General features: G+C 68.1%; 48 protein-coding genes, 13 pseudogenes and 1 riboswitch (1 of these 62 running past the window's edge). Of the genes and pseudogenes, 21 read left to right on the top strand and 40 right to left on the bottom strand.

Annotation, left to right across the window (positions count from 1 at the left end; genetic code table 11):
- The 4 genes and pseudogenes from OH809_RS03290 to OH809_RS03275 form a co-directional block, all read left to right on the top strand.
- A pseudogene (locus OH809_RS03290) lies at positions 1 to 133 on the top strand (IS5/IS1182 family transposase); its annotated part reaches 50 nt to the left of the window's first position; the annotation flags it as partial.
- A gap of 334 nt (positions 134 to 467) precedes the next feature.
- A complete protein-coding gene (locus tag OH809_RS03285; protein ID WP_406425404.1) occupies positions 468 to 2666 on the top strand; it encodes a M4 family metallopeptidase in 2199 nt (732 codons plus the stop codon).
- Positions 2667 to 2904: 238 nt separating this feature from the next.
- A complete protein-coding gene (locus OH809_RS03280; RefSeq protein ID WP_406424188.1) occupies positions 2905 to 3480 on the top strand; it encodes a transposase in 576 nt (191 codons plus the stop codon).
- 391 nt (positions 3481 to 3871) lie between these two features.
- On the top strand, positions 3872 to 4276 hold the full coding sequence (locus OH809_RS03275; protein WP_406424190.1) for a hypothetical protein: 405 nt from the start codon (positions 3872 to 3874) through the stop codon (positions 4274 to 4276).
- A 33-nt stretch (positions 4277 to 4309) separates the two neighbouring features.
- Here OH809_RS03275 and OH809_RS03270 read toward each other — a convergent pair whose 3' ends face one another.
- The 8 genes from OH809_RS03270 to OH809_RS03235 all read right to left on the bottom strand — a co-directional run bounded on the left by OH809_RS03270 (position 4310) and on the right by OH809_RS03235 (position 11625).
- Entirely contained in the window at positions 4310 to 5242 is a 933-nt protein-coding gene (locus OH809_RS03270) for an urease accessory protein UreD (protein WP_406424193.1), read from the bottom strand.
- Positions 5239 to 5934 (bottom strand): urease accessory protein UreG, encoded by a 696-nt coding sequence (ureG, locus tag OH809_RS03265; RefSeq protein ID WP_406424195.1) that lies wholly within the window; start codon positions 5932 to 5934, stop codon positions 5239 to 5241. The genes OH809_RS03270 and ureG overlap by 4 nt, the downstream gene beginning before the upstream one ends.
- Positions 5935 to 5959: 25 nt before the next feature.
- Positions 5960 to 6634, bottom strand: coding sequence for an urease accessory protein UreF (locus OH809_RS03260; RefSeq protein ID WP_406424197.1), 675 nt, complete (start codon positions 6632 to 6634; stop codon positions 5960 to 5962).
- 71 nt (positions 6635 to 6705) lie between these two features.
- Positions 6706 to 8538 carry an urease subunit alpha gene (locus OH809_RS03255; protein WP_406424199.1) on the bottom strand — a complete coding sequence of 611 codons (1833 nt, stop codon included), beginning with the start codon at positions 8536 to 8538 and terminating at the stop codon, positions 6706 to 6708.
- Positions 8522 to 9184, bottom strand: coding sequence for an urease subunit gamma (locus OH809_RS03250; protein ID WP_406424201.1), 663 nt, complete (start codon positions 9182 to 9184; stop codon positions 8522 to 8524). Before OH809_RS03250 ends, OH809_RS03255 begins: the two co-directional genes overlap by 17 nt.
- 199 nt (positions 9185 to 9383) lie before the next feature.
- Positions 9384 to 10037: a hypothetical protein gene (locus OH809_RS03245; RefSeq protein ID WP_406424203.1), complete on the bottom strand. Its 654-nt coding sequence runs from the start codon at positions 10035 to 10037 to the stop codon at positions 9384 to 9386.
- 650 nt (positions 10038 to 10687) lie between these two features.
- Positions 10688 to 11209 (bottom strand): hypothetical protein, encoded by a 522-nt coding sequence (locus tag OH809_RS03240; protein ID WP_406424209.1) that lies wholly within the window; start codon positions 11207 to 11209, stop codon positions 10688 to 10690.
- A gap of 17 nt (positions 11210 to 11226) precedes the next feature.
- Positions 11227 to 11625, bottom strand: a complete 399-nt coding sequence (locus tag OH809_RS03235; protein WP_406424211.1) for a hypothetical protein — start codon at positions 11623 to 11625, stop codon at positions 11227 to 11229.
- 887 nt (positions 11626 to 12512) lie between these two features.
- On the opposite strand from OH809_RS03235, the gene OH809_RS03230 reads away from it, so the two are divergent.
- Both OH809_RS03230 and OH809_RS03225 read left to right on the top strand, forming a co-directional pair.
- Positions 12513 to 18392, top strand: coding sequence for an RHS repeat domain-containing protein (locus tag OH809_RS03230; RefSeq protein ID WP_406424213.1), 5880 nt, complete (start codon positions 12513 to 12515; stop codon positions 18390 to 18392).
- A complete protein-coding gene (locus tag OH809_RS03225; RefSeq protein WP_406424215.1) occupies positions 18386 to 18799 on the top strand; it encodes a hypothetical protein in 414 nt (137 codons plus the stop codon). The genes OH809_RS03230 and OH809_RS03225 overlap by 7 nt, the downstream gene beginning before the upstream one ends.
- A 310-nt stretch (positions 18800 to 19109) precedes the next feature.
- On the opposite strand, the gene OH809_RS03220 is transcribed toward OH809_RS03225, so the two are convergent.
- The 8 genes and pseudogenes from OH809_RS03220 to OH809_RS03185 form a co-directional block, all read right to left on the bottom strand.
- The gene (locus OH809_RS03220; protein ID WP_406516229.1) at positions 19110 to 19592 is read right to left on the bottom strand and encodes an IS3 family transposase; all 483 of its coding nucleotides are present in this window, start codon (positions 19590 to 19592) and stop codon (positions 19110 to 19112) included.
- Positions 19593 to 19621: 29 nt separating this feature from the next.
- Positions 19622 to 19828, bottom strand: coding sequence for a hypothetical protein (locus OH809_RS03215; RefSeq protein WP_406424219.1), 207 nt, complete (start codon positions 19826 to 19828; stop codon positions 19622 to 19624).
- A 9-nt stretch (positions 19829 to 19837) separates the two neighbouring features.
- Positions 19838 to 19906 (bottom strand): annotated as a pseudogene (locus OH809_RS03210) (hypothetical protein); the annotation flags it as partial.
- A gap of 400 nt (positions 19907 to 20306) precedes the next feature.
- Positions 20307 to 20615, bottom strand: coding sequence for a transposase (locus tag OH809_RS03205; protein ID WP_406424221.1), 309 nt, complete (start codon positions 20613 to 20615; stop codon positions 20307 to 20309).
- A gap of 171 nt (positions 20616 to 20786) precedes the next feature.
- A complete protein-coding gene (locus tag OH809_RS03200; protein ID WP_406424223.1) occupies positions 20787 to 22328 on the bottom strand; it encodes a M28 family metallopeptidase in 1542 nt (513 codons plus the stop codon).
- A gap of 381 nt (positions 22329 to 22709) precedes the next feature.
- Positions 22710 to 22997, bottom strand: coding sequence for a hypothetical protein (locus tag OH809_RS03195; RefSeq protein WP_406425508.1), 288 nt, complete (start codon positions 22995 to 22997; stop codon positions 22710 to 22712).
- Positions 22922 to 23113 (bottom strand): winged helix-turn-helix domain-containing protein, encoded by a 192-nt coding sequence (locus OH809_RS03190; protein ID WP_406516228.1) that lies wholly within the window; start codon positions 23111 to 23113, stop codon positions 22922 to 22924. The genes OH809_RS03195 and OH809_RS03190 overlap by 76 nt, the downstream gene beginning before the upstream one ends.
- Positions 23114 to 23136: 23 nt before the next feature.
- Positions 23137 to 23355 carry a hypothetical protein gene (locus OH809_RS03185; RefSeq protein ID WP_406514831.1) on the bottom strand — a complete coding sequence of 73 codons (219 nt, stop codon included), beginning with the start codon at positions 23353 to 23355 and terminating at the stop codon, positions 23137 to 23139.
- A 668-nt stretch (positions 23356 to 24023) separates the two neighbouring features.
- Between OH809_RS03185 and OH809_RS03180 the strand changes: the two genes are divergently transcribed.
- Complete coding sequence (locus tag OH809_RS03180) at positions 24024 to 25886, top strand: CocE/NonD family hydrolase (RefSeq protein WP_406424228.1); 1863 nt, start codon at positions 24024 to 24026, stop codon at positions 25884 to 25886.
- A 131-nt stretch (positions 25887 to 26017) separates the two neighbouring features.
- Here the strand turns inward: OH809_RS03180 and OH809_RS03175 are convergent.
- Positions 26018 to 26383: pseudogene (locus OH809_RS03175) on the bottom strand (helix-turn-helix domain-containing protein); the annotation flags it as partial.
- Positions 26384 to 26967: 584 nt separating this feature from the next.
- A complete protein-coding gene (locus OH809_RS03170) occupies positions 26968 to 27450 on the bottom strand; it encodes an inorganic diphosphatase (protein ID WP_406424230.1) in 483 nt (160 codons plus the stop codon).
- Between the two features lie 31 nt (positions 27451 to 27481).
- Positions 27482 to 27545: riboswitch (Fluoride riboswitch) on the bottom strand.
- A gap of 318 nt (positions 27546 to 27863) precedes the next feature.
- On the opposite strand from OH809_RS03170, the gene OH809_RS03165 reads away from it, so the two are divergent.
- Positions 27864 to 29054, top strand: coding sequence for a PP2C family protein-serine/threonine phosphatase (locus tag OH809_RS03165; RefSeq protein WP_406514830.1), 1191 nt, complete (start codon positions 27864 to 27866; stop codon positions 29052 to 29054).
- A gap of 34 nt (positions 29055 to 29088) precedes the next feature.
- On the opposite strand, the gene OH809_RS03160 is transcribed toward OH809_RS03165, so the two are convergent.
- Entirely contained in the window at positions 29089 to 29196 is a 108-nt protein-coding gene (locus OH809_RS03160; RefSeq protein ID WP_406424235.1) for a helicase associated domain-containing protein, read from the bottom strand.
- 69 nt (positions 29197 to 29265) lie between these two features.
- On the opposite strand from OH809_RS03160, the pseudogene OH809_RS03155 reads away from it, so the two are divergent.
- Positions 29266 to 29379: pseudogene (locus OH809_RS03155) on the top strand (hypothetical protein); the annotation flags it as partial.
- 173 nt (positions 29380 to 29552) lie between these two features.
- Here the strand turns inward: OH809_RS03155 and OH809_RS03150 are convergent.
- The 6 genes and pseudogenes from OH809_RS03150 to OH809_RS03125 all read right to left on the bottom strand — a co-directional run.
- Positions 29553 to 30191: pseudogene (locus OH809_RS03150) on the bottom strand (beta-N-acetylglucosaminidase domain-containing protein); the annotation flags it as partial.
- 312 nt (positions 30192 to 30503) lie between these two features.
- Positions 30504 to 30731: a hypothetical protein gene (locus tag OH809_RS03145; RefSeq protein WP_406424237.1), complete on the bottom strand. Its 228-nt coding sequence runs from the start codon at positions 30729 to 30731 to the stop codon at positions 30504 to 30506.
- Positions 30732 to 30768: 37 nt separating this feature from the next.
- A pseudogene (locus tag OH809_RS03140) lies at positions 30769 to 31368 on the bottom strand (BadF/BadG/BcrA/BcrD ATPase family protein); the annotation flags it as partial.
- Between the two features lie 312 nt (positions 31369 to 31680).
- Complete coding sequence (locus OH809_RS03135) at positions 31681 to 32418, bottom strand: N-acetylmuramic acid 6-phosphate etherase (protein ID WP_406424239.1); 738 nt, start codon at positions 32416 to 32418, stop codon at positions 31681 to 31683.
- A gap of 106 nt (positions 32419 to 32524) precedes the next feature.
- Entirely contained in the window at positions 32525 to 32794 is a 270-nt protein-coding gene (locus OH809_RS03130) for a MurR/RpiR family transcriptional regulator (RefSeq protein ID WP_406424241.1), read from the bottom strand.
- Between the two features lie 10 nt (positions 32795 to 32804).
- Positions 32805 to 33420: pseudogene (locus tag OH809_RS03125) on the bottom strand (transposase family protein); the annotation flags it as partial.
- Between the two features lie 121 nt (positions 33421 to 33541).
- Between OH809_RS03125 and OH809_RS03120 the strand changes: the two are divergent.
- Positions 33542 to 34069 (top strand): hypothetical protein, encoded by a 528-nt coding sequence (locus tag OH809_RS03120; RefSeq protein ID WP_406424243.1) that lies wholly within the window; start codon positions 33542 to 33544, stop codon positions 34067 to 34069.
- Positions 34070 to 34135: 66 nt separating this feature from the next.
- On the opposite strand, the gene OH809_RS03115 is transcribed toward OH809_RS03120, so the two are convergent.
- Positions 34136 to 35170, bottom strand: coding sequence for a nitronate monooxygenase (locus OH809_RS03115; RefSeq protein WP_406424245.1), 1035 nt, complete (start codon positions 35168 to 35170; stop codon positions 34136 to 34138).
- A gap of 120 nt (positions 35171 to 35290) precedes the next feature.
- Positions 35291 to 35908: a TetR/AcrR family transcriptional regulator gene (locus OH809_RS03110; RefSeq protein WP_406424247.1), complete on the bottom strand. Its 618-nt coding sequence runs from the start codon at positions 35906 to 35908 to the stop codon at positions 35291 to 35293.
- 295 nt (positions 35909 to 36203) lie between these two features.
- Here OH809_RS03110 and OH809_RS03105 point away from each other — a divergent pair, with 295 nt between their 5' ends.
- From OH809_RS03105 to OH809_RS03090, 4 genes are all read left to right on the top strand, one after another.
- A complete protein-coding gene (locus tag OH809_RS03105; protein ID WP_406424249.1) occupies positions 36204 to 36584 on the top strand; it encodes a nuclear transport factor 2 family protein in 381 nt (126 codons plus the stop codon).
- A gap of 153 nt (positions 36585 to 36737) precedes the next feature.
- Positions 36738 to 37040 (top strand): muconolactone Delta-isomerase family protein, encoded by a 303-nt coding sequence (locus OH809_RS03100; RefSeq protein ID WP_406424251.1) that lies wholly within the window; start codon positions 36738 to 36740, stop codon positions 37038 to 37040.
- Positions 37041 to 37263: 223 nt separating this feature from the next.
- Positions 37264 to 37977, top strand: a complete 714-nt coding sequence (locus OH809_RS03095) for an SDR family NAD(P)-dependent oxidoreductase (protein WP_406424253.1) — start codon at positions 37264 to 37266, stop codon at positions 37975 to 37977.
- 159 nt (positions 37978 to 38136) lie between these two features.
- Positions 38137 to 38781 carry a DsbA family protein gene (locus OH809_RS03090; RefSeq protein ID WP_406424256.1) on the top strand — a complete coding sequence of 215 codons (645 nt, stop codon included), beginning with the start codon at positions 38137 to 38139 and terminating at the stop codon, positions 38779 to 38781.
- A 567-nt stretch (positions 38782 to 39348) separates the two neighbouring features.
- On the opposite strand, the gene OH809_RS03085 is transcribed toward OH809_RS03090, so the two are convergent.
- The 4 genes and pseudogenes from OH809_RS03085 to OH809_RS03070 form a co-directional block, all read right to left on the bottom strand.
- Positions 39349 to 39984 (bottom strand): SDR family NAD(P)-dependent oxidoreductase, encoded by a 636-nt coding sequence (locus tag OH809_RS03085; protein ID WP_406424258.1) that lies wholly within the window; start codon positions 39982 to 39984, stop codon positions 39349 to 39351.
- Positions 39985 to 40150: 166 nt separating this feature from the next.
- Complete coding sequence (locus OH809_RS03080; protein ID WP_406424260.1) at positions 40151 to 40822, bottom strand: DsbA family oxidoreductase; 672 nt, start codon at positions 40820 to 40822, stop codon at positions 40151 to 40153.
- A gap of 623 nt (positions 40823 to 41445) precedes the next feature.
- The gene (gene wrbA / locus OH809_RS03075) at positions 41446 to 42054 is read right to left on the bottom strand and encodes an NAD(P)H:quinone oxidoreductase (protein WP_406424262.1); all 609 of its coding nucleotides are present in this window, start codon (positions 42052 to 42054) and stop codon (positions 41446 to 41448) included.
- 526 nt (positions 42055 to 42580) lie between these two features.
- Positions 42581 to 43575: pseudogene (locus OH809_RS03070) on the bottom strand (IS5 family transposase).
- A 95-nt stretch (positions 43576 to 43670) separates the two neighbouring features.
- On the opposite strand from OH809_RS03070, the gene OH809_RS03065 reads away from it, so the two are divergent.
- The 3 genes and pseudogenes from OH809_RS03065 to OH809_RS03055 form a co-directional block, all read left to right on the top strand.
- Positions 43671 to 44687, top strand: coding sequence for an LLM class oxidoreductase (locus tag OH809_RS03065; RefSeq protein ID WP_406424264.1), 1017 nt, complete (start codon positions 43671 to 43673; stop codon positions 44685 to 44687).
- Positions 44688 to 44729: 42 nt separating this feature from the next.
- Positions 44730 to 45076 (top strand): annotated as a pseudogene (locus tag OH809_RS03060) (substrate-binding domain-containing protein); the annotation flags it as partial.
- Positions 45073 to 45327: pseudogene (locus OH809_RS03055) on the top strand (ATP-binding cassette domain-containing protein); the annotation flags it as partial. The pseudogenes OH809_RS03060 and OH809_RS03055, both read left to right, overlap by 4 nt.
- 248 nt (positions 45328 to 45575) lie before the next feature.
- Here the strand turns inward: OH809_RS03055 and OH809_RS03050 are convergent.
- The 8 genes and pseudogenes from OH809_RS03050 to OH809_RS03015 form a co-directional block, all read right to left on the bottom strand.
- Positions 45576 to 45749: pseudogene (locus OH809_RS03050) on the bottom strand (hypothetical protein); the annotation flags it as partial.
- A 552-nt stretch (positions 45750 to 46301) separates the two neighbouring features.
- Complete coding sequence (locus tag OH809_RS03045; protein ID WP_406424266.1) at positions 46302 to 48293, bottom strand: acetoacetate--CoA ligase; 1992 nt, start codon at positions 48291 to 48293, stop codon at positions 46302 to 46304.
- 172 nt (positions 48294 to 48465) lie between these two features.
- Entirely contained in the window at positions 48466 to 49026 is a 561-nt protein-coding gene (locus OH809_RS03040) for an RBBP9/YdeN family alpha/beta hydrolase (RefSeq protein WP_406514829.1), read from the bottom strand.
- Positions 49023 to 50354 (bottom strand): MFS transporter, encoded by a 1332-nt coding sequence (locus OH809_RS03035; protein ID WP_406424270.1) that lies wholly within the window; start codon positions 50352 to 50354, stop codon positions 49023 to 49025. Before OH809_RS03035 ends, OH809_RS03040 begins: the two co-directional genes overlap by 4 nt.
- Positions 50355 to 50386: 32 nt before the next feature.
- On the bottom strand, positions 50387 to 51304 hold the full coding sequence (locus OH809_RS03030) for a TauD/TfdA dioxygenase family protein (RefSeq protein WP_406424272.1): 918 nt from the start codon (positions 51302 to 51304) through the stop codon (positions 50387 to 50389).
- Between the two features lie 36 nt (positions 51305 to 51340).
- Positions 51341 to 51484, bottom strand: a complete 144-nt coding sequence (locus OH809_RS03025; protein ID WP_406425406.1) for a zinc-binding dehydrogenase — start codon at positions 51482 to 51484, stop codon at positions 51341 to 51343.
- A 10-nt stretch (positions 51485 to 51494) separates the two neighbouring features.
- Positions 51495 to 52553, bottom strand: coding sequence for a 3-keto-5-aminohexanoate cleavage protein (locus OH809_RS03020; protein ID WP_406424274.1), 1059 nt, complete (start codon positions 52551 to 52553; stop codon positions 51495 to 51497).
- Positions 52554 to 53423: 870 nt separating this feature from the next.
- On the bottom strand, positions 53424 to 54446 hold the full coding sequence (locus tag OH809_RS03015) for an AraC family transcriptional regulator (protein ID WP_406424276.1): 1023 nt from the start codon (positions 54444 to 54446) through the stop codon (positions 53424 to 53426).
- A 441-nt stretch (positions 54447 to 54887) separates the two neighbouring features.
- Here OH809_RS03015 and OH809_RS03010 point away from each other — a divergent pair.
- The 4 genes and pseudogenes from OH809_RS03010 to OH809_RS02995 all read left to right on the top strand — a co-directional run.
- Positions 54888 to 55100, top strand: a pseudogene (locus OH809_RS03010) (TauD/TfdA family dioxygenase); the annotation flags it as partial.
- A 90-nt stretch (positions 55101 to 55190) separates the two neighbouring features.
- Positions 55191 to 55472: pseudogene (locus tag OH809_RS03005) on the top strand (AMP-binding enzyme); the annotation flags it as partial.
- A 111-nt stretch (positions 55473 to 55583) separates the two neighbouring features.
- On the top strand, positions 55584 to 55739 hold the full coding sequence (locus tag OH809_RS03000; protein ID WP_406424278.1) for a LysR family transcriptional regulator: 156 nt from the start codon (positions 55584 to 55586) through the stop codon (positions 55737 to 55739).
- Complete coding sequence (locus OH809_RS02995) at positions 55736 to 56332, top strand: LysR substrate-binding domain-containing protein (RefSeq protein WP_406424280.1); 597 nt, start codon at positions 55736 to 55738, stop codon at positions 56330 to 56332. The genes OH809_RS03000 and OH809_RS02995 overlap by 4 nt, the downstream gene beginning before the upstream one ends.
- 221 nt (positions 56333 to 56553) lie before the next feature.
- Here the strand turns inward: OH809_RS02995 and OH809_RS02990 are convergent, their stop codons facing one another.
- A complete protein-coding gene (locus tag OH809_RS02990) occupies positions 56554 to 56904 on the bottom strand; it encodes a carboxymuconolactone decarboxylase family protein (protein ID WP_406424282.1) in 351 nt (116 codons plus the stop codon).
- Positions 56905 to 57135 lie beyond the last annotated feature (231 nt).

The raw sequence follows: 57135 nt of genomic DNA, 5'->3' as shown, positions 1-57135 counted from the left end.
CGAGAAGCGCAGCCAGGTCGTCTGCCTCTCCCTCTACCTGTCCGCCACGATCGTCACGCTCCGTATGGTCATCCGCCGTGCCACCCAGCTCTACCGCTGGGACGGCTGCCCGACCACCAAGAGGCTCAAGTGACGCCTGTTGCCGGGTAGTCCAACGAACGCCACAGATCGATCATCGACGGATTTCGGCCAAGTTGGCGACGCGTACATGACGGGTCCCCATCAAAGCTGGCACGCTTCCAACCAGTCGTCGCAGAGCACCCTGCAAACGCACGCGCACCACGCGATGCGGCGATCACGTCGGACACCGTCCGACCCACTCGCACCTCCAGCTCTACCGGGCGGCAACACCCCCGCCTGCCCGGCTGACTCCGGCCGTACACACCTGGCCGCCGCAGAAGGAGTTCCGTGTGACTCGATCCCCCCGAAAGACCGTCGCCGCGAGCGCGTTGATAGCCGGCGCCGCGATGATCGCGGCCGCGCTGCCGTCCGGTGTCGCCACCGCCAGCACCACGAGCCAGGCCCCGGCCAAGGCCCGCGCCGGCGCACTGCCGGTGCAGTTGTCGCCGTCGCAGCGTGGCGAGTTGCTGGCCGCGGCGAACGAGTCCCGGGCGGCGACCGCCAGGTCGCTGCACCTGAGATCGAAGGAGGCGCTGATCGTCAAGTCCGTCCTGAAGGACGCGGACGGCAGCCTCCACACCCGCTACGAGCGGACCTTCGCCGGGCTGCCGGTCCTGGGCGGCGACCTGGTCGTCCACACCGCCGCGAACGGCTCCGCCAAGGGCGTCACCAAGGCCACCAACGCGACCATCACCGTCGCCTCCACCACCGCGGCCAAGAGCGCCGGCTCCGCGAAGACCTTCGCGCTGGGCCGCGCCAAGGCCAAGCACGTCGCGAAGGCGACGGCCGGCACCGCCCGCAAGGTCGTCTGGGCCGCGTCCGGCACCCCGACCCTGGCCTGGGAGACGGTGGTCGGCGGCACCCAGGCCGACGGCACCCCCTCCGAACTGCACGTCATCACCGACGCCACCACCGGCAAGAAGCTCTTCGAGTACCAGGGCATCGAGACCGGCGTCGGCGACAGCATGTACTCCGGCCAGGTCACCATCGGCACCACGTCGGCCGACGGCAGTTACTCGATGACCGACGCCACCCGCGGCGGCCACAAGACCTACGACCTCAACGGCGGCAGCTCAGGCACCGGCACGCTGTTCACCGACCCGGACGACACCTGGGGCGACGGCACCACCAGCAACCGGCAGACCGCCGGCGTGGACGCCGCCTACGGCGCCCAGCTCACCTGGGACTACTACAAGGACGTCCACGGCCGCAACGGCATCAAGAACGACGGCGTCGGCGCCTACTCACGCGTCCACTACGGCAACGCCTACGTCAACGCGTTCTGGTCCGACGCCTGCTTCTGCATGACCTACGGCGACGGCATGGGCAACAACAAGCCGCTCACCTCCATCGACGTCGGCGCCCACGAGATGACCCACGGCATCACCTCCAACACCGCGGGCCTGATCTACCGCGGCGAGTCCGGCGGCCTGAACGAGGCCACCTCCGACATCTTTGCCGCCGCCGTCGAGTTCTACGCCGACAACGCCGACGACCCCGGCGACTACCTCGTCGGCGAGAAGATCGACATCCGCGGCAACGGCACCCCGCTGCGCTACATGGACAAGCCCTCCCAGGACGGCAAGTCCGCCGACGCCTGGTACTCCGGCCTCGGCTCCATCGACGTCCACTACTCCTCCGGCCCGGCCAACCACTGGTTCTACCTGGCCTCCGAGGGCAGCGGCGCCAAGACCGTCAACGGCGTGAACTACGACTCCCCGACCTCCGACGGCCTGCCGGTGACCGGGATCGGCCGGGACGCCGCCGCCAAGATCTGGTACAAGGCCCTCACCACCTACATGACCTCGTCCACCGACTACGCCGGTGCCCGCACCGCCACCCTCCAGGCCGCCGCCGACCTGTACGGGCTGGGCAGCGAAACCTACATCAACGCCGCCAACGCCTGGGCCGCCATCAACGTCGGCCCCCGCATCGTCGACGGCATCCTGCTGACCAACCCCGGCGCCCAGACCAGCGCGGTCGACACCCCCGCCAGCCTCCAGATCCAGGCCACCAGCTTCAACCCCGGTACCCCCGTCTACTTCGCCGAGGGCCTCCCCGACGGCCTGAGCCTCCACCCCTTCACCGGCCTCATCACCGGCACCCCCACCACGCCGGGCACCAGCAACGTCACCGTCACCGTCAGAAGCTCCATGAACTCCACCACCACGGCGACCTTCACCTGGAAGGTCGCCAGGGGCATCGTCGAGAACACCACCAACGTGCCGATCCCGGACGGGGGGGGCGCCGCGGTCTTCTCGGACATCGACGTCACCGGGCTCTCGGGCCAGGCGCCGAGCGACCTCAAGGTGGGCGTGGACATCAAGCACACCTGGCGCGGTGACCTGGTCATCAACCTGGTCGCCCCCGACGGCATGCTGTACCCGCTGAAGAAGAGCAACTTGTCCGACTCGGCCGACAACGTGATCGAAACCTACACGGTGGACGCCTCCAGCCAGGTCGCCAACGGCACCTGGAGGCTCCAGGTCCAGGACATGTACCGCGGCGACACGGGCTACATCGACAGCTGGAAGCTCATCTTCTAAGAGCGTCCGGCAGTAGGAGCGCACCGGCGATCGGAAGGTGCCCCGGATGAAGAGCAGGCACGAGCCGCGGTGATCGCGGAGTTCTCTGAGCTCAGCGATCACCGGAAGGCTCGTGCCTGTCCTCGCCCCCGTGGTCGGGACTGGCGGCAGTCCATGGACCGCTTTCGTCGAGTTCGTACGCGACCGCGGGTAAGCCCGCCCGGCCGGCGAGAGGCCGAACCTCTCGCAGCGGCGGTCCATGCCCATCGATTTCCGCGCCTGGGCCCGGGTCTATGCGTTCTTCCGCCGGTGGCGCGAGCACGGCCGGGTCAAGGAGTTCCACGACCGGCTGCGCGGGCGAGTCCGCATCGCAGAGGGCCGCCGGGCGGAGCCGACCGCGGGAATCATCGATGCGCAGTCGGTGAAGGCTGCCGCGTCGGTGCCCTCCGCCTCATGCGGGTACGACGGCGGCAAGAAGATCAACGGATCGAAGCGGCACGTGATCGTGGACAGTCTCGACCTGCTGCTGATGCTCTGGGTCACTCCGGCCGATGGCACCGACCGCGGCGCCGCTCGCAGCATGCTGCCCCAACTGGCCGCCCGAGCTCGTACGCATGCCCAGCCGGCCGGTCATGGAGCGAGCGCCGGCAGGCCCTCTCCCGGACAAGGTCGAGCCAGGCCCCGCGCTGCCGGGTATCGAGGTCGGCCCAGGCGCCGGATGTCTCCGGCGGCCCGGCGAGCGGCCGGACGTATTGCGGAACTGGCGTGGAGAGCTTGCCTTCCAGCTCTGGCTCGATCAGATCCGCCCCGCGCGCGGACAGACGCCAAGCGCTGACGGTGACCCACAGCAGCCGCTCGGCAGGCGGCTCGCCCCGGTTGTTTTCGGCGGGGTGAACGCGAGCCACTCGGGCAACGAGAACGAGGGCCGTCCTGCTGCGTTCGTGCTGGGGATGGACACCGTGCAGGTCGTGATCGGCAACGAGATGGGCGCCCGCAGCCGTCACAGCTGCCTTGGCCGGAGCTACGGTCCTTATCGGAGGCTGACGAACCTCGTCGTTGCGACTCTCTTCGGGAACCAACTGGTAACGCTGGATAGCCAGACGCAGTCTTGTCCAGGCTTCCGCGGCAAGAACATAACGTTCCGTCGTCCCCGGCTGATGCGTTCTGCCACTGGACGGCGACTTTGATGTGCGACTCCACCCTTAGGCCGGGACGACTCCTCCTGGATGGACGACATCCACCTGGAGACCCTGGAAATGGTGCTGGAACAAAACGAACAGGACGCCCAGCTACTGGGGGGCGAACACGTCTCCGGCCCCGCCGCCGAAGAGTACCGCCACCGCGTACGGACGCGCGCCCGGTTCGCCGGACGCGTCGTCACCGCAGACAGGAGCGTGGAGCGCTTGCTCGACCGGACGAATCCGAACATCCTTCACGGCGAGGCCATGACCTGCGTGTGGCGGAGTGAGACAGCCGCCCGCCGCAAGGCGCGGCTCGACGCCGGGCTTCCTGCGGAAGACGGGCCCAACGATGGGGAGTGCCGGTTGAGCTGCACACGCCGCTGCCTGTTCGGCGCTGATGCGGCTCTACAGCGTTTATCGGGTCTGTCGGTTCTTTCGGCACTTCCCTGATCGCCGCCGCTTGATGCAAAGAGGTGCCGGATTTCATACAGTCTCCTGCGCGATCAGGACGTGTGCGAGAGCCGTGTCGAGGATGCGGCGTAGGTGGGCTGGTGTGGGTGCGACGGCGGTGGCAAGCAGTGCTGGCCCGTCGGCGAGAGGGGTGAGGACGGCGCATCCCTCCTCTGGGTCGTCACCGATGAGAAACGGCTTCTGGTCTGCAGCTAGTTGGGGGTGCACGACGAGGAGTTGTCCGGCGGTGCGGTGCCCGCCCAGGACTGCCGGGCCGTCCCACGCTGGCGCGGGGCCACCGTAGGCAGTGTGCTGGTCAAGGAGCAGTCGGCCGTCGCGCCGCACTGTCAGGCGGGTGGAGAGATGACCGGGGGGCTCCGCTGTGCGGCCGAGGAGCTGTTCCTCCCGCAACAGCAGGCGGGAGGTGGAGGTGAGTTCCACGGTGTAGGACTGGTGCAGGGTGCTGCCTCGGGTGCTGATCAACGGCTTCGGCAGCCAGTTCAGGGATGCGTTCTCGCCGACGGTGAGCCGGACGTCGTAGGTGGCGGGGGCGGTGGTGGAGCCGCGCAGGGCGATGGTGGCGGCTGCCGTGGTCACCTCCAGTTCGGCTCGCGCTTCGGCCACGATGTCGAGTGCGAGGCGGTCCCCGCCGAGCGGTGCGCTCATGGCCCCGATCACGCTGACCCGCGCCTGCCCGTCGCGGGTTCGCAGCCGGCGCAGGTGGAAGGGACCGTCGCTGTGCAGAAGCGGGAGCGTCGTGGCGCGGCCGTTGTGGGCGGCTCGGATACGGGCGGTGGCGCGGACGCCGGTGGGGTGAGGGACGGTCGGGTGGGTGCCGGGCGTGTGCGCCTGAACCGCACAGGGCGCCTCGTCCGGCAGCCCGTTGTCCGTTGCGCCTCCTTCGGCCTTCGGTCGGGTCCCGGCCGGTGTCGGTGGCGCGGCCGGCAGTTGCGTGGTGCCGGTCACGCGGCGGCCCCGGCACGCCACGCGGTAAGACGCCCGGTGACCCAGTCGGCGACCGGACGGATCCCGTCGGCCGAGGCGAGGCTGGTGAATGCGACCGGCAGAGCGCCGCGCTGCTTCTTCGCGTCGGCCGCCATGGTGTCCAGGTCGGCTCCGACATACGGCGCGAGGTCGGTTTTGTTGACCACGAGGAGGTCGGCGGTGGTGATGCCGGGGCCGCCCTTGCGCGGGATGTCGTCGCCGCTGGCCACGTCGATCACGAACACTTGAGTGTCGACGAGTCCGCGCGAGAAGGTGGCGGTGAGGTTGTCTCCTCCGGACTCGATGAGGATCAGGTCCAGCGGCTGCAGCGTCTGCTCCAACTGCTCGACCGCTTCGAGGTTGGCGGAGATGTCGTCACGGATCGCGGTGTGCGGGCAGGCACCGGTCTCCACGGCGGTAATCCGATCTGGCGGCAGCACAGCCTCGCGGCGCAGGAACTCGGCATCCTCGCGTGTGTAGATGTCGTTGGTGACCACGGCGATGGACAACCGGTCCCGCAGCGCACGGCACAGCGCGGCGACGGTCGCAGTCTTGCCTGAGCCTACGGGCCCGCCGAGCCCGACCCGCAGCGCGCGGCGGCTGCCGTCGGGACGCAACGCATCGGCGCTGAAGGTGTAGCGGTGGGGCATGGTCGTGGGGTGGTCGAGGTGCATGGTGGCTCCAGCAGGAAGAGGCAGGTCAGGATGCGAAGAGACGGAGGCTCCAGGCGGCGTGTTGCTCGCCGGTGATGTCCAGCAGCGGAGAGGACGCGGCGGGCAGCACGCCGATACCGTCGGCGGCGACCCGATCAGCCGCGTCGGCTGCGGATCGGGCGACGTCGTCGAGTTCACCGGCGAGCCGTGCCAGTAGGGCGGTCGCGTCGAACGGGTCGAGGCTCAGCAGCCGTACCGCCGCGGTCGCCGGCCCGCTGACGTTTTCGTACGCGGCGCACTGCGCGACGTCGAAAGGCGTCAGGCCGGCGGCGCGGGCCGCGACGCCGAGGACGACCGGCTGGTGCGCTCCCTGCGGCCGGTCGCGGGCGAGCCGGTCGAGGTCGGCTGAGGGCCAGGTGGCACGGGCCGCGCGCATCATCTGTCGGCCCAACCTGCGCGCGACCTGCCGCAGCGCGGGCATGGGCGTACGGGCGTCGGCGGCCTCGTCGATGGCAAGGGGGTCGTGTCCGGTGGCCGCTGCGGCGGCGAGCCCGGCCGCCGTCAGCCCGGCGGTGTGCAGGCGCCCCCGGCAGAACGCCTCCAGACTTGCGGTGTCGTACACGCTTTGAGAGGCGACCGCGGCCTCCATACCGCCGGAGTGGGCATGCCCACCGGCGGGAAAGCGTCCATCGGCCAGGACGAGCAGGGCAGCACGGCTCATGAGGTCAGCGGCCCGCCTTTCACAGGGACAGGCGGCCCGGCGAGAAGGCGCGGCCGGGCCGGCGAGGGGGATCAGAACAGGAAGTACCGCTGGGCCATGGGGAGTTCGCTGGCGTAGTGCCGTCCGATCAGTTGCCCGTCCACCGTGGTGCGTACGTCCGAGGTGGTGGCACCGCCGATGGTGACGTCGAAGGTGTCGGGGTCGATGACGATCTCCGGCAGGCCGTCGTTGTGCACCATGTCGGCCTTGGTCACCTCGCGGGTGGACTTGATCGCGCGCAGCGGCTTGAGCAGGCCGATCCGGGACAACTCGCCGTCGACGGCCGGCTCCGAGACGAAGTTGAAGGAGTTGGTCTTCGGGGACCGGCCACTGAACCCCCACACCGGACGCGGCAGGAACGGCTGCGGCGTCGGAATCGAGGCGTTGGCGTCACCGACCTGCGCGTACGCGATCTGGCCTGCCTTGATGACCATGTGCGGCTTCACACCGAAGAACTTCGGTTCCCACAGCACCAGGTCCGCCAGCTTGCCCACCTCGACGGAACCGACCTCGTCGTCGATGCCGTGGGTGATGGCCGGGTTGATCGTGTACTTGGCGATGTAGCGCCGGGCCCGGAAGTTGTCTGCCTTGGCGTCGTCCTCGCGCAGGTGTCCGTAGCGGGACTTCATGACGTGCGCGGTCTGCCAGGTCCGCATGATCATCTCGCCGATGCGCCCCATGGCCTGCGCGTCGGAGGACATCATCGAGATGGCGCCCATGTCGTGCAGCAGGTCCTCGGCAGCCATGGTGGAGGGTCGGATCCGCGAGTCGGCGAACGCCATGTCCGCCTTGATCTCGGGATTGAGGTGGTGGCAGACGATCATCATGTCGACGTGTTCCTTGACGGTGTTGACCGTCAGGGGCCGGGTCGGATTCGTCGAGGCGGGCAGCACACTCGGCTCGCCCACCAAACTGATCATGTCGGGTGCATGACCGCCGCCGGCGCCTTCGACGTGGAAGACGTGCAAGCTGCGGTACTTGATCTCCGTGGTCTTGCAGCGTTTCTTGGTCGCGGCGAGTGTGTGGCGCACGAACCCGGACTCGTTCAGCGAGTCGGCGTGCAGGGCGACCTGGACACCGGTCTCCTCGCAGACCCTCAGCGCCGCGTCGATCACCGCGGGCGTGGCACCCCAATCCTCGTGGATCTTGAAACCGAGAGCGCCGGCGGCGACCTGGTCGCGCAGCGCCTTCTCTGAGACCGTGCTGCCCTTGGCGAGCAGCCCGATGTTGACCGGATAGGAGTCCAGCGCCTCGAACATCCGCTGGAGGTGCCACTTGCCGGGCGTCACAGTGGTGGCCGTACTGCCCTCCGCAGGCCCGGTGCCGCCGCCGATCAGCGTGGTCACACCCGACGCGAGTGCTTCGTGGATCTGCCCGGGGCACAAGAAGTGCACGTGGGTATCGACACCGCCTGCGGTCAGGATCCGCCCGTTGCCGGAGATCACCTCCGTCTCGGGCCCGACGACGAAGTCCGACGCACGTGCGTCGTTGTGGGGCGCCGGCGACATCGTCTCGGGGTTGTACGCCTTGCCGATCGCCTGGATCCGCCCGTCGCGCAGACCGACGTCGGCCTTCACCACGCCCCAGTGGTCCAGGATGAGCGCACCGGTGATCACCGTGTCCACCGGTGCGCGGTGATCGTCCCGCGGGATGTGCGACTGGCCCATCGACTCGCGGATCACCTTGCCGCCGCCGAAGATCATCTCGTCGCCGCTGCGGCCGGGCCCGCCGCACCAGTCCGCATCGATCCGGACGACCAGGTCGGTGTCGGCGAGCCGGACCCGGTCGCCGGCCGTCGGACCGTAGAGGTCGGCGTAATCGGACCGCTGCAACGGGCCCGGAGGCTGTTCAGTCTGACTGCCCATCGAGGTGCATCTCCTCTTCGCTCTTCCCGGCCTGAAGTCCCCTGACGATGCGGTCCCCCCCGATGGGCACCAGCCACACGGTGCGCTTGTCACCGGGCTCGAAGCGTTCCGACGTCCCGGAGGGGATGTGCAGCCGCATGCCGCGTGCCACATCGCGGTCGAAGACGAGACCCTCGTTGACCTCGGCGAGGTGAAAGTGGGAGCCGACCTGGACCGGACGGTCCGAGGGGTTGCTCACGGGCAGTTCCACGGGCTCCTGGCCCTTGTTGAACGCCACCGCGAATTCCTCGTCGTCCGGAAGAAGCTCCAGCTTGCCCGGATGGACGTCCACGTCCTCGGCCGGCTCGTCGAAGGGATCGTGAATGGTCACCAGTTTCGTCCCGTCCGGGAACGTCGCCTCGACCTGGACGCTGGCGATCATCTCCGGGACGCCTTCCATGACTTCGTTGCGCGCCAGCACATGGCGGCCGGATTCCATGACCGAGTCCACCGTCGCGCCGACCCGTGCCTCTTCGTACACGTGCGTCGTCAACAGCGCCATGACCTCGGGATAGTTCAGCAGCAGCCCTCGCTCACGGCGCCGCTGGGCGACATCCGCCGCCACATGGACCAGCAGACGTTCCTGCTCATGAGGAGTCAGGTGCATGCAGTCCTCCTTCCTGCTCATCGCTTGACCTGTGCGGCGAAGGCTCACGAGGGCAGCGTGATGCGTGCTGGTGTGCCGGATACCGCAGATTGATCATCGACGGGCAAGGCAAGCGAGACGAGAGAGAAACCCTTTATTATCCCCAATAGGGTGAAATGGAATCATAAGCGGATGATGTCCCGCCGAATGGTGCAGTCGGTCACGAGTCGTGAACGCGTGGGTGTCCGCCCGGGGCATGCATCCGCTGTCCACGCCGTGCACCGCCGGTTCCTTGGCGCACTGGCCGCGCATACCCCGCAGCTCCACTGTTCGGATAGGTCCACAGCCGTTTCTTCTTCTCGACGTCGTCGTACTCCAGGGCGACGAGGTCGTTGTAGCCGTCCTGGCCCCAGTCGCCGCGCGAGTCGACGCCGGCGCCGGAGAAGAACTTGCCGCCGTTGGTGGCCGCGGCGAAGTCGGCGTTGCCCTGTCCGGCGTACGTCAGCAGCGTGCCGTTGGAGTCGACGCTCCAGATATCACTGTTGGCGTCGCCGTTGAGGTCGGTCGGGCCGTCCCGCTCCTGGGAGCGGCCGGCGTAGTACACATAAGTGGCGGTGTCGGAGCGGTTGCCGGCCTTGTCGACGCTGTATGCGTAGACGAAGTGCGGGCCGTAGCCGGGCGGGCTCACGGACGCCGGGACACCCGCCAGCGCGTCGTTGATGTCCGGTTCGTAGTCGGTCCACCAGACATAGTGGTCGACGTCTGCTACTCCGTTGGGCCCGAAGGTGAATTTGCCGGTCTCACGGGCCTTGCCGGTCGCCGATGGCCAGCCATTGTCTCCGGGTGGGAACTTATTGCCCTCGGAGGTGATCACTGGAGGTTTGCTGGGCCGGGTGCGGTCGATGCTGAACGCACAGGACGCGGACCAGGGGGAGTAGGCGTTGTCCTGGTCTTTGGCACGCGCTTTCCAGGTCCAGCTGCCTGTGGGGAGGTGGCGTCTGGAACCACCCAGGTGGTGATTTTCCCCTTGTTGGCCGGCAGGGACTGGGTGGCCGACGCGGTGGTGGTGCCCGACTTGAACAGCTGGAACTCGGCAGTGAGGTTGCCTGCGTCCTTGTCGTCGAACTTGGCGTAGAGGCTGACCCGCGTGTTGCCGATCAGGCCGCCGGCCTTGCAGTCGGTACGGGGGTTGGTGCCCAGGGCCGTCGGCGTCTTCGGGGGGTTGTTGTACTTCGTCTCCAGGACCGCGGACTTCGCGTCGAACTTCTTCCAGCCGAAGGTGTCCCTCTCGTTGGAGGCGTAGAGGCCGAGGGTGATGTTCTACCAGCCCTTGGAGGCGGCCTCCTTCATCTTGTCGGTGGTGTCGAACTCCAGGTTGCCAGCCGCGCAGTCCTTGCTCCAGCCCTTGGAATCGTCGACCGTGTCCACCTGTGACTTCTTCGTGGGCTGCTTGTTCCAGGTCGTGTTCTTAGTGATGCCGGTGGTGTGCCACAACTCGACCGGCCGACTATCGCAGGACCACGATCAGATGTTCCGGATCCGGAACACCGAACTCTTCACCTGAGCACCCTTGGTGTCGCTGGTGTCGAGCTGGACGAAGGACCGGGAGATACGGTCCAAGCCGCCGGTTTCGGCCTCGTAGCCGACCCGGACAGGGTCCTTCGTGTTCCAGAAGGAGGTGTTCGGGTAGTGCTCATAGACCCGGGTCCAGTTCTGCTTCTCACCCCAGGCCCACGACGGGTCGATGAACACCGGGTACTGGGTGTCAGCGCCCTGGAGCAGGGCCTGGTCCGGCTTGATCTCCAGTGTGTCGCCGGTAACCGTCGTGGGCATCTGCGCGTCCTGCGCGCCTGGCGCCGGATCGAAGGAATCGGCCGGGGTGCTGTCCGCTGCCACTGCGGCAGCGCGAGCTGCAGGGCTGACGCCAGAGGTGATAGTGGTGGAGTCGCACATCAGCGGGGACGGGCTGGTGAAGACCGTCTGGCCAGCCGGGTTCACGGCGGCTACGGTCCCGGTCTCAGCGTCGGTCGATACGTTCAGACCCACGGTGCTGAGCTTGTACTTCAGCGTGGCTTGGCCAGCTCGGGATTCTGCGCGGCTTGGGCGGTTTTGACGACCAGTAGCTGAGAGAAGCCTTCGATCTCGGCCTTGAGTTGGAGATCCACGCCAGGCAGCACCTCGGCGTACGTAGCGCCGTTCGCTGCGAAGACCAAGTTGGCATCGGTTGGAATCCACGCTCCGTCCCGCAGCAGCCGCACCGGCGTGTTGTAGCGCTTTACCGACCAGGTGCCGTCGGGCAGGGCCCAGGTGTCGGTCGATTCCGTTCGCACGGAGGTCAGCTCGTACGGCTGGCCGCTGGCCTTCGCCTGCTCTAGCGCGTACTCCTCCTCGCTCTTGGACCCGTCGGCGACGGGATCCGAGGCCGTTGCGGCCGAAGGTGTAGCGATAGCTGTCGAGGGCAAGAAAGAAGACCCGGAGGCAGTAATTCCGCCTACCAGGGCTAAGGATATGACCCGCAAATTCCAGCGTCTTCGCGACTTGCGTCCGAATAGTCTCACTTGTGGCACAGAAACCTCTCAATGTCCGATAACCGGCGAGACTCTATCGGTGGCGCGAAGGTTTTCCCACCCCCATCGCCGGCACTTTTGTTGTGATCTTGGCAGCTATCCGCCCCCTTGGGTAAGGGAAAACTTCGTGGGGATCCATCGGTTTCTCGGTGTCCCGCGGTGGGATCTCATCTGCGGCACGCAAACCTGTCGGCATTTGGCAAGCGGTGGGACTCTTTCGACCTGCAGTGACGGCTGCCCAGTCCTGTGCGTTTTTGTCATGATCTTGCCACTAAGGTCTGGTTTCCCTGATCAAGATCATGTTTGGTTCGTTGTTCCATGGCTTATGGCGTTACAAAACCTCAAGGGGTCTTGTTTGGGCCTGTTAGTCTGCGCCGAACTTGTTGGAAAAATCAGAGGGGTAGGGTGTGAGACGTTTCGGTATTCGTGGACTGCCGGCGATATTGGCCGCTGCCGTCATTGCCGGGGTGTTGCCCGGCGTGGCGGTTGCATCGCCCGGTGGCGGCAAGGCTGGTCCTCCGAAGCTTCAGCAGCCGAAGGCTGTGCCGGTTAAGGAATTTGCTGCAGGAGGCAAGAAGCGGCCCGATGCCGCTGCAGCGAATTCCTGGAAGAGAACTGCTGCCAAGGTCAGGTGGCCCGGGGCCGGTTCTGCGGAGGTATCGCTGGCTCCCGGGGGCAGGGCTGGCTCGTTACCTGTATCGATCACGGCGTCCAGAGTGGCGCCAAAGGGGGCCGCTCTGGCCAAGGGCCCCGCGAAGGATGAAGCGCCTGCCAGGGTGAAGGTGGCCCTCGCTGACCGTGAAGACGCTCGCAGGGCGGGCATCAAGGGCGTGCTGCTGACGGTTGGCCGCACCGATGGCGTGAAGAAGTCCGTCCCGGCGAAGGTCGAGGTCGACTACAGCTCATTCCGCGGCGCCTACGGCGGCGACTGGGCCGCACGACTCCGCTTGGTGCAGTTGCCGGCCTGTGCGCTGACGACGCCCGACGTTGCAAAGTGCCGAAAGCAAACGCCAGTTGCGACGAAGAACGACATCCGCAGCGGAAAGTTGTCGGCGCATACAATGGCCGCACCTACGGCCACCGTGCTGGCGGCGACCGCCGACGCCTCCGGCCCGACTGGTGACTACAAGGCGACGTCGCTGCAGGCCTCCGGATCGTGGAGCGCGGGCGGCTCGACGGGCGCTTTCACCTGGGCGCATCCGATTGGCATCCCGACGGTTCCGGGTGGTCTTGAGCCGAAGGTCTCGCTGGGTTACAACTCCCAAGCGGTGGACGGCCGTACCGCGGCCTCGAACAGCCAGCCTTCCTGGATCGGTGACGGCTGGTCGTGGGAGCCGGGCTTCATCGAGCGCCGCTACAAGTCCTGCAACGATGACAAGACCGGTGGCACCAACACGACCAAGGTCGGCGACCTGTGCTGGTTCAATGACAACGCCACCCTGTCGCTCAACGGGAAGAACACCGAGCTGGTCTACGAGGCAGGCAAGGGCTGGCAGGCCGAGAGTGACTCGGGTGAGAAGATCGAGAAGCTGACGGGCGCTGTCAACGGCGACAAGGGCACGCCCGGTGTCGACGGCGAGGGCGAGCATTGGAAGGTCACCACGACCGACGGCACCCAGTACTTCTTCGGTCTGAACCGCCTTCCGGGCTGGAAGGACAACGGCACCGCGGCCGATGACCCCGTCACCAACTCCGCCCTCACGGTGCCGGTCTTCGGTAACCATTCTGGCGAGCCCTGCTACAACGCCTCCTTTGCGAGTGCCTGGTGCCAGCAGGCCTGGCGTTGGCAGCTGGACTACGTGGTGGACCCGCGCGGCGCCGCGCTGGCGTACTACTGGAAGACCGAGACCAACAACTACGGCCGCAACGTCTCGGAGTCCACTGGCAAGGCCACGGTCACCCCGTACGACCGGGCGAGCTACCTGGAGCGCATCGACTACGGTCTGCGCAAGGAAGCCGTCTATACCGGCAAGGCCATGGCTCAGGTTCACTTCGGCGTCGACGAGCGCTGTCTTGCCAATTGCGGCACCTTCGATGAGGCCAACGCCAGGAACTGGCCGGACGTCCCGTTCGACCAGTACTGCAAGGACGGTTCCACCGAGTGCAAGGACCAGTGGTCGCCCACCTTCTGGTCCCGTAAGCGCCTGACCTCGATCACCACCAAGGTGCTCACCGGTGGTGCCTACAGCGACGTCGACACCTGGAGGCTGGCGCAGGACTTCCCCGCCTCGGGCGACGGCATCTCCACGCCCATGTGGCTGAAGTCCATCCAGCGCACCGGCAAAGCCGGCGGGACGATCACCACCCCGCCTGTGACCTTCGCCGGAGAGCAGCGGTCCAACCGCGTCGACGCCCTCGGTGACGGCCTGGCGCCCTTCATTCGCCTGCGTGTGTACCAGATCACTACGGAGTCGGGCGGCACGATCGGAGTCACGTACTCCCAGCCCGACTGCACCGCCACTACCCTGCCTGCGCCAGACGCGACGAACACCACCCGCTGCTACCCGGTGAAGTGGGCGTTCGAGGGCGAGACGGCCAAGCAGGACTGGTTCAACAGCTACGTCGCCACCCAGGTCGTCGAGGGTGACAACCTTGCCGAGACCCCGGACAAGGTAAGCACGTACTCCTACCTGGACGGCGCCGCCTGGGCGAAGAACACGGACGAGTTCACCAAGGCGGAGAACCGCGTCCACTCGGTCGCCCGCGGCTACGAACGGGTCCAGACCCGCAGCGGCGCCGCCTCCGACCCCCGAACCCTGGACGAGACCCGCTTCTTCCGCGGCATCGACGGCGCCTCCGTCAAGGACAGCGCCGGGGCCTCGGTGACGGACCGCGACGAGTTCGCCGGCATGGTCCGCGAGAAGATCCAGTACAACGGCGATGACACCAGCAAGCTCATCTCCGCCACCTCCTACACTCCCTGGCGCTCGGTCGGCGGCGCCACTCGTCCCCGGCCCGGACTGCCCGACCTCGTGGCGTACAAGACCGGCACGGCGAAGGAGTCTGCCCGCACCGCCATCACCGGCGGCGTCCGCACCGTCGAGCTCACCCGCCAGTTCGACGCGTACGGCATGGTCGAGTGGGTTTCCGAGACCGGTGACACGGCCAAGACCGGCGACGAGAAGTGCACCACCAACACCTATGCCCGCGGCACCGGCCCGATCGTCGATAAGATCAGCCGGGTCGAGATCACGGCGGTCCCCTGCGGCGCGACCATCTCCCGTCCCGCCGACGTCATTGACGACATCCGCTCGTACTACGACGGCCAGACCCTCGGCGTCGCGCCCACCCAGGGCCTGGTGACGAAGAAGGAGCGAATCAACGGCACCGGCGTCGGCTACTCCGTCGTGTCCTCGACCGCAGTCGCGGACTTCGACATCTACGGCCGTGCGCTGTCCACCGCCGACGCCTACGGCAAGGTGACCACCACCACGTACAAACCGGTCACCGGCGAGGTCCCGACCAGCGTGGTCGTCACCAACCCCAAGGGCCACACGGTCACCACCATCACCGAGGCGCTGCGCGGCCAGCCCACCGAGGTCACCGACACCAACGGCAAGGTCACTACGACGGCGTACGACGCCCTCGGCCGGCTCGTGAAGGTTTGGAAGCCCACCCGGTCGGCGGTGACCTATCCGGACTCGCCCACCATGCAGTTCGAGTATCTCGTGCGCAACGACGGCCCGGTGATCGTGACCACGAAGAGCCTGACCCACGATTCCAAGTACGCCGTGTCGTACTCCTTCCATGACGGCATGCTGCGTGAGCGGCAGACCCAGAAGGCCTCCCCGGACGGGGCCGGCCGCCTGATCACCGAGACCTTCTACGACACCCGCGGCCAGGCTTGGCGCTCCTCCGGCACCTACTTCGCCACCGGCGCGCCCGAGCCTGTCCTCGTCACCGGTCAGGAGTTGAAGTACCCGGCCTCCACCGACACCGAGTACGACGGCGCCGGCCGGGTCACGGCCGTGATCTCGCGGAAGTTTGGCGACGAGACCAAGCGCGCCACCACCAGCTACACCGGTGACACCACCACGGTGATCCCGCCCACCGGCGGCATCACCACCACCGTCGTCGACGCCCTGGGCCGCACCACCGAGCTGCGGCAGTACGCCGGCCCGAACCGAACCGAGCCACAGACGACCAAGCGCGTCTACGAGAGGCACGGCCGGCTCTACCAGGTCACCGACCCTTCCGGCGCCAAGTGGACATACTTGTACGACGTCCGCGGCCGCGCCACCGACACAACCGACCCCGACAAGGGCCTGGTGAAGACCACCTACGACAACGGCGACCGGATAACGGACGTACTGGACGCGCGAGGGGTGTCCCTCCACACCGACTTCGACGAGCTGGGCCGCCGCACCGCCCTGAAGAAGGGCACGAGCACGCTCGCAACCTGGGAGTACGACACCGTCGCCAAGGGCCAGGTGTCCAAGTCCACCCGGTTCGTGAACGGCAATGCCTACGAATCCTCGGTCCTCACGTACAACAGCATCTACCAGCCCGTCGTCACGCAGACCGTGATCCCGGCCTCCGAGGGGGCGCTGGCCGGCACGTACAAGTGGACCACCTCCTACAACCTCAACACCGGCCAGGTGATGTGGACCCAGCACCCCGCCATCGGCGATCTGCCGGCGGAGAAGGTCGCCAACACCTACAGCCCGGTGGCCGGCCTGCTCAGCACCGTCGGCGCCGGCACGGACCCGCTGGTCAACGAGAGCACGTACGACCACTACGGTCGCACCATCGCCCGCAAGTACGGCGAGTTCGGCCGCACGCTCACCACGTCCTACGTCTACGACGAGCACACCGGCTCGCTCACCGACAGCTACCTGGACCGTGAGCTCGCACCGCAGCGCATCGAGGACGCGCACTACTCGTACGACCAGGCCGGCAACGTCACCGGCATCTCCACCTCCTACGGCCAGGACACGGCCCGTACGACGGACACCCAGTGCTTCACGCTGGACCCGCTGCACCGGGTGACCGATGCGTGGACCGACAAGAACGCGAAGTGCTCGGCCGCACCGTCGGACACGGTCGTGGGCGGTGCGGACGCGTACTGGACCTCGTACACCTACGACGCGGTCGGCAACCGCAAGACCGAGACCGCCCACAAGACGACCTCCGGCCCCGCCACCGACACCCTGCGCACCTACGCGGCACCGACCCCCGGCAAGCACGATCTGCCGAAGGTGACCCAGGTCGGCACCGGCGCGCACGACGAGGTGTTCACCTATGACAAGTCCGGCAACACCGAGACCCGCAAGCTGGGCACCGCGCCGACCCAGACCCTCCTCTGGGACGACGAGGGCCACCTGGCCTCCGTCAAGGAAGGCACGGCCGAGAAGGCGAGCTACTTCTACGACACCGACGGCCAGCGGCTGATCGCACGCGACGCCTCCGGCACCACCCTCTACCTGTCGTTCGACACCGAGCTGCACCTGAGCCCCGGTGGCACGGTCACCGGCACCCGGTCCTACAAGGCCGACGGCCGTACGGTCGCGATCCGCACGGGCGGGAAGCTGACCTTCGCCTTCTCCGACCACCACGGCACCGGCACCACGCAGGTGTCCGCGGACGCGGCCCAGACCGTCACCCGCCGCAAGACCGCCCCGTTCGGGGCCGCCCGCGGCACCCAGCCGACCGGCTGGGTGGGGGACAAGGGCTTCCTCGGCGGCACGGCGGACGATGTCACGCTCTTCGTGCACCTCGGCGCGCGTGAGTACGACTCGAGCACCGGCCGGTTCGTCTCGGTCGACCCGGAGATGGACCTGAACGACCCGCAGCAGTCGCAGGGATACACCTACGCCAACAACAACCCCACGACCAACGGCGACCCGACCGGTCGCATGCTCGAGGAGTGCTGGGAGGGCTTGGTCGAGTGCAGGGGCGGCATGCCCGTGACCAGCGACAAGCCCAAGCCCCCGCCGTCCCACCCGCCGGTCGAGGACTGGATCGACGAGGTCTCGGACGCGGGCTGGGGCACCCAGCCGGTCGGGTCGGAGCGCGCGAACTTCAAAGTCGGCAAGGGGCCGAACCGGGGCATCATTCGCCTGACCTTCTACATCGGGACCAAGAAGGCGGCTTTCGGGATGCTGGAGGGCGACGACCGCAAGTTCTCGTACGACCCGCACGCCCCGTACCGGATGTCCCTGATCTGGAACACGGAGTCGGGTGACGTCAGCTTCACCATCTCAGCCTCGGTCACGCCGCCCGAGAAGACCGCCGTGATCCGTGGGGTGGGGCAGCTCAGCCGTCCGGGCAAGATGATCCCGGCCAATCCGATCAAGAAAGAAGGATTCCCCGGCGACACCCACGGCGGCGACAACATCATCGACACCGACAACATCGATCACCACTCAACCCCCGATCAGCTCGACATCGGCGTGCACGCCGTGAACAGTTTGATCAACTGGTTCTCGGTGGACAACACCATCAAGATCAAGGCGACGAAGAGCTCTGTCACCGTGAGCCGCAGCGGAGATCCGTACCCCGACATGGAGGTGGTCCAGTACCGGCCCAACCAGTCGCCTCGCATAATCGCGACTGACAGAATGGCCACCACCAAGACGTGGCAGGGAATGGATGCGGCCCCGTTCTGGCCAGGGAAGATCGACAAGACCTGGACTGACAACGTGTGTGTGAAGGGGTGCTGAGGACTATCACCGAGACGGCGACCGGCCCCGGCATGCGCCGGGTGTTGGGACGGATGGGGCGGTGCGTCCTGTCGTACGTCCTGCTGCACGTGGCCGTCTGGATCGTCATCGCGCTGGTGGTCCCGGAATGGTCCTTCCTCGACAGCATGCGGGTCGGCCTGCTGATGCTGGCCTTCACCGGCATTCCCACCGTGCTCCTGGCGATCGTGGCCGGACTGGCCCACCAGCACGTGGAGGTCGCCCGGTTTCGGGCCCTGCTGGCCTTCCCCATGGTGTTCTTTGCGCTGCCGCTCATAGGGGCGGCCATGGCCGAGGCGCTGGTGCTCCAGGTTATGGCCCAGGTGGCCTTCGCGGTGTGGCTGATGCCCACGCCGCTCGTCCCGGAGAACTGGAAGGGACAGCCGTAGCAAGCCGATGTTACGGCCCGGTGCCCCGGCGGGAAAAACCTCCGGGGCACCGGTCATGCTGGCGTGAGCGTTGGCGCCGGCCGACGGCCGGGCCGTCCGAGGATGTCGAAGGGGCGGTCCAGGTTGCGGGCCGGCCCAGCGATTACCGGATTCGGATCGGTGACCCGCACGTGGCCCTGCCGGAGCCCTACCTGATCCCAAGGGGTTGGCAGACGACGGCTGGACCGTTTTGCGGGTCCCCTTCGCCGAGCCCGGAATCATCTGCGGCGAGGATATGGATGACTGGCTCGACGACTGGGGTGACGGGGCCCTACTGTTCCTCGATCATGTCCGTACGGTCGTCCACACGGAGGAGGACCGCAGCACCCGGCGTGAGTTGGCGTTGACGTGGAGCGAGGCACAGCACCACGAGGCAGCGGTGGGCGGTGCCGCGGCCACCGTCACGACCCGGACGGCGCGCGCGACTGATGGCGCGTCGTGGCATGTCAGCCGCGCGGTCATCCCGATGGCGGCCCTGCAGGCCGGCCGCCCGCATCAGCCTGGCGACCCGGCGGCGGCCGCAGCTGGCACCTTTCCGTTGCAGGGCTGCGTGGATGCGTGGGGCTCCGTAGGTGCCGCGCGAGTGCTGGTGGACCGCGGCGATCTGACCGGTTAGTTCGGCATCACGGACCGCCCGCGGACCGGGTTTTCCGGTTCGGCGGGCGTAGAAGGCGGTTCGGGAGACCTTCAGCAGTTCACACGCGCGCTCGACGTTGTGGCCGCTCTGCTTCTCCGCCTCGATGAACGGGTGCACCGTCACCCGGCCTCCTTGATACTCCTATGTCAAGCAGCCAACTCGAAGAACCCTGTGGCGGGTTGGACCTGGACGCGCTGTGCGGACTCGTCGGCGAGCAGGGCGCGGAAGACTCGGTCCGAGATCCGGCGTTTGAGCAGGCGAAGCGCCTCCTTGACGGTCTTTCCGGCCGCGATCTGCTTGGCGTAGTACGCAGCTCCCTCCCCGTCGCCGCGCACCTGCGTGACAACGATCATGTGGAGCACGTTGTTGATCGTCCGATTGCCGCCCGGGTTGAGGCGGACCCTGATTTTGTTCGAGGACCAGACCGGGATCGGTGCGGTGCCGTTGAAGTGCGCGAACGCTCCTTCGACTTGAAACGGGCGGCACCGGCGGTCTCGCCGAGGGGTGGCAAGCCGTGGTTGCGGCGATCGTGAGCTGGTCCAGTCGCCGTCCGAGCGGATCGACGGCCACCAGGGTGTGGGTCTTCTTGTGGGCGTCGACGCCGACCACGATCATGGATTTGCCTCCAGCGGGAGCGGGAGATCCGGTGCCGGGTCCGCCGCGGGGGCACGCCTCAATCGGGCTGAGAGCACGCTCCTATCAAGCCACTCCACGGGGACGCCAGGGCCGGCGGGGCGGCACATCAAGGACAAGCCACCATGCGGGGCGGCGAAAAAGAGAGCCAACCCCGCCGATCCTGCCACTCTGGCATCACCCGGGTGCCGGTTTCCCCTACTTTGGCATTGACGCGAAGAAAGCCGTCGCACGCTTGAGGATGTCAACGTCCTCCCGAAGCCTGCGGTTTTCCCGCCGCAACGCGGCCAGCTCCGCACGTTCACTGCCGGTCAGGCCATCCAGTTCACCCGCGTCGATCTCGGCTTGGTTGACCCACAGCCGAACTGCGGTCTCGGTGAGATCGAAGTCCTTGGCGATCTGTCCGGCCGAGCGGTCACCGCGACGGCACAGCTCGACGATCTCGGCCTTGAACTCCGGCGTGAACGAGCGGCGAGGGCGAGGCTTTTTCTTCCCCATGCTCTCCATGATGGACATCCTCCCGGGGCTGAGCCCCTGATGTCCGATGTCCGTCCAAGCGGATCAAGCCCACCTGCCAGGGTCTCCCTCCGCAAGGAACCGTAGCGACTGCGCCTCCTGCCGCAGCATCGAAGGGGAGGGCCGAACACTCCAGCCCTCCCCCCCAGTGTGTACCGGGAGTTACTCGGTGACCTCGTGGTCGTGGCCCTCGTGCAGGCCACCGCCGCTGCCCGCCGAACCCTTGGTGTTCTGCGGCGCCACCGGCTTGCTCAGAAGACTGGTGTCCCAGGCGTACTGGCCCACCGCGTTGGCGATGACGTCGACGTTGTCGTCGAACGCCTTCATGTCGATGTTCTTCAGGGTGTCGCAAGCGGCGTGGTAGCAGGCGTCGTACGCGACACCGGCCTTACCGCCGTACACCTTTGCCTGCTCGGCCGTCTTGATGCCCTCGGCGCCGGTGAAGGTGCCGCCCGAGGGGATGCCCACCTCGATGAACGGCCCGTAGTCCGACCGGCCGGTGAAGTCGGTGCCCTCGTGCGGGACGCCCCGGCTGTCCAGGTAGTCGGTGATCTGCCGCTCCAGTTGCGCCGAGCCCTCCGGGCCCGGGCCGGCACCGACCTGGTCGGAGTCGTCGCCGTCGTAGACGAACTGGGCGTAGTTCGGCGAGGCGATCATGTCGAAGTTCAGGTACAGCTTGACCTTCGCAAGGTCCGCTGCCGAGAGGCTGTTGACGTACGCCTCCGAGCCCAGCAGGCCGAACTCCTCAGCCGACCACCATGCGAAGCGCACCTTGTTCTTGACGTTCTCGTGGGCGAGGTTCAGGGCCACGTCGAGGATGCCGGCGGAGCCGGAGCCGTTGTCGTTGATGCCCGGGCCGGCCGCCACCGAGTCCAGGTGGGCGCCGAACATCACCACGTTGTCGGCGTCGCCGCCCTTGGTCTCGGCGATCACGTTGTAGGTGTGCCGGGTCTCCGCGAGGGTGCGGATCTCCAGGTTGACGGTCACTGCGCTTGCGGCGGCCTTGGCCGCGAGCGCCTCGCCGTCCGCCTGCGTGACGCCGCCGGCCGGGATCTTGGCGACGGACGGGTCTCCCAGGGTGCCGTTGAGCGCGCCCTCGGTGTTGTTGTAGATGATCGCGCCGACCGCGCCCGCACCGGCGGCGGTCTCCTGCTTCTGCGCAAAGGCGCAGCCGCCGCGCTTGATCAGCGCGATCTTGCCGGTGAACGTCCCGGGGGCGTAGTCCTCCGGCTCGCAGCCCGTGGTGGCGTCGACCGGCACCACCGCGACCGGGGCGGTGATGCCGCCGACCGGGCTGCTGGCGGAGTACGTCATGGCGATCACCGGGACGTCCTGCTGCTGCGGCGACACCACCCGCAGGCTCTGCGCCAGCGTCTCGGTGAACGGGTAGTCGAACTCGTTCCGGGTCACCGAGTACCCGGCCTTCCGCAGCAGGCCTTCGACGTACTCGGCCGACTGCCGGTGCCCCTCCGACCCGGCCACCCGGGTGTTCCCGTTCTTGTCAGCGATCCGCTGAAACTGCTTCAGATGCTCGTGGGCATCCTCGGCGTTGCTCTTCTTGACGAGCTTCTTTGCGAGCTTGACAGCCTCCTTGGCAGGGTCGCTGTGGGCGGAGGCGGTGCCCGATCCGATCAGCAGCAGCGGCGCTATGAGCCCTGCGACGGATACGGCGGCTACCGTGGTGCGGCGGTTCCGAGCGTTCAAAACGCTTCCTTCCGGCGGTCAGTGAGAAATAGGCGTAATGGCTGAAAACGGGCCGAACGACGTACGGCGGTACTCCGGGGCAGGCAGGGACGGCCGGATCGCTCCGCCCCCTGCCACCGGCAAGGAGAAAGGTATCTGCTCAGTAAACGCTTGGTAATGGGTTGACGGGATCCTTCGGCGCCGGCGCCGTCCGTGCGCGGTACCGAGCACACCGATCGGCGCTGACCCAACCGAAGTTGGCTGGAAGTCACCGGTGCTGTGCCGTGACCGGCCATGTTTGCCCGGAAGGAGCGTCGTCAAGTGCGTGCGATCGCAAGGCGGCCGGAAGTCCTTGGACGGGGTCTCCTCTGCTCGAACGAAGTTGAGAGCTTAGGGAAGGGGCTACCAGGGCTTTTGGCCAACGCGGCGAGCGTGCGTGCTGGGTGGCGCGACGGGGTCGAAGGCGGTGTTCGCCGTCGGGCCGCGCCGAAGAAGTGACCAGACGCTCTCGACGGGGCACAGGGCAGCGACGGAGATCCGGCGGCGGGACGTGCCGCGGACCCTGACGACAGGAGTGTGGCCACAGCGGTCCCAGGTGCGTGCACGGGGCGGCATCATCGCAAATCCGGCCTCGTCCTCGAAGACGATCCAGGCGCCGAGCGCCACCGCGGCGCTTTTAACCGCGGCCACACCTCCTTCTTCCACAACTCCACCACATGTTCGTCCCGTTCCAGAGCCCTGCGGGCCGGCGCCTGCCATGACCAGCCATGCCTTTTCAGCAGCCGCCACACAGTCGCCACCGACACACTCACCCGGAAACGGCGGGCGATCACCGCCTGAACCCGGCCCAAGGTCCACCACTGATCTCCGAAGTCACGGACGGCCGGGCCCTTGCCCAGTCCCTCCTCCAGCACCGCAAACTGGGCATCCGAGATCCTCGGCACCTTCGCCGGCCCACCGGAACGCAGGGCCTCCGGCCCCCCTCCCGCCAAGTTCGACGCCAGCGCTCCACCGAACGCTCGCTTACCCACAACTCCTTCGCGATCACCGCGGTCTTCTCACCCGCCGCGAACCGCCCGCCGGCCCCCAGCCGCACCTGTTCACGAAACGCCCGCCGCTCAGCAGTCAGGCCCCCACCCTCCGCTTACAGCATCCCACCGGCCTACCGCAGGGATCACCCACAGTCACCACCGACGACAAAGCGGAAACCTCAGTAGGTGGAGGATGGATGAACCTTCGGAGGAGGGTGGTGTCGCCCGTCGCGGCGGCCGGTGCACCGGCCATCATCACGAGCCTCACCGCGGGCGGTTTGCCCGCGGCGGCACAGGCCGCTTCCGCGTCGGCTGCTACGAGTGCCGTGTCGGGCAAGCGCCGGCCGCGCTGTGTGTGGGCCGGTCGGACACCGATCACATGTGACGACCCTGCCCTCGGGCGCGCCCGGGCTCCGTCGCTTTACGCGCTCCCGTGAGCCGCCGTGATCAGCCCCGGTCGGAACATCTGCGGCCACACCAGCAACACGTCGCTCATACCACCCTGTTGACGCGTGCCAATGATGATCATAGGCTGCCTCGCCGTCGGCTCCGGCGCGCACCCGGAATCCAGATTCCGTCCGTCTGCGCGCTGCCGCCCCTCGTCGACCCGTCGACGGCGGGTCCGGGGTCGCTGTCCGACAGCACCACCTGCACCGCCCGGTACCGACAACTCCAGGAGGAGCAAGTGAGAAGACGTCGCGCGGCCGCCTGGGCCGCCTCAGCCGTCATCACCACCTTCGCGTTGACCGGCACGCTCGCCGGATCCGCCGCCGCAGCGCCCGGCGCGACATCCGGGTCCGCCACCGCAGCACAGGCCCGGTCGGAGGTGGTGGCCACCGCGACCGACCCCGTCACGCACGAGGAGAACGGCCGCGTCCCGAAGGGCTCGCTCTGGACGCAGCACTACTTCCCTTCCTCGGACGGCAGCGGGGTCGAGCTGCACGCCGATGTGCTGCGCCCGGCAGACCTGCCGACGGATGCGAAGACGCCGGTGATCCTGTCGGTGGGCCCGTACTTCTCCCACGCGGGGGAGACTTCCCCCGCGGGGTGGGACCGGGTCGGGCCATCGGCGCGCTTTCAGGATTTCATCGACGGCGCGCGGCTCATGGAGCGTGGATACACCTTCGTGATGGTGGACCTGCGCGGCTTCGGCGGCAGCACCGGGTGCCTGGACTTTCTCGGCCCGGGGGAGCAGGCTGACATCAAGGCGGCCGTCGAGTGGGCAGCGAGCCAGCCGTGGTCGACTGGCAAGGTCGGCATGTACGGCAAGTCGTACGACGCCAACACCGGGCTGGCGGCCAATACCCTCAAGCTCAAGCCTCTGCGGGCGATCGTTTCCCAAGAACCGACGTGGAACAGGTACAACTACCTGTACAGCAACGGGGTGCCGCGTTCCAACGTGACCAGCACCCCGCGGAGTTACTACTCGATCGCGACGATGGCGCCGCTGACCGATGACAGCGACCACTACAAGGCGAACGCGGGGTACGAGAAGAACCACCCCGAGTGCGAGAGTGACAACCTCACCAACACCCAGAACCCCGACCCGAAGTCGCCGTTCTGGCGTGCCCGCGATTTTGCCTCCCGCGCCGCCGGATCCCAGACGCCGCTGTTCGTCACGTCGGGCTTCATCGAGGACAACACCAAGCCCGAGGAGATGCAGAAGTACCTGGCCAACCATCAGGGTCCGCAACGCGGTTGGATCGGCCAGTGGGAACACGTGCGCGGTAACGAGACCAATGCCAGGGGCCAGCTCAAGATGGGACGGGCGGGCTGGTTCGACGAGGTGATGCGGTTCTACGATCAGTACCTCCGGGGCATCGGACCGTCGGTGACCGACCCGGCGTTCTCCCTCGAGGACAGCCTCGGCCACTGGCGCGCCCAGCCGACCTGGCCGGTGATCAACGACTCGTACAAGGTGCGGCTGGCGCCCGGACAGTACGTCGACGACGGCGGCAAGGCGCAGAAGGCCGCCCTGCCGATGACGGCGCCGGAGTCTCAGGGCTGGGACATCGAGTACGCGCCGGAGGTCGGCTCGCTGACGACTGACCAGACGAGTGCGCTCAGCGCCGACGCACCCGCCAACAGCTACTGGACCTGGTCCACGCCCGCCGCTGAGCAGGTGCGGATCACGGGCAGCCCGGAGATCACGCTGAAGACCAGGGGTCAGGGCAACGTCTGGGCACGGCTGTGGGACGTCGCTCCGGACGGCAAGGCGACGATGTTCAACGAGAACGTCGCACTGCTGGAAAGCAGCGGATCAACCTCCTTCGCCCTGAAGGCGACGGACTGGTCCTTCGAGCAAGGGCACCAGCTGGGGGTCCAGATCGGAACCATCACCTCAAACGGCTGGCGGAGCGTTCCCTCGGGTGAGACGATCACGGTCTCCGACGCGCGGCTCGCCCTCGAGGTGCAGGACCCGCGGTTCGACTCGCCGACCCAGGGTGACCGCTCGCCGTACCTGGACACGTACGTGAAGGCGAACACCACCATGCTGAACAACGTCGGCACCCCCACCTTCCCGCTGAGCATCTCAAAGAACGGATGACCTAGCGGCTGCCCGGCACCCGCCTAGGCAGGTGCCGGGCAGCGTGGCGTAGCGCGTGGCGACGGTGATCAACGTTCAGGCTGAACGACTCATGGCGCTGAGGTCTGCGGCCCAGCACGTTCAAGGCGGTGGTCACACTGGGCCAGCTCACCGGGCCGATACGTCGTCCGCGAGACCGGATCGACTGGCACATAGGCGGGCCGCAGGTCCCGCACCCGGTCCTTGAGGACCGTCATCCCGCGTTCCCATCCGATCCGCTCGGCGATCACGGTGGCCGGCATCGTCGGAGTCTCCCGCAAAAGCTTACGGATCTGGACCTCGACCGCGTCCACGACCGACCCCTGAGACGGGCGCTCGTACTTTGGCGGCCGGTCCGTGGCCAGGGCTTGTTTGACCGTGTTCTTCGAGATGCCCAGATGCCGCGCGATTGCTCGGATCGGCATCTGCTCAGCCCGGTGCAGCCTGCGGATCTCTGCCCAGTCCTCCACGAGGGGCACGGCCGGGTGTGGAAGGCCCACCAGTAGGCCTCTGTCAGGTCGTGCTGCCAACTGTCCGACGACGCTCTCGCCCGCGGGGCGGGTGCGCCGTGCTGGGCAAGGTGCAGGACACGCGACCAGGTGGCGGATCAGCCCCTGGCGGCAGCCGTCCTGCCCGAAGGCGAGGTAGGCGTGCACGTGTGCTCCTCCCGCGCCACGACGCGTGTCGTCCGTCGCCGAAGTCGTTCACGTCGGCCGGGCCTCTGGGGCGTCGAGCGCCTCTCCGCTGCCGGTGAACGATGCCGGGGGGGTGCACTCCGAGCGCGATCATGAAGGTCTGCAACGCCATGACCCGCTCCGGTGACGGGTCAGGAGGCTCGCAGGCCCAGATCAGCTGCCGACCGTCCGCCTCTAGCGTCCGCCACAGCACGTCGGCGATGACGAGTACCCGTGCGTGGACCAGTCCTGGGTCGCCGTTGATGATCGGCAGGTGCACGCACATCCGCAGCAGCCGATTGCGCGCCGATGGAAGTGCCACCGCATGGTGCGTATGGCCTTCAGTGATCGTCGTCACAGCCCGACTCCCTTCACCCCCAGCGTGCAGGTCACTCCAGGCTTCCAGTGAGCTGGAGGTAGGCGTGCTGGGCATCCGCCATAAGCTGATCGGCCTCCATGCGGCTGCTGCAGCCCGTCACCTGGTATGTGGAGCCGGGCGAGAGCCGACCGAGCGCTGCTGCCCAAGCAGCGGGCTCCGCATGCCAGCGGCCCAGATCCGCAGTGTCGACCAGATCGACGAAGGGGTCGGCCTCGGCGACGCACACCACTTCGTCCAGGTCATGACAGCCGTCGCTCAGGTGGAGCACCGCCACCGGCCAGGCCGCTACCTCGTCGCCCGGCCGTGCCGGCTCCTGCATCAGGACCATGGCCCGGACGGACCGGCCGTCCGTGTCCAGGGTGCCCTTGACGCATCCCTTGCCCACAGGCCAGCCACCGGCGCGGCTCACGTCATGCTCGACGGGCACCGGACTGTCGTGCCTCCCGATGGAGGACCCGATGGTTGACTCGACCTCGACGGTGATGCGAGGCACCGCGCCCACCTCCCGTCATGCCAGACGGCTGGATCACGCAAAGCCATCAGCGCCGCATCGGCGCGGTTACGGCGAGCCTCATCGCCCGATGTGTCCAGTGTCCCGCGCGGGGCCAGGCGGTACAACCGCCGGTCCCGGCCGGCCGAAGCCAAGCTGACGCGGCTGACGGCCCAGCGGATCCGCCAGCTCGCCGAGATCGACCCGGACTGGCCCCTCCCCTTGGACCAGGCCCCGAAGGCTGGACGTACCCATCTCTTCGACTGGCGCGTGCTGGAGCCGTACTTCCGCAATCGGAAGTCACGGCAGGGCCAGCGGACAGACAGAATGAGGCCGCCGCAGGAAGGCTGAGAGAAGACCCGACCTGTGCTCGTCGGCTGGCTGGGGGTGCACTATCGATGGAGCATAAGGGGTATATGGGTGTGCGACGTTCGTGGGATCACCTCCTGGAGCCGCCATCAGGCCGTGGTCTGGTGGCGATCCCGTTCGTGCTGATTGTGACGATCACCGTGCTGGATATCTACACCGGGCGCGATGTCCAGCTGGGCCCACTGCTGGTCATCGCGCCCGCTCTGACCGCCTCCCTCGCCGGGCCACGGCTCACCGCTCTCGCCGGGGTCCTGGCCGTGGCGGCCCAGGTGTTCATCGCCGTGTTCCTCGGCGGACTGACCACGTCCAACCGCATGGGGCAGATCATGGCGCTGGCCACGCTCTCCGCCTTGGTGGTTTTCCTGCGGTTTGTGCAGGAGCGGCGCGACCGGGCGCTGAGCCTGGCACGCTCTGTGGCGGAGACGGCTCAGCGGGTTCTGCTGCGGCCTCCGCCACGCCGGATGGGGCCGTTGCAGGTGGCGTGGCTGTATATGTCCGCGCAGGACGAGGCCGAGATCGGGGGTGATCTGTTCGCGCTCGCCCGCGCCGCGCATGCCGCGACCCGGGTGGTCATCGGCGATGTCCGGGGCAATGGGCTGGCCGCCATCGGTGAGGCCTCACTGGTGCTGGGGGCATTCCGTGAGGGCGCTCACCGGTATGCCACCCTCCCCGGGCTGGTAGCTGCCCTCGGAGACAGCGTCTCCCGGAACGTGGAGGATGTGGCGGACACCGAGCACGACGCCGGCGAGCACTTCATCACCTGCCTCGTCCTGGAGATGCCCGATGACTCCCTGTCGGCCGCCGAGATGATCAACTGCGGGCATCCCCCGCCTCTGCTGGTGCACGATCGGCAGGTCACGGTCCTGCACGCCCGGCAGCCCCTGCCTCCGCTGGGTGTGTGCGAACCATCCGTCGAGGACGACCGCACCGACCCGTTCACCTTCACATGCGGTGACATGCTCGTCCTCTACACCGACGGTGTCATCGAAGCCCGCTCGCCGTCCGGAGCGTTCTACCCACTGGCCGAACGGGTCGCCTCCTTCCCCGCCACCAGCCCCGATACGCTGCTGCACCACATCCACCGCGATCTGCTCACCCACATTGGCGGCCACCCCTCCGACGACGCCGCCCTCCTGGTCATCGAACGCACCCCTTCCCACCGGCCGCACCTCACACCCCATCCCATTGGTCACCACCGGCACCACCTCAGTGGATCGCCCCCGCCCCCAGGCCGCTGAACCCAAGAACCGGGCGCCCCCCCGGCGTGTGGTGTCAGGCCCAGTCCATTCCCAGCTCCCGCAGTGCGTCCCGCTGCTCCTGGGTGAGCTTGTCCCGCCTTGTCTTGGTGTTGGAGATCCAGACGCCGAGTTTCACGAGCACTGAGGTGACCCCTGTGGTGTGGACACACCTGACAATGGATCTTGTTGATCCTGGAAGGTGTAGATCTACGTGGCACGGCCCTCGAAGTACAGTGCGGAATTCCGGTCCGACGCGATCGCGTTGTGGCGGCCTTCGGCCGGCAGGCGGACGTTCAAGGACGTCGCGGGTGATCTGAACGTCAACCCCGAGACGCTGCGGACCTGGGTGCGTGATGCCGACGGTCGTCCAGTCGCCGACGGCGCGTCGCAGGACACCGCGCCGGGCTTCTCCCACACGGCCGCCACCAGAGCCTTCAGCCGCCCCGCGTCTGCCGTCGACGTCAGCGGCCCGCTCCGCGAGTTCTCCGCGAACACCTTCAGCGCCGGGTACGCCTTCCCGCCCAGCTCGCGCAGCGCCTGGTCCCAGGACACCTCCGGGTTGTACGCGGCCGTGTTCCAGGTGAAGTCCGCCGCCGTGAACAGGGCGATCAGGGACGGCGCGTGCTGGTTCATCTGGTTCGTGGTGATGCCCTCGACCGTGCCGGTCAGCGCCGAATCGCGGTCGGTCAGCGGGCCCAGGTGGAGGCGGTTGGGTGCGTAGTCGTTCACGGGGTAGTTGTCGAAGATCAGCATGTTGCGGTTGCCGTGCGCCGCCTTCGCCGCGGTCGCCTGCGCGTTGGTGATCTGCGGGGAGACCACCTCCGGTCCGGTCCAGTAGATCGAGGTGTCCTTCTCCACCAGCTCGTTGTAGCGCTTCTTGTACGGAGACGGCGTCGCGTTCCAGTACTCGGTGGGAATGGTGATCAGCCGGCTGCCCGGGTGGGACCTGATGAAGTTTGTGTACACGTGGTTCGTGACGTATGCCTGGGCCGCCGCCTTCGGGCTCGCGTCGCCGCCGAACTTCGCGCGGTCCGCCGCACAGCTGATCGGGTTGGAGACCTTGATAGCGTCGAGTGGTCGCCCCTTGGTCTCGCCGGTGTGGCAGACCACCGCGACGACGAGGTCGGCGACGCCCATGCTGAGCAGGCCCGTCAGGAGCAGCGGGCGCCGGCCCAGCCGGTCGACGTTGAGTCCGGCGGTCAACGGCGCCAGTTCTCTGATCAGTTGGATGACGGCGGGGCGCCAGCAGCAGCGAGGTATATCCGCTGAAGCCCATCGCCTTGAGGATCAGCGGGGTGGGCAGGAAGAGCAGGGCGCTCGCGTTGGCCCCTGTGTCGTAGCCGTAGATGACACCCATCGCGGCGACGCTGCCTACGATGGCCAGCGGCAGCAGTCTTGGGCGCCGCGAGGCCCGACTGGAGGCCGTGGTACTTGTCATGACAGCCTCTTTCATCCGTCGACGTGGTCGAAGTGGGTGAGTATGAGCAGTGCGTCGTCCGTGGGCAGCATCCAGGTGCCGGTGGCCGCCGAGGCGGCCAGGCCGAGGGCGCCGCGCAGTGGTTCGCCGTTGGATGCCGCGAGGCGTACGCGGGGGTGCAGTTCGCGCAGCCGTGTCTCGAACGCGGCGAGCATCGCGTCGCCGATCCGGAAGAGCTTGCCGGTGCGCCCGATCGGCACGTGGGCGTCGTCGGGGGCCGCGGTGAGCGGTCTCGGCGAGAGCCCGCCCGGCCCGGACCAGGATGGAGTTCGCCCGCGCGTCACCGTTGCGGGCGCAGGCCGCGACGGCTGGAGCAAAGCCGGCCAACAGGCCGGCGCGCTGCGGGCTGGGGTGGATCAGTTTGGGCAGTGCCTCTGGCGGTCCGAACCGTCGAACGAGCGCGTCCAGCAGTTGCGGGGAGCTGTCCGGACGGCCGTCGTAGGCGCGCAGTGCCGCCGCCAGGCCCTCACGCCTGATCCAGGCACCGCCGCCGTCGTCGCCGAGGAGGTGCCCCCGGCCGTCGGCTCGGCGCCAGCCTCTCTCAGGGTCAAGTCCCAGGGCGACGGCACCGGTTCCGGCTGCGATCGCGGCCCACGGCCCGGTGCCGTTCGTCGCGGCGTAGGCGGTTGTCGCGTCGCTCGCCAGCACTACTCGGCGCGCGCGGAAGCGGTCGGCCAGTGCCTGTGGCAGCCGGTTACGCGGTTCGCCGCCGAGCAACGCGAATCCGGTGGCTCCCACCGCGATGGTGTCGGCCGTGCCGAGCATGCCGGTCGCGGAGTTGGCCAGCAGTGTCTCCAACGCCGGACCGACCACTTCCAGTACGGCAGCGGCATCCAGGTTGGCCGGACCGATCTTGGCGGGGGCTCACCGGTCCGTCCAGAGGGCTGGCGCGTCCGAACCCAACTCCCGGATGCCGACCCCCACTCCGGTGCCGCCCACGTCGACGCCGACCACCCGCACCACAGTCATGACTCGAGAACCGGATTCACGGCTGAGTGGACTACAGCCTTGACCGAACCTCCATGGCGCTCGAGCAGGTGCCGGGCGTGGTCTGCGGGCAGGTCGGCGAGCAGGCCCACCAGGGCTACCCGGGTATCGCCGGCGGCGGCCAGCGCCCGGCCGGCGGCGTCCGTGTCCACTGCGGCGGCCTCACACAGGAGGCGCACACTGCGGCGCCGAAGTTTGTCGTTGACCGCGGTAAGCGACACCATCAGGTTCGAGTAAGTGCGCCCGAGGCGGACCATTGCCGCAGTGGAGAACGTGGTGAGCACCAGCTTCTGGGCGGTACCAGCCTTCATCCGGGTGGATCCGGTGACCGATTCCGGACCGGTCGCCAACGCGATGTGCAGGTCCGCTTCGGCTCCCAGCGGTGCGCTCGGGTTCGCCGGACACCAGCGCGGTGGCGGCGCCGGTGGAACGGGCCCGGCACAGCGAGCCGCCGACGTAGGCGGTGGCACCACTGGCGCTGAGCCCGATGGCGAGATCCGCCCCGGTGACCTCGGTCGCCTCCAGCGCCCCGGCGTCCGCGTCGTCCTCGACGTCCTCCACGGCGTCGGTCATGGCGGCGGGGCCGCCGGCCAGGTGTGCCACGAAGACTCGGGGCCCGACGCCGAAGGTCGGGACCACTTCGGCAGCGTCGAGCACCCCGAAGCGCCCGGAGGAGCCGGCGCCGAAGTAGTGGATCCGGCCGCCGCCGCGCAGGACGTCCACGCCCATGGCGACCAGGTGCGCGATGTCCTCGCGGACGGCGCGCACGGCCAGCAGCGCCTGCCGGTCCTGGTCGGTGATCCGGTCGACGAGCTCGGGCACGCTGAGCTCGTCCAGGTCGTGCGTCGCCGGGTTGCGGGCCTCGGTCAGTGGCGGCGGAGCAGTCTCCCTCCCAGTCATGGTCGTTCCTTTCTTCGCTGGTGCCGTGCCCGCTCACGGCCCGGTGCCGCTCGACCGCGCGGTAGGCACGGCTCAGCGCCGAGTTGGTCGCATCTGGGCCGCTCGCCTAAGCCAGGCGTACGAACAGGCAGTCCACAACGAAGAGTTGGCTGATGCGGCTGACGGTGGCCCTGCTACGGAAGGGCGCCTCCCGTCCCGCGGAGCACAGCACCAGATCGGCCAATGCGGTGATGGGGGATCCGCTGTCATTGGTGAGCGCGAGGGTTGCCGCACCGCGCAGGGCTGCCTCGCGCAGTGGGTCGAGAGTCTCCTGGGTGCGGCCGGAGTGCGAGATTCCGACAGCCACATCGCCGGGCCGCAGATGCGCTGCGTTCATCAGGGCACGGTGAACCGTCGCGGCAGACGATCTCCACGCCGGGGTGTTCGTGCAGCCACCGCTCCAGGCCATCGGCGCTGCGGCCCAGGAGCACGTCGACCCGTTCGCCGGTCTCGGCGGCGGTCAGGATCGTGGCGTAGCGGTGGCGGCGCTTGAGCGCGAAGTCGTCGACACCGAGGACCTGTGGCACCTGCAGCGCAGGCAGGGGCAGCCGGCTCAACAGCCGCAAGGGCGGTCGAGCGGGAGATCGCCGCGGCCAGGGCGCGGGAGAGGCGGGAGCCTGCCCGGCCCGCTAACTCCTTCACCACCTGGCCGAGTTGGTCAGCGAGTCGGCGCGTGCGCCGCTGGTAGCGTTCGATCAGGCCGGGGACCTGTTCACGGAAAGTCTGCGGCGGGCAGCCCAGCACCAGGCAGACCAGGCGCCGGACCCGCACCGACACCACGACTCGCCTGCCGTCCACAGGCACGTCCGCGATCGTACGTCGGTGGAAGCCGTGCACCCGCCCCGTCAGCTGCCAGCGCACCGGGCACGGCACCGGCTCGGCCCGGGTCCGGGCCGACACCTGGATGACCTCGCCCTCGTCCGCCACGTCCTCGACGACCAGTGACGCAAGTCCCGAAAACATGACGCCCACAAGCTGGTTGACATCTCGCATGCAACGTCAACGACGACCGTCACCCTTCGGCACCACCGATTACGGGGCAGAGCCAAACGAAAGGTGTAACTCCCGATCATGGAAGATGCGGATGACCAGCGACAACGTGACCGAGGTTGACACCGTCGAGCCGTCTGAGGCGATGTTGTCGAAGTCTGTGGACGACCGGCTGATTGACGAGCTGGTGGGCCGGGCCCTGGCCGAGGGCTTGCAGCTGACCAAACGGCTCCTGAAGTCGGCCCTCGAGGGTGAGATCACCGATCACCTCAGCTATGACAAGCACGATCCGGGAGGGAAGGAGCTCTCGCGCTCGCCCAGGAACCCGGGGTCGACCTCGGGGCGGTCACGGCTGTCAAGGACAAGCCCGCCGGCGGTCGCTGTATGGCGGTCCGCGGTCCCACGGCCGGCGCCCAGAGACGCCGATCGACATCCAAGCCCTCGCCCCTCCAGCTGGAGTTCCCGTCATGACCCACCGCACCGGTCTCATCCTCGACTCGTGGACGACACGGAGCAGTACCTCGCGCCGGCAGCGGAGTTGGGGCTGGCGGGCGTCCACGCGAAGGACCCGAAAGAGACGATCGCGCAGTTGGAGGCCCTGCTCGGAGTCCCCTTGGTCTGAGGGGGCCGGACTTGCCCGGCGCTCGAGCCGCCCGGAGTGTGCCGGGCGGCGGGCACGGTGCGGCGGTCAGAGCCCGGACGCCAGCCGATGCAGGATCTGCGCGGCGGGCTCGGCGGTGGCATGACGGTACCCGGTGCCGGCCCACAGGTTGATCCGCTCGGGGTCGTCCGCCGCAGCGGCGGCCTTGCGCATGGGGCTGGTCAGGTGGTGCAGCGCGGGATAGCCGGCTGGGGCGAGGTCGGTGTAGCGGTCGGTGAAGCCGTTGCGCAGCGCCCTTGCGGGACGGCCGGTGAACGCCCGGGTCACCACGGTCCCGCGCTGTACCGGGTCGGTTAGTGCGGTCCGGTGGGGTCGTGAGGTGCCGGCCTCGTCGGCGCGCAGCAGGACGGTGCCGACCATGACCGCCGCGGCTCCGGCACGCAGTGCCTCGGTCACGTCCGCCGGGGTGGCCACTCCGCCTGCGGCGACGAGCGGGAGGGTCACCGCCTGGCGCACCTGACCCAACAGGTCGGTCAGGCGCACAGGTGCCGGAAGGTGCTGCGGGGTCAGCGTGCCGGAGTGCCCGCCTGCCGCCGAGGCCTGCACGGCCAGCACGTCCACGCCGGCTTCCGCGGCCTGTTGGGCCTCGGCGGGAGAGGTGACCGTCTGGAAGACCAGTGTCCCGGCGGCGTGCAACGCGGCGATCACGGCTGCCTCCGGTACGCCGAAGGTGAAGCTGACGACCGGCACCGGGTTGGACAGCAACAGGTCGATCTTGTCCGACCAGTGGTCGTCGTCCTCGATGATCCCGGCTGTCACGACGTCGACGCCGTGCGCCTGGGCATCGGGTGCGATCGTGCGGGCGTAGTTGTGGAAGGCGTCCCGGTCAACCGGGTCGGGGTTGGGGGCGAACAGGTTGACGCCGAAGGCCACGCCGTCGGCGCGGACCTGCGCGATCTGCTCGGCCAGCGCGTCGGCGGTTCGGTAGCCGCCTGCAAGGAACCCGAGGCTGGTCGCTCGAGCGGCCGCGGTGACCAGCGCCGGCGTGGTGGGGCCGCCGGCCATCGGTGCGGCGAGAATTGGGGTGCTCACCCCGAGATCGAGCAGTGGCGCGAGCGTCATGTGTGTTCCTCCTGCGGGTTGGCACCGCTAGCCTGGTCGAGCCCCGTGGCGAGCCGAACCCCGGTCAGGGCCCCGCCGGTCGGCCCCGACGGCTGCAGATCGAGACCTGCAGCCGTCGTGTCAGACGGCGGCCGATACGTGCGGGCTGCGAGCGCCCAGCAGCGCCAGGCAGTTCGTCCAGAGCGCGCCGAGCTGGGAAGCGTTGTTGTAGAGCTTGGCGAACAGGACCTGGCCCTCAAGCTGTGCGACGACGGATCGCGCGGCTTCGCGGGTGTTGCTCACTGTGACCTCGCCATGCTCGAGAGCCTCGGTGATGACCGTATCGACCATCTCGACCTGGGCGTCGAAGATCTCCTGCAGGCGCTTGCGGACGGCTTCGGTCTGGTTGCTCATCTCCAGGGTGAGATTGCCGAACATGCAGCCGGAAACGGTTCCGCAGCTCCGCTGACCGGCCAGCTGTTCGGCCTCCGTCTCCTCGAAGAGCTGCCGCAGCCGCTGTAGTGGCTGCGCGTCGCTGTTGAGGATGCGGGTCCAGTCGCTCCGCTGGATGGCCCACTGCTCGTCGATCACGGCGAGCGCGAGAGCCTCCTTGGACTCGAAGAAGTGGTAGAAACTGCCCTTGGGTACCCCGGCCGTCTTGCAGATCTCGGCCACGCCCAGAGCCGAATAGCCGCGCAGCTCGAGGAGCGAGTGCGCAGCACCGAGAATTTTCTCTCTGGCATCACTTGTCCTTCCCATGTTGCCACTATACGACCGCTCGCCTATGTTGTACTAGACCGGTCGGCTAATTGTCGGTGAGTGCCCGTCTCGTACGAACGCGCCGACGCCGGCTGTGACGGTCCGGTTCCTGGCGCACGCCCAGTATCGCGCCCGGTGCGCCGGGAACCGCACCACCATCGCCCTGGCTCGGCCGGACGCAGCAGCTTGCTGCTGCGGTGGCTCACCAGTGCTTTTCGACCCCTGTTCCCGACGGCATCCGCCCGTGGGCGAGCGCCGCCTTTCCCTCCGCTCTGCACAGAGGAGTACTGACACCATGAGTGCTGACACCATGAACGACCCGATGCGCGAGGTGCTGGGCCGCTGGAAGGCCGCCTTCGACGGCCACCGGCTGGATGCCATGGCCGACCTTTTCGCGACCGACGCGCTCTTCCAGGGGTTCGGGCCCGAGGTCCTCTTCGGGCGCGACGCCGTACGCAGCTACTACGAGGCCGTAGCGGACGACCGCAGCGCCCACGTCGGGGATGTCCACAGCTACCGCATCGGCGAGCAGATTGCCGGAGGGTTCGCCGACGTCGTCTTCCGGGGTTCGAACGGGTGGCACGCCCCTGTGCACCTGTCTCTGGTCCTGCAGCGCGATGCCGACAGCTGGCGGATCCGTCAGTACCACGTCTCCCGGATCGCCACCGACCACTGAGGTGTCGGTGCGGCTCCACACCCGCCGGCCCGGCCGTCCGCCTGGCCGTGCCCGCTTTCCGCGGGCACGGTTCGCCGGGGAGTGCACCACCGTCCCTTCCGTGCTGCCCCGCACCGCCGGAGGCCGCAATCGAATGCAGAGAGAGGAAAGACCATGAAGGAGTTCCTGGTCGAGCTCACCACGACCGTCCCTGAGGGCACCGAGCAGGCCGAGGTCGACCGCCGCCGCACGGCCGAATCCGTCCGGGCCCGGGAGCTGGCTGCCGCGGGCCATCTCGTCAGGCTGTGGCGCCCGGTGGGTGAACTGCGGAGCATCGGTCTGTGGCGCGCCGCCGACGAGGTCGAGCTGTACGAGAAGGTGCTCGGCACGCTGCCCCTCTGGCCGTGGATGGCCTCGGTGGTCACCGTCGTCCAGCCGCATCCCAGCGATCCGGGCAAGGTCGGCGGCGCCGCCTGACTTTGCGTACTCCGTCCCGTATGCGGCTCCCCGTCGCCCGGCCGTCGTCGCGGCCCCAGGGCTGATTCCCGCTCTCCTGAGCGCAACCCGCCGGGTGCTCGCCGCTCTCTCCGGGCGCACCGCCCCGGGTGTCTGCGATCGCGCCCGAATTTCATTTTGACCCGTCCAGTCATAGATGACCGGTCGGCTAAAACTGCACATCCCGTTACTGAAGAAGGTCATCATGAGCAACCCGGTACAGAAGGTCGCGGTCATCACCGGCGCCTCGCAGGGCATCGGCGCCGGCCTGGTCGCCGCCTACCGCGAGCTGGGCTATGCCGTCGTCGCCACCTCGCGCAGGATTCCCGAGTCGCAGGACCCTGAGATCCTCACCGTCCAGGGCGACATCGCCGACCGTGCCACCGCCGAGCGCGTCATTGCCGCGGCCGTCGAGAGGTTCGGCCGCGTCGACACGCTGGTCAACAACGCCGGGATCTTCGTCGCGAAGCCCTTCACCGACTACACCGAGGACGACTACAACGCCGTGCGCGGCGTGAATCTGGACGGCTTCTTCCGGATCACCCAGCTCGCGGTCGAGCGGATGCTCGAGCACGGCGGCGGTCATATCGTGCAGATCACGAGCAGCCTGGGCGACCAGCCCGACTCCTGCGTGACCTCTGTACTCGCCTCGCTGACCAAGGGCGGCCTGCAGTCCGCAACCAAGGCGCTGGCCATCGAGTACGCTACCCGCGGCATCCGCAGCAACGCCGTCGCCCTGGGCACCATCAAGACCCCGATGCACCCCGAGGAGCACCACGAGTTCCTCGCCGACCTGCACCCGGTCGGCCGGATGGGTGAGGTGAGCGACATCGTCGACGCGGTGGTCTACCTCGAGAACGCGTCGTTCGTCACCGGCGTCATCCTCCCCGTCGACGGCGGCCAGACGGCCGGCCGCTGAGCCGGTGCGGTCCGCATGGTCCGCGGCAGGGGCGCCCGTCCCTCGTCCCTGCCGCGGACCGCACTCGGATCGGGGCCATCCCGTACTGGCCTCCCCGCCGACCGTTGAACCGTTCCCCGGCCCTTCCTGCAGGCTTCGCCACCACGTTTGGATCACCTTGTGAATGACTTCCACCCCCGCACATCCGTCGACTTCTGGTTCGACCCCGTATGCCCGTGGACGTGGCTGACCTCCCGCTGGATGCTGGAGGTCCGCGAGACCCGGCCGGTCGACATCACCTGGCATGTGATGAGCCTGGCCGTCCTCAACGAGGGCCGCCTCGACGAACTGCCCGAGCGCATCCGTCTTCTGATGAGGCAGGCATGGGCGCCGGTCCGCGTTCTGACCGCGGCCTCGCAGGATCATGGCCTGGAGGTGCTGGAGCCGCTGTACACCGCGCTGGGCACCCGGTTCCACCTGCAGGAGCAGCCCAGTACCCGCCCCACAATCGAAGCGGCGCTCCGCGACGTCGGACTGCCCGCGGACCTTGCTGACGCCGGCGACACGGACACCTATGACGAACTGGTGCGAGCCTCGCACCTCGAGGGCATCGCGCTGGTCGGCGAGGATGTCGGCAGTCCGATCATCGCCGTACCGGGTCCGGGCCCCGGCACCGACAAGGTGGCCTTCTTCGGCCCGGTCGTCACCCCTGCCCCCAAGGGCGAACAGGCCGCACAGCTGTGGGACGGCGCCCTCGCCGTCGTTTCCACGCCAGGCTTCTACGAGATCAAGCGCACCCGTACCGTCGGTCCGCTCTTCGACTGACCGTGCGGGTGCGCCATGCGTGGCCGTCACTGCCGGTACCGGTGAGGGATGCCCTGGCGAATCCGGACTCAGGCGCAGAAGACGGCCTCGACGTCCGGGAGTTCGGCGGGATCGTCCGCAGGGTTACCGTGCCCGGTCTGGAAATCGGCATCAGCGCCGACCGTGACGTGCTCCCTTGGGGCCTGACGCCCCCATGTCCGGGCCGCGCACGGCTGTCCATGAGGCCGGGCGGTAGCCAGTTCTGCGGGCCCATATCGACCGCCTTCCCGCCGTCCGCAAGGAAGAGTGCCTGTGCGGAGCAGCCCATGATTTTTCCGCCTCGCGCATGGGCCGTGGTGGGTCCGGACACGCTCCGGCTTCGAAGCTCCCGGCAGCGACGGTCAGCTGATTCGTCGTGCACACCGCGGTGTCGGCGACGAGCTGCCCGAACAACTGGGCGGCCGCACCGGTGCCGTCCTGCGGCAAGGTGGGCATGCAGCCGTGCCGTCATCGGCCGACGAATCGGCTCGCTGCGTCATCTCCTGCAGGACTGGGGCCCCGCCGCCGGTCGCCGGTCGGCGCGACGCATCAGCTGCCGGGTGTGGTGCTCGCGGGCTGCGACAGGGCGGCCTTCACGTGCCTGGTCTCCTCGCCGGCGAGGACTTCGAGCCGGTCGTTGGCCAGGGCGTCCATCGTCAGTTCGGCCACGGTGGAGGCCCCGACCTTCGGCGCGTCCGTCCAGGCGCTGAGATCCGTGTCGACGAAACCAGCATGCACCCCCACCACCAGGGTGCCCTGCGTGTGCAGGGCCTGCCGAAGGGCGTCCGTCAACGACCACTGCGCCGCCTTGGAGGCCGCGTAGCCGGGGAACTGCGGCTGGCCGAGCCAGGATGCCAGCGAGAGCATGTTCACCAGCGCCCCGCCGCCGTTCCGGGCCAGAACCGGGGCGAAGGCCCGGGAGGCGGCCCAGGTTCCGAAGTAGTTGACCTCCATCGCCTGGCGCGCACCGGCGAAGTCGCCTTCCAGGAGCCCGGTGCTCGCGCCCCCGATCCCCGCGTTGTTGATGACGATGGAGACGTCGTTCGCGGCCGCGGCGACCGTGGCGTGATCGGTGACGTCCAGCCGCAGCGGTACGAGTCCTGACCGGGACGGACGGCTCGGACAGCCGCATTCCGCACGACCCCGGCACGGCCGGGGCGGCATCGGATCCGGTCCGACGTTCATATACGGCTCGGATGCAGGCGCAAGATGCCGACTGCTCTCGGGCTAACACCTGGCTTTCTTTCTGCAATCCAGAGAGTTGGTACGCATCCCTGGGCCTGTTGAGGCTGCCCGGCGCTCAGCGCGGGGCGTCGCGGCCCGGGCTCGCGGGCCGCCGAACGGCAAGTCGTCACGCTGCAGTGTCCGGGTGCCCGGGCCGCGACGCCGAACGGTTCTCCCATGCCTGCTCCAGCGTCCGGCTGAACAGCTCGAAGGACTGCAGGCCGGTCACGCCGTACTGTCGATCCAGCACGAAGAACGGCACGCCGCCTGCCCCCAGTTCGGCGGCCTCCCGCTCGTCGGCCCGTACCTCCTTGGCGTACGCGTCGGCATCGGCGAGCACCTCGCGTGCCTCTGCCTCGTCCAGGCCCACTTCGGCCGCCAGGCTCACCAGGGTCTCCCTGTCGTAGATCGAGCGCTCGTCTGCGAAGTTCACCCGGAAGGCGAGATTCATCAGCTCGACCTGGAGGCCGCGGGCCTTGGCGAAGTGCAGCAGGCGGTGGAGGTCGAAGGTGTTTCCGTGGACGCGTGCGCCGACCCGGAAACCGAGCCCTTCGGCGTGCGCTTCGGACGCGGCGTACTCCTCTCTTGCGACCTGCTGCCCGCGGGTGCGCCCGTACTGGGCCGCGACAGCGTCGATGATCGGTGTTGTACCGTCCTCGGCCTTTGGGTTGAGTTCGAACGACCGGTGAACCACCTCGACGTGGTCACGGTGGTCGAAGGTTGCGAGGGCTCGCTCAAAACGTGCTTTGCCGATGTAGCACCAGGGGCAGGCGATATCGGTCCAGATCTCGACGCGCATGTGTTGGTGTCTCCAAGTCGCAGTGGGCCTTCCGGATGCGGAGACCGCGCCGGGTCGGCGACGGCGCCCGGTCCGTCCTGACCGAGGTGGGGTCGTGTTCCGACCACGGTGGGACAGGTCGCAAGGTCCTGTCGGACGGTCGGGGTCGGTCGAGAAATAATAGACGACCGACCGTCTATTGACAACGGAGGCCTGGCGGTCCGGTACGGGGTTCGCACGACCTCGGGGCGCGGTGACGTTCACCTCCCGAACGCCGATCCGGCGGCTGGACCCGATGGTGCACACCGACGGCCGCCGGAACACCGCCGGGAGGGCACTGGTCTCGACTGTTTCCCGCGCGAGCTTGACGCCCGCGTACCCGCCGCCGATGGGGACGACCCGTCGCTGACGCCCGTCCATGTTGTCTTGTCACGGCCCTGTCGGAACCGGCCTGAAGTACCCTTGCCGGCTCGTCCGCCCGATCTGCACCCCGTCATGTCATGGCCGCAGGTCCGGTGCACGGTCCAGGACCCCGACGTGCGGTCCTGTCATGGTGAAGACCTCTCTGCATCGGGGAGGCCTTGTCGGCGCCGCGGGGGCGGGCGGCGCCGACTTGGGCCCATGCCGGGGGAGTCCCTGGGTGGTCAGGCAGCCTTGAGCTGTGCGGCGATCTTGATGACGCGTTCGGCCTGGATGCGTGCGGCTGTGCGGGTGGTGCCGTCGACGGGGTTGTTGCCCTGGGCGTCGATGTGGGAGGTGCCGTAAGGGTTGCCGTCGACGAACTTGGCGGGGTCGGTGAAGCCGGGGGTGACGGTGATGCCGCCGAAGTGGTGGACGGAGTTGTAGAGGGCGAGCAGGGTGGATTCCTGGCCGGCGTGGGCGGTGGCGGTGGAAACGAAGCCGCTGTAGACCTTGTCGGCGAGCTTGCCCTGGGCCCAGAGGCCGCCGAGGGTGTCGATGAACTGCTTGAGTTGCGAGGAGACGTTGCCGAAGCGGGTGGGGGTGCCGAAGATGACGGCATCGGCCCACTCGACGTCGTCGGGTGTGGCAAGGGGGATGTCGACGGTGGCGGCGTGGTTGGCGGCCCAGGCGGGGTTGGAGTCGATAGCGGCCTGGGGGGCCAGTTCGGCGGCCTTGAGCAGGCGGACCTCGGCGCCGGCCTTGATGCCGGCGTCGTGGAGTTCCTTGGCGATCTCGGTGATGGTGCCGGTCGAGGAGTAGTAGACGATTGCGAGCTTCACGGGGGTGGCCACGGGGCCCTCCGATTCGTTGCTGGGTGCTTGGAAGGAAGTGGTCGACCGGACTAGCCGACCGGTCGCCTATTTGGAAAGGTAGACGACTGGTCTAGAACTGTCAAAGCTGTGTGTGGTGCCGCTTGCGTCGATCCCCCGAGGTCCGGTCGCGCCTCGGGGCGGGGCCGGGCCGAAGTTGCGCGATAAGGCGGGCTCAGGAGTGCTGGCGTCGCAGATGTGCAGGGGACCGCGTACCCGCCTGTGCACTAGAGAAGTCCGTACGCCGACATGAACATGAAGAGGCACGGCCGCGATGCGGTCAGAGGGAGCCGATGGCGTGCTGGAGGGCGAGACTCGAGAGAGACACCGTGGCCCAAAGACAGGCGCCCAGGAAGAAGGGGGCGAGGACCGGTGCGGCGCAGGCCTGCGAAGTCGGTGGACAGGCCGATCCCGGCGAGCTCCGACGGCAATGAGGAAGACCGAGAACCATCTCTCCACACCCCGGCTTGACCTTCACATCGGTGTTAGGGCGTGTTCCAGGTTCGGATCATGTGGGGCGGAGACTCCGGAGCCAGATGATCGATCCGCGTAGGTGGAGTCCGGCGAGGTAGCTGGTAGGAGTCTTGTCGTAGCGGGTGGCCAGCCCTCGCCATTCCTTGATCTTGTTGATGCCGCGCTCGACGGTGTTCCTCTCCTTGTAAAGCTCGGCGTCGTGGGAGAGGGGGCGGCCGCCCTTCGAGCCTCGCTTCTTGCGGTGGGCGGCCTGGTCCTTCTTCTCCGGGATCACCGCCTGGATCCGGCGTTTACGCAGGTAGGAGCGGTTCGCGCGGGAGGAATACGCCTTATCGGCGGCGACGGCCCGGGGGCGGGTGCGGGGCCGACCGACCGGCCCACGGATCCTGACTCGGTCGAGGACCGCGGCGAAACGCGGACTGTCGGCCGCCTGTCCCGGCGTCACCACGAACGACAGCGGGCGGCACCGCCGGTCGGTGGCCAGGTGCGTCTTGACCGTCAGCCCGCCCCGCGAGCGCCCCAACGCGGCAGCTTTCAGGCGGGCCTTGTGGCGGCGGCGTATCCGTCGTCGTTCGGCACGTAACGCTTCCTCGACCGGGTCGCCTTCGGCCGTCACCTGGGCGGATTGTCCCTTTGCTGGAGCCCCTTTTCCTCCTCGGCGGCTTTCACCAGTTCCTCCAGGAGCCCGGGTTCGACGGCCATGCCGGCCGCGTGGTGATGCGCGCGTGCGACGGTGGAATCGACGCTGACCAGGTCCAGATCGGCCTGTCCTCGCCGGGCCGCCTCGGCGATCATCCGCTCCATCAGCGTCTCGAAGGTGCCCGCAAGGGCCCACTTCTGGAAGCGGCCGTAGACGGTGGACCAGGACCCGTAGCGTTCGGGGATGTCGCGCCACGGGCTCCCGGTCCGGAACCTCCACATCACCGCGTTCAACTGTTTACGCAGGTCAGGGATCGGTCCACTCACGCCGAGCGGCAGGTGCGGCTCGAACAACTCCCACTCTGCATCCGTCAGATCGCCTCGCGTCACCCCGGATGTCTACCGTCCCGAGCCACTCCGGCGGAGCGATTTGACCCAACAGTGATCTGAACCTGGAACACGCCCTAGTCCCTAGCGTGACCATCATGTCTGAATCTGCAGCCATCGATGTCCAGGGAGACAAGCCGTCGCGGTGGGCCACGCATCCCGGCCTGCGACGCGCCTTCAGCACGGGACGGATGACCCTCGGGGTGATCACCCCGCTGGAGGGGTTCAGCGGCCCGGTGCCGGCCCTCGCCGAACACGTCGCCCGGATCCAGCAGGCCGAGCGCGCGGGCTTCGCTTCCGTGTGGGTACGTGACGTACCCCTGCTCGACCTGAGCTTCGGCGATGCCGGGCAGGTCTTCGACACCTGGACCTACCTCGGCTATCTCGCGGCCACGACCGAGCGGATCAGCCTGGGCACCTCCAGCGTCGTACTGCCGCTGCGCCACCCGCTCGACACCGCCAAGGCCGCCGCCAGCCTCGATCACCTCTCGGGCGGGCGGCTCCTGCTGGGTGTGGCCACCGGGGACCGGCCCGTCGAGTTTCCCGCCTACGGCGTCGACTACGACAGCCGGGGCGAGCGGTTCCGCGAAGCACTCTCCTACCTGCGCGCGGTGACCGAGCGCCGCTTCCCCACCGTGTCCTCGCCGTTGGGCGAGATGAACGGCACTGATCTGCTGCCCAAGCCCACGCACGGGCGGCTGCCCGTCTTCATGACCGGCCGGGGCCGGCAGGAGATCGAGTGGATCGCCGAGCACACCGATGGGTGGCTGTTCTACACGCTGCCGCTGGAGCAGCAGGCGCTGAACGTCAAGCGATGGCGCCGGCTCACCCGCCGCGATGAGGGAACCCTCAAGCCCTTCGCTCAGGCCACGTACCTCGATCTGGCCGAGGACCCCGTGGCCGCACCGCGGCCGATCCACCAGGGCATCAGCGTCGGCCGCGAGCCCCTGCTGGAACTGTTGCACGTGTGGCAGGGCATCGGCATCGACCAGCTGATGATCAACTTCAAGCAGAGCCGCCGGCCCGTCGGTGAGGTCATCGACGAACTCGCCGAGTACGTACTGCCCCATTTCCCGCCCGGCGGCTTGCCGGACTCCGCCACCGACGTCGCATGACCCCGCACGGCAGCCCGCACCAGGACACATCAGGAACCGATCCCGGACCTGGCCGAGCCGCCCGAGGCCGTGTTCGCCATCGACAACCTGAGTGCGCTCGGCGCACTGGACGCCATCCGCGCGCGCGGACTGCGGGTGCCGGACGACATGGCGCTCGCCGCGTTCGACGACATCCCGTGGTTCGTGCACACCGATCCGCCGATCACCGCGACGCCCAGCGCACGGGCGAGCTGGGGCGCGCCGCCGTGCGCGCGCTGGTCGACCGCATCGAGGGGCGGCTCCCCGAGTCCGTCACCCTCCCCGCCCGTCTCGTCGTACGCCGCTCGTGCGGCGAGCCGCCTGCACAAGCCCCCGCTGTGCAGTCCCCCGTAGAAAGGAGCCAGTCGTGAGCAACCCGGACGAGTTGCTGTGCATCGAAGGCATACGCAAGACCTTTCCCGGCGTGGTCGCGCTCGACGGCGTCGACTTCGATCTGCGCCGGGGCGAGGTGCACGTACTGCTCGGTGAGAACGGCGCGGGCAAGAGCACCCTCATCAAGATGCTCTCCGGCGCCTACCGTCCCGATGCCGGGCGGATCCTGGTAGGCGGCGAGGAGGTGCGCATCCACGGTGCGCAGGACTCCGAGCGCCTTGGTAGTGCCCTGTGGCGAAGGGATGCTGCTGCCCCAGTGTGCCGCGGTGGTGCGGTAGGTGATCAGCGTTGTCCGGGGGCGGTCAGCGTCTCGATGCGCCCGATGAGATTGTCGATGGCCTCCCGGTATCTCGCCAGCGAGGCGGTGCCAGCGCCTTGTTGGACAGATTCTGACTGCGGGTCAGGGGCCGGTTGCGGGCGGCCTTGTAGCCGGTGGTCACCGCCGGGTCGGCGTCTGGGCCGCTGTCATCGAGGCCGACGAAGCCCATTTTGGAAGAGGGTGTACGCGTTGGGCGCCAGGTTCATGGCCGTACCGGGATGGCCGTTGCCGACCTTCTGTACGGCGTCCGCGGCCAGGATGCGGGCGGTGTCCACGGCCCGCTGGTCCAACTCGGTCCACTCGAAGTCCGATACGGACAGTCGTGTGCTCACTTCTGGGCAGAGCTCCCTGCTCGGTGTCGTGTCGCGCGGCGGTTCGGTCCAGGTGAGACCGGTTACGCCTGAGTCTCGGGGCGGCCCGGCTCGGCTGCCGCTCTGGCCGTGGATGGCCTCGGTGGTGACGGTCCTGGAGTCCCACCCCAACGACCCGGGCAGGACTGCCGTCACCGCCTGATCGCACGGGCCCGACGGGCCTCGTCGCTCCCGCCGCAACCGCGGCACCCGGTCTTGAATCATCTGGACCGGTCGTCCAGTGCCGCTCGCGGTTCTGCGCCGGCAGGTCACCGCGCCCAAGCCCGGCTGGCCAGACCGGGCGCCCCTGACTGGAGACACAGGATCTGCATTCTTGACCCGGACGACTCAACGTCCGTGGACACCAATCCCGCACCTCAAGCGCGAAGAGCACGTCCTGCAGTCACGAAATCACGACGCAGTGTCTGATCCCCGAGCCTGCAGATATGGACGGCTGCCTGCCCTCCACGGCAGGTCCACCACGGCCTTGCCATCAACGGCCGACCGACCAGTGCGGACGGGGCCTCATCCCGGTCAGCCTTCGGCCGGCAGTCCGGCCGCGAAGTCGGCGAACCAATCCAGCATGCCAGGGTGGGTGATCGCCCCCTCGGCCCTCACCTCGGCCGCCGAGGCGCCCTGCAGGATGCGCTTGACGGGGACCTCCAGCTTCTTCCCGGTCAGGGTCCGCGGCACGGCCGCTATCTCGATGACGGCGTCCGGGACGTGACGGGGCGAGAGCTTCTGCCTGATTGTCGCCTTGATCGTCCGCTGCAGCTCCTCGTCGCACTCCGTTCCCTCGGCGGGAACCACGAACAGCGGCATGTAGTACCGGCCGTCCGGCAGTTCGGCGCCGATGACGAGGCTGTCGGCGATCTGCGGGAGGTTCTCGATGGCCGAGTAGAGGTCGGCGGATCCCATCCGGACGCCCATTCGGTTGAGCGTCGCATCGGAACGTCCGGCCACGACGACCGACAGGTCCGGCCCCACCGTGACCCAGTCTCCATGGCGCCAGACCCCCGGGTAGACGTCGAAGTAACTCGCCAGATAGCGCTCGTTGCCGGGGTCGTTGACGAAGTACAACGGCATTGACGGCAGCGGCGCGGTCACCACGAGCTCCCCCTGCCGCCCGACGACGGGACGTCCGGAGGGGTCCCACGCGGCGAGAGCGACACCGAGCGCGGGACACTGGATCCGGCCGGATCTCACGGGCAGCAGCGGTGAGCCGCCGGCGAGCACGGAGCACACGTCCGTTCCTCCGCAGATCGACTGCAGCCAGGCGTCGTCGATGAGACGGCGGTACACCCACTGCCAGGTGCTCTCGGGAAGTGACGAGCCGGTCTGCAGGACGGACCGTACCGCGCTCAGATCCATCTCGGACGCCGGGTGGGCGTCCGCTTTCTCCCCGGCCACGAGATAGGAAGCGCCCACACCGACCATCGTCGCGCGGGTCTGCGCGGCGACCCTCCAGACGCCGTTGACGTCGGGATGGGTGGGGCTGCCGTCGTACAGGACGAGGGTGGCCCCGTGCAGCAGACCCCCGACCATGAAGTTCCACACCATCCAGCTGGTGGAGGTGTGGAAGAAGTACCGGTCGTCGCTCCGCAGGTCGGCACCGAGGCCCAGGGCCTTGAGCAGCTCCACCACGATGCCGCCGTGGCCTTGCGCGATGCCCTTGGGCAGGCCTGTGGTGCCCGATGACCACAGGATCCACAGCGGATGGTCGAAGGGGACGTCGGCGAAGCGGAGTTCCGCCTCCTTGCCGAGCAGCGCGGACCAGGCGTGCTGCTCCACGTCCGGCCTCGGCGACCACGGCGAAGCCGTGGACGAGGAGGAGAGGTGGCCGACCGCGACGAGATGCCGGACGCTGGGCAGTCCGTCCACGATCTCCGCGACCGCCTCGCGCCGGTCGAGCTCCTTGCCCCCGTAGCGGTAGCCGTCGGCGGCCACCAGAACCGTCGGCTCGGCCTGTCGCAGCCGCGTGACCACGCTGGGCGTACCGAACTCCGGGGCGCACACCGTCCACACCGCGCCGACCGCGGCACTGGCCAGCAACGCGACCACGGCGTGCGAGGTGTTCGGCAGATAGCCGGCCACCCGGTCCTCCGGCCCCACGCCCATGTCACGCAACGCCGCGGACATGGCCGCGACGTCGTGTCGCAGCCGCTCCCACGACGTCTCCGCTGCAACGCCGCTTTCGGACACCTCGATCAGGGCCGGACGCGCATCGGTGGCCTGGGCGAGGCACCGCTCGGCGAAGTTCAGCCGTGCTCCCGGGAACCAGGACGCGCCGGGCATCTTCGGGTCGGCCAGCACCTCGTCGTAGCCGCTGACGGCGTCGAGGCCGTAGAACTCCCACACCGCCGACCAGAACCCGGTCAGGTCGGTGGTGCTCCACCGCCACAGCCCGGCGTAGTCGGAGAAGGACAGTCCCCGGGTCTCGCTCAGCCAGCGCATGAAGCCGGCGACGTTGGAGTTCTCAGCCTTCGAGATGCTGGGGGACCACAGCAGGTCGGGGTCGGTGCTCATCAGCCCTCCAGGGGCGGGGTCGTGCGGGTGGGAAGGAATGTGGGGCCCGGCTCGACGGGGCGCCGGCTTCTGCGGCGGCTCACGCCCGGGGTACACGGCTCCCTCCTGCCTGAGAAGGCGAGGAGGGAGGGCGCGTGGTGTCTTCGGGCGGAGCCGTGCCGCCGGCAAGGGCTCAGCCGAGTTCGCGGACGAACTCCTCGGCCCTGGGCCATTCTCCGTAGCCGGAGGCGGGGTTGAGGTGTCCGACCGCGCCGAGGTCCACCAGGCGGTTGCCCCAGGCGCGGGCGAGCTCGGTGACGCGGTCGAAGGCGGCCAGGGGGTCGTTGGTGCTCGCCGCAACGATGCTGGGGAAGGGCAGAGGGCTCCGGGGCGTGGGCGTCCAGCCGTTCTCGCGCAGGACCTCCGGGGAGGGATAACCCTCCGGGAGCGGCGTTTCGAAGTCCGGGGGCGTGGCGAGCAGCGCGCCCTTGACCGGACGCCGGTGCTGTCGCGCCCAGTGCACGGTGGTCATGACACCGGCGCTGTGGGCGACCAGGACGACCGGACCCGAGATCTCCGAGAGCGTCTTGTCCAGGGCGGCGACCTGGGCGTCGCGGTTGAGTCTTCCTTCCTGTAGGGGCGGGAGGATGCGGGCGTCGGCGAGCTTGCCGGCGAGGATGGTCTGCCAGTGCTCCGTCACGTGATCGCGCATTCCGGGCACGATCACGACGGTCGACGGTGCGGTGGGGCTCATGACTGCGGCTCCGGGGTTGTGAGCACCACGCCGGGGAGCAGCCCCAGGCGGTGCAGGTCCTTTTCGTAGGAGAGCTTGCCGACGACGAAGGCCATGCCGCTCAGGACCGCGACCAGCGGGACCAGCTGCAGTGCCCCGCGCAGGCCCAGGTCGTCGGCCAGCATGCCCGTCACCGCGGGCCCCGGGGCCAGCCCGAGCAGGCTGTTGGCCAGGGTGAGCGTGGCCATGGCCGTCGCCGCGATGGCGGCGGGGGTGAGGTTGGCCACCATGGCGGCCGCCGGGCCGGCCGTGCCGCAGGCCACCAGGGTGCCGGCGCCGATCAGTACGAGCTGCACCGGGCCGGTAGGAAGCCGGAAGCCGACCATCAGCAGAACGAGTGAGGCGAGACTGCAGGAGATCGCGACGGTCCACTTCCGGGCCGCCAGGTTCCGGCTGAGGCGGTCGGCGGCGATTCCGCACAGGATCATGCCGGTGCCACTGAGCAGCGCGAGGACTCCTGCGGCCAGCCCCGCTTTGGCGGGGGCCATCGAGTAGTAGCGGTTGAAGAAGCTGGGCATCCAGGCGAGCATGGCCATCGCGATGAACATCTGCAGTCCGCTGCCGATGTAGGCGCAGACCACGGAGACGGACGAGAACAACCTCGGCAGCAGGGTCCGCAAGGGGGCCCGCTCACCGGCCTTGGTGCTGTGCTTGTTGGAGGCCGTCCCCAGCCTCTTCTCGGTGACCACGAGGCCGTAGACCGTGGCCAGGACCAGTCCGAAGATTCCCATCGCGCTGAAGGCCCAGCGCCAGCCGTGTTCCTGGGCGATGACACCGCCGGCCGACACACCCAGCACGGATCCGAAGGACCCTCCCGCGATGAACGCTGCGGAGAGCGTGGCCCGCAGGCGGATGGGGAAGACGCTGAGGACGACCGCGATGCCGACGCTGCCGTAGGCCGCCTCTCCGACGCCGACTATGAACCGGGCCGCGAACATCTCACCGAAGCTCGCGGAGACGGCGCATCCCAGGGTCGCCAGGCTCCACACCACCGCGGAGAGGACCAGGCTCCTCACCCTGCCCCAGCGGTCGGCCACGAGCGACAGGGGGAAGGTGAGCAGGCCCACCATCAGTGCCACGATGCTGCTCAGCGAGCCCAGCTGACCGTCCGAGAGCAGCCATTCGGCCTTCAGTAGCGGGAAGACCGAGTTGAGGACCTGCCGCGACATGTAGTCGGACAGCAAAAGCCCGAAACTAAGTGCGAACACCAGCCATGCATAGCCGCGTGACACGGCCTGCGCGGCGGGGGAGATCTCAGGCACGGCCGTGTCGGCAGTGTGCAGTCCCATGGGCGTCACCTTTCTCGTCACTGGACGGCAGCTCAGAAGGGTCTGTCACCGACGATTCCCGCGCGCTCCATCTTGCGGACGGCGGGCCAGTAGTCCTGGACGGCGTAGTGCTGTGTGGAGCGGTTGTCCCAGATGGCGAAGCTGTTCTTCTGCCAGCGCCAGCGCACCTGGTACTCGGGGACGGCCGCCTGGCTGATCAGGTAGTTCAGGAGGTTGCTTGCCCCGGGCGCGTAGTCCTGGCCGAAGCGCACGTGCTCGGGCCGGTGGTAGTTGACGAAGTGCGTGGTGAAGCTGTTGACGAAGAGGATCTGTTCACCGGTCTCCGGGTGGGTGCGCACCACGGGGTGCTCGGCGTCCGGATACCGGGCCTTGAGCGCGTGCCGCTCCTCCGTGGGAAGGACGGCACCGAAGGTCGCCTCGATGCTGTGCCGTGCACGGAGGTCGGCGATCTGCGTCCTGATGTGCTTGGGCAGCCGGCGGTAGGCCTCCGCCATGTTGATCCAGATGGTGTCACCGCCCACCGGGGGTGTCTCGATGCAGCGCAGTACGGCACCCATGGGCGGGCACTCGCGCCAGGTCGCGTCGCAGTGGAGCGCGTTCTCGTAGTGCTCGGGTTTGCTGTCCAGGTCCTTGTAGATGCGGACCAGCCCTGGGTGGTCGGGGTCGCTGCCGAGCACCGGGTGGTCCTCCAGCGGGCCGAAGCGCGAGGCGAAGGCGATGTGTTCGGCTCGCGTGATGTTCTGGTCCCGCAGGAAAAGGACCTTGTACTTCAGCAGCAGCTGCTTGATCTCGGCGAACAGGTCGTCGTCGCGCGAGGCGTCGCCGAGGTTCAAACCGGACAGTTCGGCGCCGATGGTACAGGTCAGCGGCTCAACGGTGATCGAGGGGCGCAGGACGCCCGAGCGCACCAGGACGGGTGCGTCCTCCCTCGGTTGGACGGTCTGGGACATGGTGTTCACTCCTGGGGGGCTTGTGGGCGAGTGTGCTCACAGGACGAAGACGGAAGATCCCGTGGTTTGTCCGGCTTCCAGATCGCGATGCGCCTGGACCGCGTCCTGCAGGGTGTAGCGCTGATTGATCTGGATCTTGATGCGTCCGGAGGCGACGTGCCCGAACAGTTCGCCGGCCAGGGCGTCGCGCTCAGATCTTGGTGTCGCGCAGCATGAAGCCGCGCCGGCCGGGGCGGCGGTTGGGCACCATGCCGAGCTGGGCCAGGGTCTCGTCGGCGTCCGAGTACCATTCGCCGATCTTGTAGATCTTCTTCGCTTCCTGCCCGGTGGCGATCTCACGGCCGAGCGCGTTGGCGACCTGAACCATCTGCTCGACCTGCTTCACGGAGGACATCCGCTCGCCCTTGCGCCGCCACAGGTTGTCCTCGTTGCCCACCCGCACGTGCGCGCCCAGGGCGATGCCGATCGCGTTCATCGGCGCCACCGCGCGCATCGAGGCCTCGATCGTGAGCACCGCGCCGTCCGGGACACGGCGGATGAATTCGACCAGGTCCGCCGGGTGCCGCCCGGCGAACCCGCCACCGATCGCGACGTAGTTGAGCACCAGCGGTCCGTTGTAGATGCCCTTGCGGATCAGTCGCTCGACGGTCTCGAGCTGTGCCATGTTGGCGAGTTGGAAGTGCGGCTGGATGCCGTTGGCACGGAGCCGCTCGAGGTGCTCGAGGTAGAAGTCCGGCCCGGCCTCGACGACCATGTCGCGATAGGCCTTGTACATGGCCGGCTTCGCGATGGAGGTGCCCTCGATGTCCTCGTCGTCGAAGAGCTCGACGATGTTCATCTGGTTGGTGCCGATCGCGATCGTCACCTGGTCCGGCCGGGGGTTGATCTCGGCCAGCATGTGGCGGGTGTCGTAGCTCAGCCACTTGGCATCGGAGCCCTCGTCCTCGGGGGCGAAGGAGATCGACCCACCGATCTGCAGGACCATGTCCGGCACGGCCTCACGCAGCCGGGCCATCAGCTCGTTGAACATGGACATGCGCTTGGAGCCGTGACCGTCCAGCTCGCGCACGTGAATGTGCAGCACCGTGGCGCCGGCGTTGTAACAGTCGACCGCCGCCTGCACGTGCTCATCCATGGTGAGCGGAAGGTCGTCGGCGTCACCGGGCAGCCATTCCGGTCCGTAGGGGGCGGCCTGGATGACCAGCTTCTCCTGGTTCTCCGGGTACAGAGAGTCGTCGAGGAAGTGCATGGTCCATCTCCTTTGTAGGATGGCGATCACACGGGTGTCTTGCATCGATGCCTGCGGCGCAAGGGCTGGGGTCTGGCGGGATCGGCAGGGGGTTCTCAGCCCCACCGGGTGGCTCGGCATACAACCAGCGGGTCGGCGAGGGGGCGTGAAGCTGCAAGCAGGGTTCCTGCTCGCCGTTGTGGGGCCTGTGAGCTCCCTTGCGGTGATGCAACGTTAAGCGTCGGTTAACCGGGACGCTGCACCTGAGGTGACAAGTGAATTGTCAATTGGGGACAGGCACCCATCGTGGTGATCACGCTGGTGGGTACCAGTACTGCTTGAACGCCGCAGCTTATTCAGGCAGCCGGTCACGGCCTCCTCGCAGGTCCCTTTGTCCTGGGCCACGAGGTGCGGGGGTGGGCGGCGCGGCAGGTCGCGGGTCGTGTGCGACCGGTTGATCGTTCCCTGACGGCCGTGGTGGAGCCGTGGCCGGCCTGGCGGAGATCTTGAGTTCGCGCGGCCATGAAGCCGCGCCGGCAAGAACGGCGACGGCGGTTCGGCGCGATGCCGAGCCGGGCTGCCGGTGTCCCGGGTACTGCTCGTTCGTGGTGACCGGGAGGGCGCCGCGGCCACCGGTAGCCGCTTCGGTCCGCGGGACCGGTCGGAACGACCCGCTTCTCCTGGCTCTCGGTCGCGGGCGTTGTCGAGCCGGGTTCCTTGATCAGGTCGAACCGGTTCGGCTCCGGCGTGATTGACGGATCTTCATCGGTCTTCCGGCCGGAGGCGACAGTGGACCCGCCCCCTTGAGGACATCCCTCTCCGTCGACGCCGCCCGGTCTGCCCGGGGTCGGGCCGGGGCAGGGGTCGGCGGCCGCACGCGATGGTGGGGAATCATTCCTCGACGAGGTATTGCTGCCTGGCTTGGCGGACGCGCCAGTCCCTCGCGCTGCACCCGAACCGCTCGCGGAACCAGCGCGAGAAGGCACTCGGTGCGGAGAATCCCAGCAGGCCGGAGATCTCCGTCAGCGAGCGGCGCGGGTTGGCCATGAGCTGCTGCGCCAACTGAACGCGTGTTGCGTTCAGGAGGGAGGAGAACGTCTTGCCGGACGCCGCCAGATGCCGGTGGACGGTTCGACGGTCGACGCCGAGGCTGCAGGCGACCTGCTCGATCGAACAGCGTCCGGTCGGCAGCAGGACGCCGATCAGCTCCTGCACGCGGTCCGGCACGGTCGTGTCCCTCGAGACCGCGATGGACTCGAAATACTGCCGGACGTAAGTCCGGAGCAGCGGGTCCGACATCGGGTTAGGAACATTGAGATCGCTTCCGTAGAAAACGATCCCGTTGAATTCGCGATCGAATTCCACCACGGGGCCGAAGATGCGCCGGTGGGTGGTGAGGTCCACTGGGGCGTCGTGCGTGAAACACACGGACAGCGCCTGCCACCGGGCACCGAGGAAGTTGCGGAGTACCTGATGGAAGACGCCCACGGCCAGCTCTATGGACTGGCGGGCCGCCACCGCCTGGACTGGTTCCAGGCTCATCTTGAGGGTGGCCAGACCGCTCGCCTCGGACAGCAGGGCATGGAGCATCTCGTTGTACATGTGCTCATGGCGGACCAGCAGCTCGATCGCACTGCGGACATCGGGCTCTTCGCGAATGACGAGGCTGATCGGGCCGAGATTGGAGAAGCGCCGCCGTTCGGCAAGCAGCAGCCCGAAGTCCTCCCGGCGTGCGGCCGCCGCCGAGAGTTCGAGCAGGTGGATCACGGCCTCGCCGGAGATCCACCTGTCCTGGACCGCGAGGCCGGCAGCATCCAGGCCCACGCGCTTCATCAGGGCTCGCGGATCGATGCCGAGCGACTGGCTGAGCTCGACGTAGCTGCTGAGGCTCGCGTTGCGGACAAGACGCTTCATAGTCGCACTCCCGGGCTCTGTCCCCGATTGATAAGTTAAATGTCGCGTGAAGTCAAGCGATGCGCCACATAGTGACCTAGCGTTGCACCACCCGCGATGGGGTTCACCGCCCGGCATTCGAAGCCCCGGCCGATCGAGAAAACGACGGACAACACCATGGCAAATCATCTGATTGTTGGCCAGACCGGAAAAAGAGGTACGGAGTCCCTGGCTGGCGAGCGATCTACTGCGAGTCCTCCATGACGAGCATGAGCGATGTGCTTCACCATCCCTGTACCGGGCCGGCCGTGTGGCAGGGCCCGTCCCTGGCAGGCTCACAGGAGTGAATCCTGCGACTGTCGCCGGCGCAGATCGACGAACTCGAGGCCGCTCTGCGCGCGCTCCGGGAGCGCGATACCCCTTGCTGAAGGTGACGGCAGTCTGCGGTAAAACCGCTGCTACCTGGAGTCCGCACAGCACTTTCCCGACGCCCCACGTCTTGAGTCGGCCGACGTCGAACTCTTCGACCTCATCGACGAACTCGCAGCGTCCCCGGACCTGCGGCTGGACACCGACTTCGGTGCCGGCGATGTACTGCTGGTCAACAACCACGCGGTTCGGCACTCCCGCACCGCGTACGAAGACTTCGCCGATCCCGCACTGAAGCGCCATGTCCTGCGCCTGTGGCTGACCCTTGCGACAAGGGCGCGTCCTTTCCGCCGGGCTTCTGGGGAGATCTCCACGGCACCGGAGGTGGCTCCGGTCCCGCGAGAGATCGAGGAGGTGCTTTACGAGCATCCAGCTGTCGGTGAGTCCGCAGTCGTCGGTGTGCCCCACAAGACCCACGGGGAGGAGGTCGCAGCCGTCGTGGCCCTCCGGGAGGGCGCGCAGACCACGGCCGAGGACATACGCGGATTCGTCAGGGAACGGGTGGCCGCCTACGAGTACCCGAGGATCGTCACGTTCACGGACGCACTTCCCAAGGGGGCGACCGGCAAGATCCTCAAGCGTGAGATCACCGTCACCGACCACGCGGCCACGGACTGAGCGGTCCCGCTCCCGCGGCTGCGGAAGCCGGAAGGGTCCGGCTTCCGCAGCCGCCCGGCAGGGGCGCAGGTTCAGCTGCCGGATCTGCACGCACTGGAACTGCTCGTCGCAGTGGCGGAGACGGGCAGCCTCAGCCAGGCGGCGGCCCGGTTCGACATCAGCCAGCCGTCCGCCAGTGCACGGATGATGACGCTGGAGCGACGACTGGGAGTGAAACTGCTGGTGCGCTCCACCAGGGGTTCACGGCTGACCCCGGCCACAAGGTGATCGAAGGCATCCGGCACAACGGCTTCGGCCTCGGCTTTGTGGAGGGCCCCTGGGTGCCGCGGGACGTTCAGTCCACCGTGGTGGGACGGGACCGGTTGGTCGTGGTGGTGGGCCCGGATCATCTGTGGGCGCGCCGCCGCGGCCCGATCGGTGGGGCTGAGTTGGCGGCCACCCCACTGGTGCTGCGCGAACGCGGCTCCGGGACTTGTGCGACGTTGGAAGCCGCACTGAAGACGTATGGCTCAGTCGCGATCCCGTTCTGGAGCTGGGGGCGACCGCACCGCTGCGCTGCGGCGAGCGGACTCGGCCCTGCGGTGCCGTCGGCCATGGCCGTGCAGGAAGACCTGCGGGAAGAGCGGCTTGTGGCCGTGACGACCGATCCGAGCCTACAACTGGAAAGGTTCTGCGAGCCATATGGCTGCGCGGGCAGGAATTGCCGCAGTCGGCATCGCAGTTGCTCACACTGGTTCGCCGCGGCGCCGGCCGTCCGGGCGACCGCGTCCGGAAGCAGACGGACGGCAGCTGAGCGAACTTGTGCAGACCTGAAGGAGCTCACCCTGCACTGGCCGGCGGTGCACATCATTTCGGTCTGACGGACGAACGCCACCCTGCCTGCGGTGCATCGCCGGCGCAGGCCCGCGCCAACGGCCCGGCGGGAGGCGCTTCGGCCGCAACAGCGCGCCGGTCAGGGACCAGAGTGTGTACCGAAGGACAGGCGAGGGGTGCGTTGCGAGACAGCGCCCCCGGCTCGCCACATCACACTCTGCCCCTGAGAGGTTCGCCCTTCTGCCCGCGCCTTGCGGGCACTGAGAGGTCAGCCGCCGTTGCTGCGTCGCTGCTCGAACGACTTGAACTCCTCGGCGAGGACCGGAACGCCGACATTGCAGGCGTGAATGCCGAGGGTACTGGTCAGCTTGAGCACCTCGAGGATCTCTTCCCGGGTCACGCCGAGCTCCAGAGCGGCTCGGATATGGCGGCGGACCCCGGGGGAATACATATGGGTGCAGGCGGCATCCACAGCGATGCACAGCAGTTGAACGACTTTCGGGTCGAGTATCCCGCCGCTGTACGGCATCATCGCCATCTTCATGAACTGTTCGGTCCACGCGGGATCCCATTCGTGCAACTGATCCCACATCGGATTCCAGCTGCCGTTCTCGCGCATCTGGTCGACTGTCGAAGAACTCGCCATGGTGTGCCTTCCGTGATCGCTGACCAGTCTGGGTTGACGCCATGCGGAACTCTTGGGCGGCGCCAAGGTCGATGACCGCGTGCAACGGTCCGCCGTTTCTCTACGGGGTGATGAAGGCAACAGTAGGGCCGCAGACGCCCTCCCACTTACCCTCAGAGGACGCGTGAGTTGTCACTTCGGGACGCCCCTGGTGACAGCAAGAGC

It is taken from the genome of Streptomyces sp. NBC_00873 (assembly GCF_045207415.1).
Classification (GTDB): Bacteria; Actinomycetota; Actinomycetes; order Streptomycetales; family Streptomycetaceae; genus Streptomyces.
Note: the sequence above shows the minus strand (reverse complement) of the source record. Positions and strands in the feature narration are given on the sequence as shown.

Bases quoted from the DNA above. Each gene is read 5' to 3' on its own strand.
- OH809_RS03285 (WP_406425404.1), top strand. From the start codon at position 468: ATGATCGCGGCCGCGCTGCCGTCCGGTGTCGCCACCGCCAGCACCACG.
- OH809_RS03280 (WP_406424188.1), top strand. From the start codon at position 2,905: ATGCCCATCGATTTCCGCGCCTGGGCCCGGGTCTATGCGTTCTTCCGC.
- OH809_RS03275 (WP_406424190.1), top strand. From the start codon at position 3,872: ATGGACGACATCCACCTGGAGACCCTGGAAATGGTGCTGGAACAAAAC.
- ureG (WP_406424195.1), bottom strand. From the start codon at position 5,934: ATGCACCTCGACCACCCCACGACCATGCCCCACCGCTACACCTTCAGC.
- OH809_RS03260 (WP_406424197.1), bottom strand. From the start codon at position 6,634: ATGAGCCGTGCTGCCCTGCTCGTCCTGGCCGATGGACGCTTTCCCGCC.
- OH809_RS03255 (WP_406424199.1), bottom strand. From the start codon at position 8,538: ATGGGCAGTCAGACTGAACAGCCTCCGGGCCCGTTGCAGCGGTCCGAT.
- OH809_RS03250 (WP_406424201.1), bottom strand. From the start codon at position 9,184: ATGCACCTGACTCCTCATGAGCAGGAACGTCTGCTGGTCCATGTGGCG.
- OH809_RS03215 (WP_406424219.1), bottom strand. From the start codon at position 19,828: ATGATCGTTGTCACGCAGGTGCGCGGCGACGGGGAGGGAGCTGCGTAC.
- OH809_RS03205 (WP_406424221.1), bottom strand. From the start codon at position 20,615: ATGGAGAGCATGGGGAAGAAAAAGCCTCGCCCTCGCCGCTCGTTCACG.
- OH809_RS03165 (WP_406514830.1), top strand. From the start codon at position 27,864: ATGGGTGTGCGACGTTCGTGGGATCACCTCCTGGAGCCGCCATCAGGC.
- OH809_RS03135 (WP_406424239.1), bottom strand. From the start codon at position 32,418: ATGACTGGGAGGGAGACTGCTCCGCCGCCACTGACCGAGGCCCGCAAC.
- OH809_RS03130 (WP_406424241.1), bottom strand. From the start codon at position 32,794: ATGAACGCAGCGCATCTGCGGCCCGGCGATGTGGCTGTCGGAATCTCG.
- OH809_RS03120 (WP_406424243.1), top strand. From the start codon at position 33,542: ATGACCAGCGACAACGTGACCGAGGTTGACACCGTCGAGCCGTCTGAG.
- OH809_RS03115 (WP_406424245.1), bottom strand. From the start codon at position 35,170: ATGACGCTCGCGCCACTGCTCGATCTCGGGGTGAGCACCCCAATTCTC.
- OH809_RS03110 (WP_406424247.1), bottom strand. From the start codon at position 35,908: ATGGGAAGGACAAGTGATGCCAGAGAGAAAATTCTCGGTGCTGCGCAC.
- OH809_RS03105 (WP_406424249.1), top strand. From the start codon at position 36,204: ATGAGTGCTGACACCATGAACGACCCGATGCGCGAGGTGCTGGGCCGC.
- OH809_RS03100 (WP_406424251.1), top strand. From the start codon at position 36,738: ATGAAGGAGTTCCTGGTCGAGCTCACCACGACCGTCCCTGAGGGCACC.
- OH809_RS03095 (WP_406424253.1), top strand. From the start codon at position 37,264: ATGAGCAACCCGGTACAGAAGGTCGCGGTCATCACCGGCGCCTCGCAG.
- OH809_RS03085 (WP_406424258.1), bottom strand. From the start codon at position 39,984: ATGAACGTCGGACCGGATCCGATGCCGCCCCGGCCGTGCCGGGGTCGT.
- OH809_RS03080 (WP_406424260.1), bottom strand. From the start codon at position 40,822: ATGCGCGTCGAGATCTGGACCGATATCGCCTGCCCCTGGTGCTACATC.
- OH809_RS03065 (WP_406424264.1), top strand. From the start codon at position 43,671: ATGTCTGAATCTGCAGCCATCGATGTCCAGGGAGACAAGCCGTCGCGG.
- OH809_RS03045 (WP_406424266.1), bottom strand. From the start codon at position 48,293: ATGAGCACCGACCCCGACCTGCTGTGGTCCCCCAGCATCTCGAAGGCT.
- OH809_RS03040 (WP_406514829.1), bottom strand. From the start codon at position 49,026: ATGAGCCCCACCGCACCGTCGACCGTCGTGATCGTGCCCGGAATGCGC.
- OH809_RS03035 (WP_406424270.1), bottom strand. From the start codon at position 50,354: ATGGGACTGCACACTGCCGACACGGCCGTGCCTGAGATCTCCCCCGCC.
- OH809_RS03030 (WP_406424272.1), bottom strand. From the start codon at position 51,304: ATGTCCCAGACCGTCCAACCGAGGGAGGACGCACCCGTCCTGGTGCGC.
- OH809_RS03020 (WP_406424274.1), bottom strand. From the start codon at position 52,553: ATGCACTTCCTCGACGACTCTCTGTACCCGGAGAACCAGGAGAAGCTG.
- OH809_RS03015 (WP_406424276.1), bottom strand. From the start codon at position 54,446: ATGAAGCGTCTTGTCCGCAACGCGAGCCTCAGCAGCTACGTCGAGCTC.
- OH809_RS02990 (WP_406424282.1), bottom strand. From the start codon at position 56,904: ATGCGCGAGAACGGCAGCTGGAATCCGATGTGGGATCAGTTGCACGAA.